The 40,657-nt window shown below is 60.6% G+C and carries 40 protein-coding genes; 26 read left to right on the top strand and 14 right to left on the bottom strand.

Translation table 11 applies throughout. The features are described 5' to 3' along the window. The first annotated feature begins 368 nt into the window (after positions 1-368). The 4 genes from Q0C28_RS08390 to Q0C28_RS08375 are packed head-to-tail and all read left to right on the top strand — an operon-like array spanning position 369 to position 3,459. Complete coding sequence (locus Q0C28_RS08390) at positions 369-1,181, top strand: hypothetical protein (RefSeq protein ID WP_293574749.1); 813 nt, start codon at positions 369-371, stop codon at positions 1,179-1,181. Continuing rightward, entirely contained in the window at positions 1,178-2,539 is a 1,362-nt protein-coding gene (locus Q0C28_RS08385) for a DUF6638 family protein (RefSeq protein ID WP_293574748.1), read from the top strand. The genes Q0C28_RS08390 and Q0C28_RS08385 overlap by 4 nt, the downstream gene beginning before the upstream one ends. After that, positions 2,539-2,805: a hypothetical protein gene (locus Q0C28_RS08380; RefSeq protein WP_293574746.1), complete on the top strand. Its 267-nt coding sequence runs from the start codon at positions 2,539-2,541 to the stop codon at positions 2,803-2,805. The genes Q0C28_RS08385 and Q0C28_RS08380 overlap by 1 nt, the downstream gene beginning before the upstream one ends. A 9-nt stretch (positions 2,806-2,814) precedes the next feature. Continuing rightward, entirely contained in the window at positions 2,815-3,459 is a 645-nt protein-coding gene (locus Q0C28_RS08375) for a DUF1523 family protein (RefSeq protein ID WP_293574744.1), read from the top strand. Positions 3,460-3,467: 8 nt separating this feature from the next. On the opposite strand, the gene Q0C28_RS08370 is transcribed toward Q0C28_RS08375, so the two are convergent. Continuing rightward, entirely contained in the window at positions 3,468-5,045 is a 1,578-nt protein-coding gene (locus Q0C28_RS08370) for a DUF5928 domain-containing protein (RefSeq protein WP_293574742.1), read from the bottom strand. A 137-nt stretch (positions 5,046-5,182) separates the two neighbouring features. Between Q0C28_RS08370 and Q0C28_RS08365 the strand changes: the two genes are divergently transcribed. Then, on the top strand, positions 5,183-6,001 hold the full coding sequence (locus tag Q0C28_RS08365) for a sulfotransferase family protein (RefSeq protein ID WP_293574740.1): 819 nt from the start codon (positions 5,183-5,185) through the stop codon (positions 5,999-6,001). 198 nt (positions 6,002-6,199) lie between these two features. Here the strand turns inward: Q0C28_RS08365 and Q0C28_RS08360 are convergent, their stop codons facing one another. The 3 genes from Q0C28_RS08360 to Q0C28_RS08350 all read right to left on the bottom strand — a co-directional run bounded on the left by Q0C28_RS08360 (position 6,200) and on the right by Q0C28_RS08350 (position 10,131). After that, on the bottom strand, positions 6,200-6,745 hold the full coding sequence (locus Q0C28_RS08360; protein ID WP_293574738.1) for an AAA family ATPase: 546 nt from the start codon (positions 6,743-6,745) through the stop codon (positions 6,200-6,202). Between the two features lie 76 nt (positions 6,746-6,821). After that, positions 6,822-8,666: a dihydroxy-acid dehydratase gene (ilvD, locus tag Q0C28_RS08355; protein ID WP_293574736.1), complete on the bottom strand. Its 1,845-nt coding sequence runs from the start codon at positions 8,664-8,666 to the stop codon at positions 6,822-6,824. Between the two features lie 223 nt (positions 8,667-8,889). Continuing rightward, positions 8,890-10,131, bottom strand: a complete 1,242-nt coding sequence (locus tag Q0C28_RS08350; RefSeq protein ID WP_293574734.1) for a benzoate/H(+) symporter BenE family transporter — start codon at positions 10,129-10,131, stop codon at positions 8,890-8,892. 139 nt (positions 10,132-10,270) lie between these two features. Here Q0C28_RS08350 and Q0C28_RS08345 point away from each other — a divergent pair, with 139 nt between their 5' ends. From Q0C28_RS08345 to Q0C28_RS08310, 8 genes are all read left to right on the top strand, one after another. Continuing rightward, on the top strand, positions 10,271-10,831 hold the full coding sequence (locus Q0C28_RS08345; RefSeq protein WP_293574732.1) for an XRE family transcriptional regulator: 561 nt from the start codon (positions 10,271-10,273) through the stop codon (positions 10,829-10,831). A gap of 286 nt (positions 10,832-11,117) precedes the next feature. Beyond that, positions 11,118-11,978 (top strand): DMT family transporter, encoded by an 861-nt coding sequence (locus Q0C28_RS08340; protein ID WP_293574730.1) that lies wholly within the window; start codon positions 11,118-11,120, stop codon positions 11,976-11,978. Between the two features lie 56 nt (positions 11,979-12,034). Then, the gene (locus Q0C28_RS08335) at positions 12,035-12,730 is read left to right on the top strand and encodes an SDR family oxidoreductase (RefSeq protein ID WP_293574729.1); all 696 of its coding nucleotides are present in this window, start codon (positions 12,035-12,037) and stop codon (positions 12,728-12,730) included. Between the two features lie 168 nt (positions 12,731-12,898). Next, on the top strand, positions 12,899-13,375 hold the full coding sequence (gene smpB / locus Q0C28_RS08330; protein WP_293574727.1) for an SsrA-binding protein SmpB: 477 nt from the start codon (positions 12,899-12,901) through the stop codon (positions 13,373-13,375). Positions 13,376-13,579: 204 nt separating this feature from the next. After that, positions 13,580-14,230, top strand: a complete 651-nt coding sequence (locus Q0C28_RS08325) for a hypothetical protein (protein ID WP_293574725.1) — start codon at positions 13,580-13,582, stop codon at positions 14,228-14,230. A 159-nt stretch (positions 14,231-14,389) separates the two neighbouring features. Beyond that, positions 14,390-15,241: a 3-mercaptopyruvate sulfurtransferase gene (sseA, locus tag Q0C28_RS08320; RefSeq protein WP_293574723.1), complete on the top strand. Its 852-nt coding sequence runs from the start codon at positions 14,390-14,392 to the stop codon at positions 15,239-15,241. Continuing rightward, a complete protein-coding gene (locus Q0C28_RS08315; protein ID WP_293574721.1) occupies positions 15,241-16,425 on the top strand; it encodes an amino acid aminotransferase in 1,185 nt (394 codons plus the stop codon). Before sseA ends, Q0C28_RS08315 begins: the two co-directional genes overlap by 1 nt. 234 nt (positions 16,426-16,659) lie before the next feature. Next, positions 16,660-17,289, top strand: a complete 630-nt coding sequence (locus Q0C28_RS08310) for a LysE family translocator (protein WP_293574719.1) — start codon at positions 16,660-16,662, stop codon at positions 17,287-17,289. Between the two features lie 138 nt (positions 17,290-17,427). Here Q0C28_RS08310 and Q0C28_RS08305 read toward each other — a convergent pair whose 3' ends face one another. Then, a complete protein-coding gene (locus Q0C28_RS08305) occupies positions 17,428-18,759 on the bottom strand; it encodes an ammonium transporter (RefSeq protein WP_293574718.1) in 1,332 nt (443 codons plus the stop codon). 25 nt (positions 18,760-18,784) lie between these two features. Then, complete coding sequence (locus Q0C28_RS08300; RefSeq protein ID WP_293574717.1) at positions 18,785-19,123, bottom strand: P-II family nitrogen regulator; 339 nt, start codon at positions 19,121-19,123, stop codon at positions 18,785-18,787. A gap of 280 nt (positions 19,124-19,403) precedes the next feature. Here Q0C28_RS08300 and Q0C28_RS08295 point away from each other — a divergent pair, with 280 nt between their 5' ends. Continuing rightward, the gene (locus Q0C28_RS08295) at positions 19,404-21,695 is read left to right on the top strand and encodes a transglycosylase domain-containing protein (RefSeq protein WP_293574716.1); all 2,292 of its coding nucleotides are present in this window, start codon (positions 19,404-19,406) and stop codon (positions 21,693-21,695) included. 55 nt (positions 21,696-21,750) lie between these two features. Here Q0C28_RS08295 and Q0C28_RS08290 read toward each other — a convergent pair whose 3' ends face one another. Then, positions 21,751-24,186, bottom strand: a complete 2,436-nt coding sequence (locus Q0C28_RS08290) for an FAD-dependent oxidoreductase (protein WP_293574714.1) — start codon at positions 24,184-24,186, stop codon at positions 21,751-21,753. Between the two features lie 343 nt (positions 24,187-24,529). Here Q0C28_RS08290 and Q0C28_RS08285 point away from each other — a divergent pair, with 343 nt between their 5' ends. Further along, a complete protein-coding gene (locus Q0C28_RS08285; RefSeq protein WP_293574712.1) occupies positions 24,530-25,099 on the top strand; it encodes a hypothetical protein in 570 nt (189 codons plus the stop codon). A 149-nt stretch (positions 25,100-25,248) separates the two neighbouring features. Here the strand turns inward: Q0C28_RS08285 and Q0C28_RS08280 are convergent, their stop codons facing one another. Both Q0C28_RS08280 and Q0C28_RS08275 read right to left on the bottom strand, forming a co-directional pair. Further along, positions 25,249-25,857 carry a phospholipid-binding protein MlaC gene (locus Q0C28_RS08280; protein ID WP_293574710.1) on the bottom strand — a complete coding sequence of 203 codons (609 nt, stop codon included), beginning with the start codon at positions 25,855-25,857 and terminating at the stop codon, positions 25,249-25,251. Further along, positions 25,847-26,626, bottom strand: a complete 780-nt coding sequence (locus tag Q0C28_RS08275) for a VacJ family lipoprotein (protein ID WP_293574708.1) — start codon at positions 26,624-26,626, stop codon at positions 25,847-25,849. The genes Q0C28_RS08280 and Q0C28_RS08275 overlap by 11 nt, the downstream gene beginning before the upstream one ends. 400 nt (positions 26,627-27,026) lie before the next feature. Here Q0C28_RS08275 and Q0C28_RS08270 point away from each other — a divergent pair, with 400 nt between their 5' ends. From Q0C28_RS08270 to Q0C28_RS08255, 4 genes are read left to right on the top strand one after another with little or no spacing between them, the layout of a single operon-like run. After that, positions 27,027-27,485: a RidA family protein gene (locus tag Q0C28_RS08270; protein ID WP_293574706.1), complete on the top strand. Its 459-nt coding sequence runs from the start codon at positions 27,027-27,029 to the stop codon at positions 27,483-27,485. Further along, positions 27,482-28,255, top strand: coding sequence for a glycerophosphodiester phosphodiesterase family protein (locus tag Q0C28_RS08265; protein ID WP_293574704.1), 774 nt, complete (start codon positions 27,482-27,484; stop codon positions 28,253-28,255). Before Q0C28_RS08270 ends, Q0C28_RS08265 begins: the two co-directional genes overlap by 4 nt. A 52-nt stretch (positions 28,256-28,307) precedes the next feature. Then, positions 28,308-29,570: a GNAT family N-acetyltransferase gene (locus Q0C28_RS08260; protein ID WP_293574702.1), complete on the top strand. Its 1,263-nt coding sequence runs from the start codon at positions 28,308-28,310 to the stop codon at positions 29,568-29,570. After that, positions 29,567-29,860, top strand: a complete 294-nt coding sequence (locus Q0C28_RS08255) for a 4a-hydroxytetrahydrobiopterin dehydratase (protein ID WP_293574700.1) — start codon at positions 29,567-29,569, stop codon at positions 29,858-29,860. The genes Q0C28_RS08260 and Q0C28_RS08255 overlap by 4 nt, the downstream gene beginning before the upstream one ends. 201 nt (positions 29,861-30,061) lie before the next feature. Here the strand turns inward: Q0C28_RS08255 and Q0C28_RS08250 are convergent, their stop codons facing one another. Beyond that, positions 30,062-30,550 (bottom strand): peroxiredoxin, encoded by a 489-nt coding sequence (locus Q0C28_RS08250; protein ID WP_293574751.1) that lies wholly within the window; start codon positions 30,548-30,550, stop codon positions 30,062-30,064. Positions 30,551-30,675: 125 nt separating this feature from the next. On the opposite strand from Q0C28_RS08250, the gene Q0C28_RS08245 reads away from it, so the two are divergent. The 3 genes from Q0C28_RS08245 to Q0C28_RS08235 all read left to right on the top strand — a co-directional run bounded on the left by Q0C28_RS08245 (position 30,676) and on the right by Q0C28_RS08235 (position 33,183). After that, positions 30,676-31,887 (top strand): FAD-dependent oxidoreductase, encoded by a 1,212-nt coding sequence (locus tag Q0C28_RS08245; protein ID WP_293574698.1) that lies wholly within the window; start codon positions 30,676-30,678, stop codon positions 31,885-31,887. Next, entirely contained in the window at positions 31,884-32,438 is a 555-nt protein-coding gene (gene rsmD / locus Q0C28_RS08240) for a 16S rRNA (guanine(966)-N(2))-methyltransferase RsmD (RefSeq protein ID WP_293574696.1), read from the top strand. The genes Q0C28_RS08245 and rsmD overlap by 4 nt, the downstream gene beginning before the upstream one ends. A gap of 82 nt (positions 32,439-32,520) precedes the next feature. Continuing rightward, positions 32,521-33,183 (top strand): HAD family phosphatase, encoded by a 663-nt coding sequence (locus tag Q0C28_RS08235; RefSeq protein WP_293574694.1) that lies wholly within the window; start codon positions 32,521-32,523, stop codon positions 33,181-33,183. Between the two features lie 120 nt (positions 33,184-33,303). Here Q0C28_RS08235 and map read toward each other — a convergent pair whose 3' ends face one another. Continuing rightward, positions 33,304-34,113 (bottom strand): type I methionyl aminopeptidase, encoded by an 810-nt coding sequence (gene map, locus Q0C28_RS08230; RefSeq protein WP_293574692.1) that lies wholly within the window; start codon positions 34,111-34,113, stop codon positions 33,304-33,306. A 221-nt stretch (positions 34,114-34,334) separates the two neighbouring features. After that, on the bottom strand, positions 34,335-35,036 hold the full coding sequence (sfsA, locus tag Q0C28_RS08225) for a DNA/RNA nuclease SfsA (protein WP_293574691.1): 702 nt from the start codon (positions 35,034-35,036) through the stop codon (positions 34,335-34,337). A 63-nt stretch (positions 35,037-35,099) separates the two neighbouring features. Here sfsA and Q0C28_RS08220 point away from each other — a divergent pair, with 63 nt between their 5' ends. The 4 genes from Q0C28_RS08220 (at position 35,100) to Q0C28_RS08205 (ending at position 38,272) form a co-directional block, all read left to right on the top strand. Beyond that, a complete protein-coding gene (locus tag Q0C28_RS08220) occupies positions 35,100-35,822 on the top strand; it encodes a molybdopterin-binding protein (RefSeq protein WP_293574689.1) in 723 nt (240 codons plus the stop codon). Further along, the gene (locus Q0C28_RS08215) at positions 35,819-36,562 is read left to right on the top strand and encodes a GNAT family N-acetyltransferase (RefSeq protein ID WP_293574687.1); all 744 of its coding nucleotides are present in this window, start codon (positions 35,819-35,821) and stop codon (positions 36,560-36,562) included. Before Q0C28_RS08220 ends, Q0C28_RS08215 begins: the two co-directional genes overlap by 4 nt. A gap of 3 nt (positions 36,563-36,565) precedes the next feature. Beyond that, positions 36,566-37,141, top strand: a complete 576-nt coding sequence (locus tag Q0C28_RS08210; protein WP_293574685.1) for a peroxidase-related enzyme — start codon at positions 36,566-36,568, stop codon at positions 37,139-37,141. A 180-nt stretch (positions 37,142-37,321) separates the two neighbouring features. After that, the gene (locus Q0C28_RS08205; RefSeq protein WP_293574683.1) at positions 37,322-38,272 is read left to right on the top strand and encodes an OmpA family protein; all 951 of its coding nucleotides are present in this window, start codon (positions 37,322-37,324) and stop codon (positions 38,270-38,272) included. 96 nt (positions 38,273-38,368) lie between these two features. Here the strand turns inward: Q0C28_RS08205 and Q0C28_RS08200 are convergent, their stop codons facing one another. Next, on the bottom strand, positions 38,369-39,274 hold the full coding sequence (locus Q0C28_RS08200; RefSeq protein ID WP_293574681.1) for a LysR family transcriptional regulator: 906 nt from the start codon (positions 39,272-39,274) through the stop codon (positions 38,369-38,371). A 215-nt stretch (positions 39,275-39,489) separates the two neighbouring features. Then, entirely contained in the window at positions 39,490-40,443 is a 954-nt protein-coding gene (locus tag Q0C28_RS08195) for an AEC family transporter (protein ID WP_293574679.1), read from the bottom strand. Between the last annotated feature and the right edge of the window lie 214 nt (positions 40,444-40,657).

Here is a 40,657-nt window from a genome sequence, read left to right as displayed (position 1 = left end):
GCGAATACACGTCTTCGAACTTCATAAGTCGAACTTCCTGTAACACTTCTGTCCGCTTCATAACGCCTCCTTTCGGAGACATGATAAAACCGGACAGATCGCATGTTACCTACACCGGACATATCGCTTGTTAGCGACAACAAGTTCCTGAAAGGCGAAGACTGATGTCGGTTCCTCAAGCGAGATGTGATCTCCTGTATAGCTGCACTGGTCAAGATGATCGCAGGACAGAACGCGTTCTAGGAGATAGGCGGAGCGTCTGTCTGTTTTGGCGGATGCAAGCCCCCGGTGGATGGGGGCGTGCGCTTTGCCTGGGCCGCAAACGTCTTGGACAGGGAGTTTATTCAGAGTTTTCAGGAGGTTTCTGAGTGATTAACTGGGCTGTAGGTCACTGGCGCTCCATTCAAAACGGTTTGAAGAGTGACCGCCCCATGGAAGTGGGTAAGGCGTTTACAAAAGCCTTTCTGGCAATCGTTATGGGATTGGCTGTGCTACCGCAATACACGGTTGATGGGGGCTGGCAGTTAAGGGTGTATGCATTGTTTACCTCTCCACCTAACGAGATCGGTGATACATTTGCTGGTATTGCAGGAGTTCTCGCTTTCTTGTGGATAATCATTACCGTTTGGCTGCAGAGCCAAGAGTTGGCCGCACAACGTCAAGAATTGGAGGCAACAAGAAAGGAGCTAAAACTTGCACGCGAGGCTCAGCAAGAACAAGCAGAAGTTTTTCGTCTTGAGCAAACTCAGCGTAAGGAACAACGAGCCAAAGAGCTGTTGGAACGTCGACTAGAAAGAATCTCCGCCATCCTAAAGAAAAACGGCGGTCTCAGATTGGATTTTCGATTTTCACTGGCAGGGCAGTCCCCTGTCAGAGACCACCTCAATCTGGCCAGCGACCTTACAAATGTGAAAGATACGGACCTCTTTTTATGCTTGGCAATCGAACGGCTCGTGCGGTCTCATTCCCATTGGGCTGAGCAGCAGGCTAACGGTTTCGAGTTTGTGCACAGGGAGTTTGATCATGCGCTCGTCTCTGAGTTGTCAAGTTTGATTGATAGTGTTCTGAACGATGCCAACACCCTTTCAGATGCTGAACAGGTACGCCTGGACACAATTCAGCTTGCGGAATTCAAGATTGCGTTTGACTGGATGTTTTTTGGTTTGGAAGCCGCCCAATGAAACGCCTCATCCAGCAGGGTCTGATGTTCGGCAATCTCTTCCATGTGGCAGCACCAGCTTTGGTGGAACGGTACAATCGCGCGCTGACGCATCTGACCGGCAAAACCACGGCTCTTGCGGATTTCCACGTCGACATCTCGGGCTTTTCGCCGGAAATCGGGGATGAGCTGGGCGATGACCACTATCTGAACCATGCAGGCGTCAACCGGCAGTTCATCTTGCTGACCACCGAACAGAAACACTGTCCGCTGCTGAACGTGAAATTCTCCACCAGCCGGGACATTCTGCGCCGGTTTATCGAGGTGAACGAACGCCAGCTGTTCGCGCTGACCGCGACCGACGCGGTGGCGGGCGAGCTGGTCAATTCGGTTTTTGATATCTCCACCCCGGCCAAGCTGTTTGATCTGCGCAAAATCCGGGTCGAGGCCGACACAACCCGCGGCACTTTGCGCCAGGCAGAGAAGCTGGCAGGCCTCGTAGATCGGTTCAAGGGCGAGGAAGACGGCTGGTTTGACGAGGCGCTGATTGCGCAGATGATCGATATCGCCAAACAGACCGGGGATGTGACGCGCAATCCGGTGCGGCTTCAGCATGTGGTCTTCGAGCAGGGCAATTTCTGGACCGCGCATTTTGACGGGCTCTATGTGTTCCAGGATGTGCCGCACCCGGCGGTGATTGCCAGCGTGACCAAACCGGAGGACCTGCCGGTGCCTGTCGTGATGGATATGTCAGAGCGCAACCGGATCGCAAAATTCCTCGATCTGAACCGTCTGGTGGAGCCTGTGGTGCGCGCACGCGGCATCGATGGTGCGGCGATCCTGCGGCAGAAAATGGGGTTCCTGGCCATCAGTGTGCTGGCCAAAAAAGGCGTCGATATAGCGGGAAAATCCCGCAGTGATCTGCGACGGCTGGCGGCGCGCCATGCCGAAGATCTGCCCGCCGCCTTCGAAGGGTTGGCCGCGCTGGTGCGATGGTCGGAAAACGGTGGTGCCTGGCCGCGGATCCGGTCGGACGATCCGGCCTATTTCTATTCCCTGCGGGCTGCGGACACGCCGCATAGGGATCTGGTCAATATGCTGCTGGCAGAGCTGACACCGCTGGATTTCCGCCAGTTGTTCATCTGCCACAAGGAAGAGTTCTACCGCCGCTATCGCAGCTGGCCCGAGGCGCAGAAGGCGCACGTGGTTGCCTATCTGGCGCGTGAATATGCCGCCGACAAAGCAGGCGCGCGCACGGCGTTGTTTGGCCATGATGGCGCGCCCGACCGGGCAGGCGCCGCTCCGGCGCGTTCTGATCGTCGCGCTTTGTTGGACCGGGTTGGTCCCTGGGGTGCATTGAACCGGTCGCGGGGGCGCTGATGCTGGGGTTTTTGCGCCTGATGTTTGTTCTTCTGGTGGTGCAGACCATCATCTATGCGCTGGCCGTGCTTTATGCGCGCGAACGGCAGCGGGACAAACTGAAACAACGCTGGGCCGAGAAAGGCTTGACCGGAGACCGCACGGCCTTCATCCAGCGGGGCATGTCGCGCTATGATCAGTCGCTGCAGCGCAAGTTGTTGTTGCTGATCTATGCCATTCCATTCGGGGCGCTCGCGCTTCTGATCTATATCGTGAATTTTATGTGAGGTGCCGCCATGCGTGCTATCAAATGGGCAGTCCTGATCACTTCTTGGGGCCTGATCGGCGCCTTCCTGCACTATACGTTGCCACAGTACGATGTGGTGCGCATCGTCAACACCTATGAAGAGCGCCAGGAACTGAACGACTGGACCCGCGTGTTCTGGTCGCAGCCGGATGCCCAGTCTGCCGAATTGTTGAACCGGGATGTGCAGTTCATCCAGGCCAAATACGCCGACGACAGCAATATCGTGTATCGCAACGAAGACACCGGCTGGAACTGGCCACCGTATTTCAAATTCGACACCGCCAATCTCTACACCGATGCCAATGATGCGATTTCGACCAAAGACGCCCCCGAATGGGTGGCGGTCCTGCACTATGGCTGGCGCAATGAATTCCTGTCGATCTTTCCCAATGCGGTGACTGTGACCCCGGTGGCCGGACCCGATGCCAAACCAACCAATTGGTTCAGCATTGTCTTTCTGATTGTCTTCGCAGCCGTGGTCTGGGCGATCTACGTCCGCTGGCGCCGCTTCCGCAAAGCCCGCATTGATCCGATGATCGAAGACGTCGAAGACAGCTTCTATGCGGCGGGCGATGCCATTTCGGAAAAACGGGGCCGCTTGCGCCGTTGGCTCGACAGCTGGAAGTCCAAATAACGCGGGCTTCAGTCCGTAAACAGATGTGGCGTGCGTGCCAATGCGCGCGCCGTGTCATCCGAAACCGCAAAGAACCGGCCAAGCTGCCGCGTGATCTGCTCTTCGCTGTCCCCTTCGCGAATGGTGCTCAGATCCGCAAAATCGGCATCGCGGATCCGGTCGCGTTCGTGGTTGATGTCATTGCGCACCGCAGGCAGCAGACGTTCCAACGCCGCCGCTGATGTGGTGGGCCCCGCCAGCCCGATGCGGCCTGCATGACCGATCAGATAGCTGTCATCAAAGCTGCATTCGATTTGCAACACGCGGGTGACGGCCCGGTCCTTGCAAAAATCAGCCATCAACTCGAACGAGCCGGGATCAACACAAATCACCAGACGGTTGCTGCCATAGCTGTCAAACAGCATCCGCATCAGCGCGCGGCGATGGCGGGAGCGTTTGGCGACCGAGGTTTCAATGCCGCCGAGACTGGGCATGGCGGTGTCATCCTCGTCAAAGAGATAGGCAAGCGCGGGCAGATCGGTCAGCTGTTGCAGCTGCGCCAGCAGTCGTTTCGCCACATGCCATTTCTTGCAGGTGACAATCAGCAATTCACGCTCACGGCCCAGGGTGCTTTCGGTCTCCCAGAAGCGGGGGGCAAAGCGCAGGCCCACACGGCCACGCTCGGCCAGGAATTTATAGAGGTTGCGCCCCTCATCCGAGATCTGGAAATCGACCCCTTGCGCGGCATACAGCGCGCCGAGGCGCGATTTCAGGTCCGCAGCATCCTCGCTGATTTTGCGGGCAAAGAGAAAGTCCTGGCCCAGCAGCAGATCATAGTGGTCATTGTAGAACTGCACCGGCATCCCGTAGTCGGAGAACATCAGAAATGTCAGCGTGCGACAGTTGATTTCGGGCTTTGGCACCAGGTGGCGCACCAGGGTCTGAAAAAACGTCTCATCCGGGATCCAGGTCGTGCGGAAGAAACGGATGACATCTGGCCGTTGTTTGAGGAATGCCAGTATGGCTTCGACGGTGTTGCGCCGCAGGCACCACCATTGGCTGCCGATCTGAATGTCCAGATCCTCGGGCAGCCTTCGTTTCAACCCCAGCCGTTGTTGCAGTTTGTAGCTGCCCTCAAACAGGCGCCGCTGGCTGCGTTCGTTGAAAAAATGGCGATAGAACAGCCGGTCCTCTTTCATGCCGGTCTTGATCCAGTCGCTTTTGAAAAAATCAAAGCTCTCGATGTAGTCGCAATCCTGGCTGTCCAACAGCCGATGGGCGTATTCGGCGGTTTTGATCGCCATGCAGTCGCCGGAAATGAGGTAGAAATGACTGGCATCGCCAAACTGGCGCACCGCCGCCTGCAGCGCTTGCAGCGTGGCTTCCACCAGCGACCATTCCCCCCAACCGCATTTGATGCGGGATTTGGCAAAACAGACCTTGGGATTGTCCTTCAGGGCCTGGCGGATTTGGGAAAACTGCGCGTCCGAGGCGCGGCCGTCGAAATGGATCGACAGACAATCGCCCGCAGCGGTCAGACGTTCCGCCTGTGCAATGATCGCGTCTGGGTCCTTGTGGCACAGCAGCACATACGCGATTTTTGCCATGGAGATGCCCTAATGCCGTTTTTTGGTTGATTGTTTCCTTGATACTGACGAATTCTCGACGAATAAACCTGATTATTCACGTTTCGATTATAGCTATGACAGTATTGATGCCAGCCTTGGCGGATGGAGACTGAGATATGGGATTTCCCGGCACTTGGATGACCGAGAGCAACAGCGTGTTGTATCGCGTGGTGCCCAAATGTGCCTGCTCCACCATCGGCCAGATCATGTATTACTCCGATCATGGCCGGTTTTTTGACGGCGACATCCATGATGCCAAATCCGGGCTGCACAAATGGGCCATCGCCGAAAGCCAGGCGCGGATCACCCAGGCGGTGCAACAGCGGCAGACCTATGCGTTCACCTGCGTGCGCAACCCCTATACCCGGGTGCTCAGCTCGTTTTTCGACAAGATCTGCGGCATCCAGCGCAACGGCAAACGCTACCGCGGCAATCTGGTGCCACAGCTGACCTATGAATACGGGATCGAGGTCGGGGGCGCGGATGGCAAGGAGCCGTTCGACCAGATCAAGAGCTTTCGCCGCTTCCTGCTGTTTGTGCGGGACACCATCCGCTTTCGCCGCCCCATGGAGCCGGACATCCATTGGTCGGCGACCTCTGGCCATGTTTCGACCTTCATCTACAATGGCGGCCGCTATGACAAAGTGATCTGGACCGAGCGGTTCAACGAAGGCATGCAGGAGGTGCTCGACGCGATCGAGACGCCGCAACCTGTTGATCTGGCATCGATCCCGCGCTTCAACGAAAGCGAAGGCCACGGCCCCAAGCGGGCCCACCCGGTGGAGGACTACTTCGACGATCTGTCGATGCATCTGGTCTATGAAATCTACAAACGTGATTTCGAACTGTTCAAATATGACGTCGACAACCCCGGCAATAAAATGCCGGTGGGCGAAATTGATCTGGGTGAAATCCACGCCAAACTGGGCGAATGAGCCTGCTTGAAACAATCTGGACGAACAGAGACTGGACGAACAGAGACTGGCAGCAGGGCTCCCGCTCGGCCTGCGATCATGGTCATGATCTGATCCGGTTGGGCCAGGCGCCGCTTGCGCGGCGTGCCTCCGGCGGGAGTATTTGGGGAAAGATGAGGGGAGGGGGAAGTGTGGGTCTATTGCCCCCTTTTGCTTTTGCTATGATCTGGATTTGACGATGTTCATCACAAACCGCAGCCTGTCGGCAACGGACGTCTTTGGCAGTGTTATGGCCTCTAACCCCAGTTGATCGAGCGCGGCAGAGATGCGCTGATACTCTGCCTGGGCCTCCTGCAGGCTATGTCTGCGCCCTTGGTCGTTTTGAAACAGCTCCGGCCAGTCGGGCGCGACGAAGACGGTTTTGGTGTACGGGAATGCCCCTCGAAAGCTGTGGTTCAGCGAGGTGCCATCGTGGTGGCGCAGGGCGACCGCGGCGTCCAACACGCCGCGATCAAAGATCACAGGGCTGTCTATGGTGTTGGTGCGAACCAGATCGGGATGCGCCATGTCGAGTGCATGTCGCAAAAAAGCAGTGAGGTTTTGCCAGGGCACAGCGTCTCGGTCAGTGGTTTGGTCAGCGGCTTCGGCGGCAGCGATCACGCGACGGCCCGGTTCTGGCACTGTCACAACCCCTTCGTTTGCCAGTGCCTCAATCAATGTGGATTTGCCACCGCCAGAACAGCCTGTGAGCAGAAATCGGGTCACTTCCCAAGCCCTCCACGAAAAAGCCCCCGCAGGCGATTGGCATTGCGGGGGCTGATGGTTTCTTATTTGGCTCCGATCACTCGTCTTCGGGCAGGGCGCGCACGGCGCCTTTGGCAGCGGAGGTGGTCAGCATCGCATAGGCTTTCAGCGCGGTCGAAACCTTCCTCTTGCGGGGCTTTTCAGGCTTCCAGCCTGCGGCGTCCTGGGCCTTGCGCCGCGTGGCAAGCTCGTCGTCGGAAACCGCAAGATTGATGGTGCGGTTGGGGATGTCGATTTCGATGGTGTCACCGTTTTTCACCAGACCGATTTCGCCACCTTCCGCGGCCTCGGGCGAGACGTGACCGATCGACAGTCCAGAGGTGCCGCCGGAGAAGCGCCCGTCCGTCAAGAGCGCGCAGGCTTTGCCGAGGCCTTTCGACTTCAGATAGGAGGTTGGGTAGAGCATTTCCTGCATGCCCGGGCCGCCACGTGGGCCTTCATAGCGGATCACCACCACATCGCCTTCTTTGACCTTGCCGGTCAGGATGTCGCTCACCGCCTGATCCTGGCTTTCGCAGACATAGGCGGAGCCGGTGAACTTCAGGATGTGTTCATCCACACCTGCGGTTTTCACGATACAGCCGTCGCGGGCGATATTGCCAAACAGCACGGCCAGACCACCGTCCTGGCTGAAGGCATGCTCCTTGGAGCGGATCACGCCGTTTTCGCGGTCGTCATCCAGTTCCTTGTAGCGGTTGGACTGCGAAAACGCCTGCGTGGTGCGCACGCCGCCCGGTGCGGCCTTGAACAGGTCCTTGGCTTTTGTGTTGTCCGCGACCTTGATGTCCCAATTGGCAATGGCTTCGCCCATGGTTGGGGTGTGGACGGTGGCGCAATGATCATGCAACAGGCCTGCACGGGACAGTTCGCCAAGGATCGAGAAGATCCCACCAGCGCGGTGCACATCCTCCATATGGACGTTTTCGGTGTTGGGCGCGACTTTGCACAGGCAGGGCACTTTGCGCGACAGCTTGTCCATATCCGACATGGTGAAATCCACCTTGCCTTCGGTCGCAATCGCCAGAAGGTGCAGCACCGTGTTGGTGGAGCCGCCCATGGCGATATCCAGGCTCATCGCGTTTTCAAAGGCGTCGAATGTGGCGATTTCCCGCGGCAGGAAGCCTTTTTCTTCGCCAACATAGTGCCGTTTGGTGATCTCAACGATCCGGCGACCAGCTTCCAGGAACAGCTCTTTGCGGTCGGAGTGGGTGGCAAGGGTGGAGCCATTGCCAGGCAGCGCCAGTCCCAGCGCCTCGGCCAGACAGTTCATCGAGTTTGCGGTGAACATGCCAGAGCAGGACCCACAGGTCGGGCAGGCGTTTTCTTCGATATGTTTGACCTGCTCATCGGTGAAGCTGTCGTTGGCCGCCGCCACCATCGCATCGACCAGGTCGATCTTTTTGGCGTCTAGATCCGCGATATCGATCTTGCCCGCTTCCATCGGCCCGCCAGAGACAAAGATCGCAGGGATGTTCAGCCGCATAGCCGCCATCAACATGCCTGGCGTGATCTTGTCGCAGTTGGAAATGCAGACCATGGCATCGGCGCAATGTGCGTTGACCATATATTCCACGCTGTCGGCAATCACCTCCCGCGAGGGCAGGGAATAGAGCATGCCGTCATGGCCCATGGCGATGCCGTCATCCACCGCGATGGTGTTGAACTCTTTCGCCACACCGCCCGCTGCTTCGACCTCGCGGGCGACCATTTGGCCCAGATCTTTCAGATGCACATGGCCCGGGACAAATTGGGTAAAGGAGTTGACGATGGCGATAATCGGCTTGCCGAAATCTTCGTCTTTCATGCCGGTGGCGCGCCACAGGCCGCGTGCGCCCGCCATGTTGCGGCCATGGGTGGAAGTTCTGGATCGGTACATTGGCATTTGGCTGTTTCCCTTTCATCTGCGCCTCAGGGACACGATTTGCGCAACAATGGCAACAGGTCGAGGCGGTTTTCGGTAATTATATGGTGATTTCTCTGCCGCGGGGCATGTGATTTATGGTCTCTTTGGCTGGACCGGGTGATTTGCGGCGGGGTGAGTTTGACAGGATGATTTGCGGCAGGGCGGCGCTAGGCTACGCCGGACCTGACAACGTGGGTTCGACCTATGGGGCATCGCGCAACCTCGTCTCGGATGGCTGGGGTGTGCTGTTTGCCTTTGCAGGTGTCGGTGTGACAGGGCCAGATGTTGGCTGCCACCGCATCAGATGATGCACCACAAGACCCGCGATCAGCGCCCAGAATGGTGCGCCAATCCCGACAAAGCTGATCTGCGAGACCGTCACCAAAAAGGTGATCAACGCAGCATCGCGCCCCTCCGCATCCGCCAGTGCTGCTGAAAGGCTGTTGCCGATGGTGCTGAGCAGGGCCAGCCCGGCCAGCGTCGCGATCAGGGCTTTGGGGGCGATCAGGAACAGGCTGATCACCGTTGCGCCGCCCAGCCCGACCAGGCAGTAGAATACGCCGGTCATCACCCCAGCAAGGTATCGGCTGCGGGGATTGTCGTCGGCTTCGGGTCCGGCACAGATGGCTGCGGTGATGGCTGCGAGGTTGAAGGCAAACCCACCAAACGGCGCCAACAGGACCGTGGCCAGACCCGTAACCGTGAGGCTGCTGGACACCGGGGCGTCATAGCCATTGGCCCGCAGCGCCACCACGCCCGGCATGTTCTGGGAGGTCATGGTGACCAGAAACAGGGGCAGCCCAACGCCAATCAGAACTGGCCATGAAAAACTGGGCCAGACAAACTCCGGTCGTGCCAAAGACAGATCCAGCTGCGCCAGACCGCCAAACGCGCCGCTACCGGCACACCACAGAACCCCGACACACAGCACCGCTGGCACCGCGTAGCGGGCAAACCATTTACGTCCGACAACAAATGTGACCGCCATCGCCAGCACCAGGGCGGTGTCGCTCTGTGCCGCTGCAAAGGCCGACAGACCAAATTGAAACAGGATCCCCGCCAGAAGGGCGCTGGCCAGACTGTCCGGTATCAATCGGGTGAGCGCGGCAAACCATCCGGTGATCCCCGTCAGCACCAATAACAGACCACAGACCAGAAAAGCTCCGACAGCGGCGGACATCGACACCCCGTGCAGGCTGATCGCCAACAGCGCGGCGCCCGGTGTCGACCAGGCGGTCAGGATCGGCATTTTGTGCCAGGCCGACAACAACAGGCTGGTCAGCCCCATGCCAAGCCCCAAAACCAGCATCCAACTGTTGGCCTGGCTCTGGGTGGCGCCAAGCGTGTCGATGGCCTGGAAAATGATCGCCACGGATCCGGTGTAGCCCACCAGCACGGCCACCGCGCCAGCGACAACATGCGAAAGTTTGAGATCCTGCAGCATCTGGCTTTTCCCTGGGCCTCCGATCCGGTAACTCATGGAGGGCTCGTGCGTTATAGCGCACAATAGCGGCTGTGCGTTATAACGCACAAGTGCTTTTTTGAGCAGCGCAGACAGCAATGACCGTTGGACGGATCCGGATATGAACGACGAGAGCATCACTCTGAATTTGCGGGATATTCGCACCTCCGCAGGGCTCAGCCTGTCGCGCGCCGCCGAGGTCACGGGCGTCAGCAAGGCCATGCTCGGTCAGATAGAACGCGGCGAATCAAGTCCGACCATTGCGACGCTGTGGAAAATTGCCAAAGGGTTTCACCTGCCGCTCAGCGCGCTGATCGGAGAGGCGGCGGTGCCGGTTTTGTCAGAGACGGGGGACCGGGTTTTTCGCTCGGTGCAGTTCCCCGGCTCGATTGCCGTAAAAATGGTCTTTCCCTTTGATCCCGCACTTGGGGCGGAGACGTTTCACGTCACCCTGCGACCGGGCCAGTGCCATCAATCGCAGCCCCATGACACTGGGGTCACCGAAGAGGTTTTTGTCCTCGAAGGCGCGATGGAGGTGCTGCGCGGCGGTGATTGGGTTGCGCTGCAGACCGGGCAGGGGCTGCGCTTTGCGGCGGATCAGGCGCATGGCTACCGCTCGGGCGACAGCGGTGCCTGCTTCTTGAACATGCATCATTACCGCCGCGATGTGCCAGCGTCCTAGAACCCCAACCTAGCCCCCCTACAGCTGATACGGATGTGAGGCCGGGACTGGTGCTGGCGGTGACCTGGAACTTTTATGGCAATCCGGGGCTGCGACAGTCGCTCCGCTTGTCTTGGCGGCGGCAGGCTCCTACTGCTGGTGGCATTGATTTAACCGCAGCGGCTGTTGGGCCTGTTTGGCGTTTCCTTTTCCTATCGGGGGCACTGCGGCCGGTGCCCTGTATCCAGCGCCTCTGCTGGCGGGAACAACCCTGGCCTGCTGCAATTTTATGAAAGTGATCTGAGCAATGGATACCCTACGCGGCAGTCTCTTGATGGTGGTGGCCATGGCGGCCTTCGCGCTGGAGGATATGTTTATCAAATCCGCGGCCCAAACGCTGCCGGTGGGTCAGATCCTTATGCTGTTTGGCCTTGGCGGTATGACGATATTTGCCGCCATGGCCCGGTTCCAGGGACAGCCGATCTGGACGCCGCTCTACTGGTCGCGCCCGATGCTGTGGCGCTCGCTCTCCGAGGTTGCGGGGCGGCTTTGTTTTACTCTGGCGATCGCGCTGACGCCCTTGTCCTCGGCCTCCGCGATTTTGCAGGCCACCCCGCTGGTGGTGGCGGCGGGCGCTGTGGTGTTCTTCGGAGAAAAGGTGGGCCTGCGCCGCTGGATTGCGATCACGGTTGGGTTTCTCGGGGTTTTGATGATCCTGCGACCGGGCGCCAGCGGGTTCGAACTGGCGTCTTTGTTTGCCGTGGCGGGCACGTTGGGATTTGCCGGGCGTGATCTCGCCACCCGCGCCGCGCCCAAGGGCATGTCCAATGCGCAACTGGGGTTTTTGGGATTTGTGATGCTGGTCGTGGCGGGCGCACTCGCCCAGCCCTTTGGGGCGCCCGCGGTGCTGCCCAGCTTGTCGGCGTCCGTTGATCTTGTGGCCGCGATCTTTGTCGGGGTTGTGGCTTATAATGCCCTGACCGGTGCCATGCGGCTTGGCGAAATTTCAGTGGTCGCGCCCTTCCGCTACACCCGGTTGATCTTTGCCATGATCCTTGGTGTTGTGGTCTTCAACGAAAGCCCGGACGCCTGGACCCTTGCGGGCAGCGCGGTGATCGTGATCAGCGGCGCCTTCACCCTGCTGCGCAGCAATCGCAAACCGGCGTAAACCAGCCCAAAGCCTGGCCGCAACTGACCGTTGACCAGATCCGAAAGGACGCAGATTTGACCAAAGTTGCATTGATCACAGGTGGCGCCCGCGGCATCGGCAAAGCCATCGCACAGGATCTGGCCACAGATCACGACATCGCCATCACCTGGAACACCAGCACGCCCCAGGATATGCCAGCGGATATGCTCGCCCTGCAGGCGGATCTGACCGCGCCCGACAGCCCGCAGGCCGTGATTGACGCCGTCATGGCGCGGTTCGGCCGACTGGATGTGATCGTGAACAACGCCGGTGTGGTGGCCTCAACCCATGCTGATCAGTTTGATCTCGACAGCCAGCGCGAGATCATCGACGTGAATGTCCTGGCCCCTGCGGCGCTGCTATCGGCCGCTTTGCCCCATCTGCAACCGGGCGCGTCGATTGTGAACATCTCGTCCGTGAATGCGGTTCTGCCGCCCAAGGACGCAGCGATTTATGGCGCCAGCAAGGCCGCCCTCGATCTGTGGACCCGCGGCATGGCAAAGGAGCTGGGGCCACGTCAGATCCGTGTGAACGCCGTCGCCCCCGGTGCCATCAACATACCCGAGGCCCCGCGACCAGAGGATCTGACCAACTTGTTTGTCGAACTGACCGCCCTTGGCCGGATCGGGACGCCGCAGGACATTGCTCGCGCCGTGCGCTTTCTGGCCGGGGATCAGGCCAGTTTTATCACCGGCGAAGTGCTGACCGTGTCGGGTGGGTATCGGTTGTGACGCGGATTTAACCAGGGCGTGCAAGTGCCTGCCAGTATCTGTCAGGGCATTTCACGGATCTGGCCCCTGATCTGTCCCCCGATTTGCCCCCCCCGATTTTCCCCGAACAGACCCTGGGCCTCCGCGCCATCTTGCACCTTTTTGCGCCGCAGCTTACATCTGCACCCCATGGCCAAGCAAAAGACAGACCCAAACTACAAAGTGATCGCCGAAAACCGCCGCGCGCGGTTTGACTACGCGATCGAGGACGATCTGGAATGCGGCATCCTGCTTGAAGGATCCGAGGTCAAATCCCTGCGCGCAGGCGGCTCCAACATCGCCGAAAGCTATGCGACGGTGGATGATGGTGAGCTGTGGCTGGTGAATTCCTACATCGCGCCCTACGAGCAGGCGAAGATGTTCAAACACGAAGAACGTCGTCGCCGCAAACTGCTTGTCTCACGCAAAGAGCTGTCGAACCTGTGGAATGCCACTCAGCGCAAGGGCATGACCCTTGTGCCTTTGGTGTTGTACTTCAACCATCGCGGCCTGGCGAAATTGAAGATCGGCGTCGCCAAGGGTAAGAAAAATCACGACAAACGCGAAAGCGAAGCCAAGCGGGATTGGTCACGGCAGAAACAACGTCTGCTCAAAGATCACGGCTGACGCCCACGAAACCTCCGATATGACCAACACGGCCCGGCGTCTGAAAGAACCGTCGCGGGGCCTTGGTGCTGTGTTTGTCACAACGGTCAAACCGACGGGTTGCATTTGCTGACTAATTAAGTCAGATATGCGCCACCCAGCAGATGGCTCCCTCGCATCGTGCCCGGCAATGGCTCTGATCCCTTCCAGGACAAAGGATCCCCAATGTCTGAGGTAGTTTTTGATTTTCTCGCAGATCCCAAACAGGATGGCACCGCGCAGCACCGTGTGATTGATCTCGGCTTGGATGATTTTGAGGCGGCGATCCTGCCGGTGTTTCGTCATTTCATGATGAGCCTGCAAAATCCGGCCAGCCAGTCCTGGCAGTTTGCTTATAAAACCGCAGCAGAGCGCTGGGGTGACACCTATGGTCTTGGTCTGGCGCAGAGCCTGTTTGCCGTGGCTGACCGGCTGCACCGTTTGCGTGGGGCCAGCTACAAGGGCAACGATCCACTTGATCTGGAGAGCCGCGATCTGCTGAGTGAGGATGAGGCGGCCGTGATCCTGATGCTGCATTTCATGCGTCGGGACAAAACCGCCGCCGCACGCGAAGCGCTCGCAGAGGCCACGGGTGGGCGCATGGATCCGGATCTGATCCGGGCAGGGCTGCAGTTCAGTCATCGCCACCCAGCGGCGCAACACCCAGACAATATGCAGCCAAACGACAAGCAGCCAAACTACAAGCAGCCAGACAACGGGCAACCGGTTGCAACGCTGCCATCCGGTCTGCGATCAAACCCCGCCGGGACCAGTGCGGCGCATCTGTCGGCGGACACCTCTGCGCGGCCCACCACCCACCTGCGGCTGGTGCGCTGATATCCACCTCGCAGCGATCTGTTGGCTGGGCCTAAAACAAAGACATATTATTGCGTTCCGGGTCCAGGCTCCCTTGCGACTCTGCGCTGTGGGTTGTACGGATGCGCAAGCAAACATCACCAGTACATATCACCAGTGCTCATCAGGGGAGACGGTATCGTGGATGATCCCAAAACGCTCGTGTCGACAGATTGGCTGGCTGCGCACCTGAAGGATCCTGATCTGCGCCTCCTGGATGCCTCCTGGTACATGCCGCAGGAAGGCCGCGACGCAAAGGCCGAATATGAGCAGTGCCATATTCCTGGTGCCCGGTTCTTCGACATTGATGATATCGCCGACAGCCGCTCGGACCTGCCCCATATGATGCCTGCGGTGGAGAAATTCATGTCCCGCCTGCGCGCCATGGGCGTGGGCGATGGCCATCAGGTGGTGGTCTATGACGGCATGGGCCTGCGCTCGGCTGCGCGGGTGTGGTGGATGTTCCGCCATATGGGCCAGACCAATATCGCGGTGCTGGATGGCGGCTTGCCCAAATGGCAGGCCGAAGGCCACCCGGTCGAAGATCTCCCCCCCGTCATCCGGGACCGTCACATGACCGTTCGGGTGCAAAACCAAATGGTGCGGGATGTGACGCAGGTGTCGTCTGCTGCCAAACTGGGGGATCATGAAATCCTTGATGCGCGAGCCGCGGACCGGTTCCAGGGCAATGTGCCCGAACCCCGCGAGGGGCTGCGCGCCGGTCATATTCCGGGGTCCAAGAATATCCCCTTCACAACCTTGCTGAACAGCGATCAGACGATGAAAGCGCCCGATGCGCTGCGATCGATTTTCGAAGCCGCTGGCGTTGATCTCAGCAAACCCGCCATCACCACCTGCGGGTCAGGTGTCACCGCTGCAATCCTCAGCCTCGCGATGGAGCGTTTCGGCAAGACCGATCACGCGCTCTATGATGGCTCCTGGACCGAGTGGGGCGCCTTCCCGACACTGCCTGTCGCAACTGGAGACACCTGATGTTCGAAGCCCTCCAACCCCAGCCAGCAGATAAGATCCTGGCCCTGATGCAGATGTATCGCGACGACCCGCGCGAGACCAAGATTGATCTGGGCGTCGGCGTCTACAAAAACGCCGAAGGCGTGACGCCCGTCATGCGCGCGATCAAAACGGCAGAACACAAACTCTGGCAGGAGCAGACCAGCAAATCCTACGTCGGTCTGGCCGGAGATCCGGCCTATTCCGACGCGATGATCCGGCTGATCCTCGCCGACAGCGTGGCCCGCAACACCATTGCCGCCGCGGCAACACCCGGCGGTACCGGCGCGGTGCGTCAGGCCTTCGAATTGATCCGGATGGCCAACCCCGGTGCGCGTATCTTCGTCTCCAACCCGACCTGGCCAAACCACCTGTCGATCCTGAAATACCTCAACATGGAAACGGTGGTTTATCGCTATTTCGACCGCACCACCTGCGGGGTCGATTTCGACGGCATGATCGAGGATCTGAAAACCGCCAACAAAGGCGACGTGGTCCTGTTGCACGGCTGCTGCCACAACCCGACCGGCGCCAACCTGAACATGGTGCAGTGGCAGGAGGTCGTTGCCCTGCTGAATGAACGCGGCCTGATCCCGATGATCGATATCGCCTATCAGGGCTTCGGCGACGGTCTGGACGCGGATGCCGAAGGGGTCCGCTATGTGGCGGCCAACACACCGGAATGCCTGATTGCGGCCAGCTGCTCCAAGAACTTCGGCATTTACCGCGAGCGCACAGGCCTGCTGATGGCCGTGTCGCAGGATGCGGGCGCACAGACGCTCAACCAGGGCACGCTGGCGTTCCTCAACCGGCAGAACTATTCCTTCCCGCCGGATCATGGCGCGCGACTGGTGTCGATGATCCTGAACGATGACGCGCTGCGCGCCGATTGGGCGGCAGAGCTGGAAGAAACCCGTCTTGGCATGCTGAGCCTGCGCCAACAGCTCGCAGATGAGCTGCAGCGCCTGACCGGTTCTGATCGGTTCAGCTTCCTGGCGCAGCACCGCGGCATGTTCTCCCTGCTCGGCACCTCGCAGGAGCTGGTGGAGAAAATGCGCCAGGATAGCGGGATCTACATGGTCGGGGACAGCCGCATGAACATTGCCGGGCTGAACAGCCAGACCGTGCCGATTTTGGCCCAGGCCATCGTCGACGCCGGCGTCTGATCATCCCTCCATAACACCCATCAAAACGCTCCGGACCTCCGGGGCGTTTTTTTTGGGCCAGCCACGGCATTGCAGTTGGTGGTAGCGGCCAGATGCAGTCACGGGCCTGCGCAAGCAGCGCTGAATGAGAGCGCATATTTCAGATCTGCCGTTACAAGTTGGCCTTTACAAATTGGCCTTTACTGGGCGGTGCAACTGTGGCTGGCTCTGGCGGGTGTTGAGGAGGATATATTGATGGATCTGCAAATTTGGCTGGCCTTCGTGGCCGCGTCCGTGGCCTTGTTGCTGGTGCCGGGGCCAACGGTGCTGCTGGTGCTGAGCTATGCGATCAGCCAGGGCAAACGCGTGGCGCTGGCCACTGTGGCTGGGGTTGCACTTGGCGATCTGATTGCGATGACGGCTTCGCTTGCCGGGTTGGGGGCGCTCGTTCTGGCATCGGCCACGCTGTTTACGCTGCTGAAATGGGTCGGCGCGTTGTATCTGATCTATCTAGGTGTCAAACTCTATCGCAGCGCCTCCTCCGCCGCGCTTGGCGATCTGGATGACATCGGCGACACCCGCGCCTCGCAGGTCTTCACCCATGCCGCAGCGGTCACGGCGCTCAATCCCAAGTCGATCGTTTTCTTCATCGCCTTTGTGCCCCAGTTTGTCGTGGTCAACGATCCGCTGCTGCCGCAATTTGCGATTCTGGTGGCGACATTTGTGACGCTCGCGGCGGTGAATGTGCTGGCCTATGCGCTTTTGGCAGAGCGGCTGCGCGCCCGCATCGCGCGCCCTGGGGTGATCGCCTGGATCTCTCGCAGCGGTGGCGTCGCCTTGATGGCCATGGGGGTGCTGACCGCCGCCTACAGGCGCGCCACCTGATCTGCAACAGCGGGCGGTGATTTGCCGCAACATGAAAACGGCTCCCGGGACTACCAGGGGGCCGCTCAATCCAGTTTCACAATTCAGTTTCGATGTTGGCCCGACACTGGTTTCGATACCAGTGCCGGGATCACCTGATCAGCTGGGGGAGAACTCGGGATAGGCTTCCATCCCCAACTCTGCCATGTCCAGACCGTTCACTTCATCTTCTTCGTCGACACGGATACCGGTCATGGAGCGCAGCACCAGCCAGACCACAGCCGAGGTGATGGTGACGAACAGGCCCACAACCACAACGCCGGTCAGCTGTGTGATCAGGCTGGCTTCGGGGTTGGTCAGAACCACGGCGATGGTGCCCCAGATACCAGCCACCAGGTGGACAGGGATCGCACCGACCACATCGTCGATCTTCATCTTGTCCAGCATCGGCACCACGAGGACCACGATCACACCGCCCGCGGCACCAATCAGCGTCGCCGCACCAAGGGTTGGTGTCAGGGGCTCTGCGGTGATCGAAACCAGACCAGCAAGAGCGCCGTTCAGGATCATGGTGAGGTCAGGCTTTTTGTAGAGGAACTGTGTCAGGATCAGCGCCGCCACGGCACCACCGGCTGCTGCCGCATTGGTGTTGGCAAAGATACGGCTGATGTCGGCCACATCGCCCACAGTGCCCATGGCCAGCTGCGAACCACCGTTGAAGCCGAACCAACCCAGCCACAGGATGAATGTGCCCAAAGTCGCCAGCGCAAGGTTGGACCCCGGCATCGGGACGGTTTTGCCGCCTTTGTACTTGCCAATACGTGGCCCCAGGATTAGCGCGCCAGTCAGAGCCGCCCAGCCGCCAACCGAATGCACAACGGTCGATCCGGCAAAATCCAGGAAACCCATCTCGTCCAGGAAACCACCGCCCCATTTCCAGCTGGCCTGCAGCGGATAGATCACAGCGGTCAGCACGATGGTGAAGATCAGGAATGGCCACAGCTTCACCCGCTCCGCCAGGGTGCCCGACACGATAGAGGCCGTGGTGGCGCAGAACATCAGCTGGAAGAAGAAATCCGATCCTGTCGAGGCATAGCTGTAGTCGTCTGCCTGATCCGCGGTGATGCCCACCGCTTCCAGAACGGCCGTGCCCCAGACCCCGGACAACACGCCCTCAACCGACCAGGTGCCGAGCGGGTACATCAGGTTATAGCCGATCAGATAGTAAAAGATCGCAGCCAGCGAAAACAGCGCGATGTTCTTGGTTAGCTGCATGGTCACATTCTTCGAGCGCACCAGACCGGCTTCCAGCATGGCAAACCCAGCGGCCATCCAGAACACCAGGAAGCCGCCCACCAGGAACAGCAGCGAGTTGAGAATGAACACGGTGTCGGTGGCTGCGGCCCCCGCGGCTTCGGCGGTTTCCTGCGCCACGGCCATGCCGGGCACGGCCAACGCCGCCGTCGCCAGAGTGAGAGTTGATTTACGCATAACGTCTTTCCTTCTGTCTCGGCGCTTACAGCGCGTCATGGTTGATGTCGCCGGTGCGCACGCGTACGGCCTGCGCCACATCCAGCACAAAAATCTTGCCGTCCCCGATTTTGCCGGTACGGGCGGTTTGGGTGATCGTTTCGACGGCCTGCTCTGCCAGGCTGGAGGGCACCACCAGATCCAGGCGGATCTTGGGCACAAACGTCACCTCGTATTCTGCACCGCGGTAGATTTCGGTGTGGCCCGACTGGGCTCCAAATCCTTTGATTTCGGTGACCATCAGGCCGGACACACCGATCGAGGTCAGCGCCTCCCGCACCTCTTCCAGTTTGAATGGTCTGATGGTTGCTATGATCATCTTCATGGCGGACCCCTTGTGGATTGACTGCGTGACTGACTGCTGCTGGAGGCAACGGTTGAACGCTTCGCAGGGGCAGCAAAACGATTGTGCCGAGTCGGTGGAACGCTTCAGGGGGTCTTTGCTGCACTGCAGCAGGGTGAAGATGAAAAAATAGGCGCTCTTTTGCGGGTCCGCTCAATTTTTACCCGCGAATTGGAGGGAAATTGATTAAAATCTGCCCCTCAACAAAGCTGCCGCAACGCGGTACTGTGCGCAAAACGGGCAAACCGGGCAGGATGAACTGATGGCACAAGGAACGCGGCGTCCGCCTCTGGTCGCAGACAAACGCTACGCGGGATCTGGTCGCGCTGGCCCCAAAAAGGGCGGGCCAAAGAAATCCGCACCCCGCCGGGGCAGACCGGCTGCGGGCGCGCGAAAGGGCGGTGTGCTGTCTGGTTTGCTGCGCAGTCTGTTTGGGCGCAAAGCCAGAGCCCCCTCCGCATCACAGCGAAAACAAACTGGCAAACAAACTGGCAAATCGGCCCGCAAACGGCCAACCTCGTTCCTTGGGCGGCTGCTCCGGCTGGTGCTGACACCGTTTCGTTTGCTGTTTCGCCTGATCTGGGGCTTTGCCTGGCGGGTCATCATGGTCAGTGCCGCGCTGGTTGGCTTGGCTGTGGCCTATCAATACAGCCAACTGCCCGAGGCGGCGGCCCTGCTGGATGGGCGCGCGCGCGGCTCGGTGACGCTGACCGACCGCTCGGGCGAGGTCTTTGCCTGGCGCGGCGATCAATTTGGCGGTGTGGTGACTGCCCAGACCGTATCACCCTACCTGAAGAACGCCATCATCGCGACCGAGGACAAACGGTTCTATCGCCATTTCGGTGTCTCCCCCCGCGGTGTTGCAAGTGCGGTGCGCATCAACCTGCGCGAAGGGCGCGGGCCATTGTCTGGCCACGGTGGTTCGACAATCACGCAGCAGACCGCAAAACTGCTCTGCCTCGGGGTGGTCTATTCGCCCAACGACTGGGAGAGCGAGCGCGCCTATGAACGCGACTGCCGCCGTGGCTCGCTCTGGCGCAAGGCCAAAGAAGCGGTCTTTGCCGTGGCGATGGAGGTGAAATACACCAAGGATGAAATCCTCTCCATCTATATGAACCGCGCCTACCTGGGCGCTGGCACCTATGGCGCAGAGGCCGCCGCGCAGCGCTATTTCGGTAAATCGGCCAATCAGGTGGACGCTGCCGAAGCGGCGATGATGGCCGGTCTCTTGACCGCACCCTCAACCCTGGCACCGACAAACAATCTGCAACGCTCCCAGGATCGCGCCGCCACCGTGCTGCGGCTGATGCAGGAGCAGGGCTATCTCACCACTGCCGAAATGCGCAGCGCCCAGAACACGCCTGCCGTCCTCAGCGAAGCGGCTGCCGCACGGGCCGGAGGGTATTTCGCCGATTGGGTGATGGACACGATCCCGGATTTCTTTGGCAGTGAAACCACCGAAGACGTGGTGATCCGCACCACCCTTGATCAACGCCTGCAAACCGCCGCCGAAGAGGCGCTGGCCCATGTGTTTGAGACCAAAGTGCGCGAAGGCTCCAAAGCGCAGGCCGCCATTGTGGTGATGAGCGCGGATGGCGCGGTCCGCGCGATGGTGGGCGGGCGCAAGACCCGGGTGTCCGGCGTCTTCAATCGCGCCACCCAGGCCAAACGCCAAACCGGTTCGGCCTTCAAACCCTTTGTCTATGCCACTGCGCTGGAGCTGGGCTATTCCCCGCTGGATCAGGTTCTGGACGCGCCATACTGCCAGGACATCCCCGGATCGGGGCAGTGGTGTCCGCAGAACTACACCCGCAAATTCTATGGCGAAGTGAGCCTGACACGGGCGCTGCGGGATTCGCTGAATGTGCCTGCGGTAAAAGTGTCAGAAGCCGTGGGGCGTGATCTGGTGCGCCGGGTCGCGGCGGATTTCGGGCTCGACAGTGAACTGGCCGCTGGTCCCGCTTTGGCGCTGGGGGCCTCTGAAAGCACGCTGATGACGATGACAGGGGCTTATGCTGGTATTCTGAATGGTGGCTCATCGGTGACACCCTACGGGGTGACAGAACTCTCGCTGATCGGGGATGACACGCCGCTGATGGGGGCCTCTGGCGGACTGGGTGAACGGGTGATCCAGCGCAAGGCCGCGGGGGAGCTGGTCTGGATGATGGAAAAAGTGGTCTCAGAAGGCAGCGGCCAGCGGGCCCAGATCCCCGGCTGGCAGGCCGCTGGCAAAACCGGTACCACTCAGGCCGCCCGCGATGCGTGGTTTGTGGGGTTCACTGCCGATTATGTGGCCGGTGTCTGGATGGGATATGACGACAACACGCCTTTGTCCGGCGTCACGGGGGGCGGGTTGCCTGCCGACATCTGGAAAGAGGTGATGGTGCGGGTGCATGAGGGGCAGACGCCCAAACCACTGCCGATGATCGCGCCGCAGCCGATCACCCCGCCAGCTGCGCCCGCACCGCAACCCGGACAGCGCCCCCGCCTGGGGCAGGAACTGGGCCGCGCGGTGGACGGCCTGTTGCGGGATATCTTTGGCGGTGGCGGCTAACCCCGCGCCACCGCAGATCGCAGGGGCAGAGACAGGGACAGGGACCGCACGGCCCCTATCCCCGCAAGAGCGCAAACGCCGGGTCATAGGGCGAGGGCGCAATCACCTCAGCCGCGACGCGCTGCCCGCATAGATCCAGCGCCATCACGGATCCCAGCGCGGCCTGGTCCGGCACCACAAACCCATAGGCGAGGTTCATTCCCACCCGGTGGCCCCAGGCCCCCGAGGTGATGGTGCCAACCACCCGGTCCTCCAGCATCAGCGAGGCACCGCCCGGCGCAGGGGCATGGTCGGTGTCGACCCGCAGGCAGACGAGTTTCTTGCCGGGCCCCTCGGTCTGTCGCTGGCGCAGGGCTGCGTGGCCAATGAAATCGCCCTTATCCAGCGTCACGAAGCGCTCCAGCCCGGTCTCGAACGGGTCGAATTCGCTCAGGATGTCGGCCTTCCAATGCAGGAAGCCTTTCTCCATCCGCATGGACTCCACCGCGCGGGCCCCAAACAGGCGCAGTCCAAACGCCTCTCCGGCAGCGCGCAGCGCCAGATAGGCGGCATAGAGCGAGGCATTGGGAATGTGCAGCTCATAGGCCAATTCACCACAATAACTCACCCGCATCACCGTGGCCGGGGCATATCCGATGATGCATTCACGCACCGATAGCCAGGGAAAGGCGGCATCGGACCAATCGCCACGGGCACAGGCCGACAGCACATCGCGCGCCTTTGGTCCTGCCAGAACCAGCGTGGTTTGCGCATTGGTCAGCGATCGGATCTGCACATCCTCATCGGGTTGCAGATGCTGGGTCAGCCAATCCATGTCGTGATATTCACTGGCCGCTGCCGCCCCGTACCAGACGCGGTCCGGACCATGTTCCGAGGCCGGGAGATTGGCGATCGTGGCCTCGGCTTTCAGTCGGCCAAATGTGTTGAGCAGATAGGCCAGGCCGACACGCCCCTGCCGTTTCACCACCGTGCCGCAGATCATGCGATCCAAAAACCGATGGCGATCTGCGCCAGTGATCTCGATCCGGTTGAACCCGCTGACTTCGCACAGCCCAACATCCTGCTGCACCGCTTTGACCTCTGCGGCGACCAGATCAAATGTCTCATCAAAGGCAAAGCTGAGCGTGGGATGAAAATCAGAGGACGGCTTCAGGTAGTCCATCCGCTCCCAGCCGTTGACCACGGTGAATTCCGCGCCTTCGGCCGCCAGAACCGGGGTCAGCGCCGTTGTCTTGGCCATGCGTCCGGCGGGTCGGTGTTCATGCGGGAAATGGAAGCGGAATTCATTTTGATAGTCTTCGATGGCCTTCAACGAGGTCAATTCCACATTGGCGTGGCCGGTGAAGCGCCTTGGATCGATGCACCAGGTGTCATAACAGGCCTCGCCCTGCACGATCTGTTGCGCCAGCAGCCAGCCATGGCCGCCCCCTTCGCCAAGTCCCGCGCGCAGGCCGATGATGCAAAAGGCATTGCGCTTGCCCGGGATCGGCCCCACCAGCGGTGCGCCATCAATGGTATAGGTGATCGGGCCGTTCACAATGGACCGGATCCCGGTATCGGCCAGCGCAGGCATCCGTTCAAACGCACCGGCCAGAACATCCATCACCCGGTCCAGATCATCGGGGCAGAGCGCATTCACAAACTTGGGGTCGATCCCGTCCATACCCCATGGCTTGCAGTCCTGTTCATAAAACCCGACCAGCAGACCGCCCTTTTCCTGGCGGCAATAATAGTCCGAGATCGGGCACCGCAGCAGCGGCATGCGATGGCCTGCCTCGGCAATGGCGGGAATATCCTCGGTCAGGAAATACTGGTGCTCCATCGACGCGACAGGGTGCTGCACGCCCATCATCGCGCCGACCTCATTCACCCGGTAGCCGCAGGCATTGACCACGATATCGCAATCGATGGTGCCGTGCGCGGTGTGCACACTCCAGGTGTCGTCGGAGTGCTGGGTCAGCGCCGTCACCGGCGTGTTGCGATAGACCTCGGCCCCGGCCTGACGGGCGTGATAGGCCAGCGCCTGACACAGCTGGGCTGGATCGATATCGCCATCGAGCGGATCCCAGAGCCCACCCAGAAGGTTATCCGTGGAAATCAGCGGATGGCGTCGCGCGCATTCCGCGGCATCAATCACCTCGAACTCCACCCCCATCCCCCGCGCCATGGAGGCAAAATGGCGATAGCCCTGCATCTGGGCCTCGGTATTGGCCAAGCGAATGCCGCCATCGCCGTGGTGGTAGTTGATCGGATAGGCGGGGTTATCCGCCAGCTCCTTGTAAAGGGCGATGGAATGGGATTTCAGGCCCACCATCGTCTGGTTGGTGCCGAAATTGGTGACCTGCGCCGCTGAATGCCAGGTGGTGCCGCTGGTCAATTCGTTGCGCTCCACCAGAACCACGTCATCCCATCCCTCACGGGTCAGATGGTAGAGCGTCGAACACCCAGCGATGCCGCCGCCGATAACAACCACTTTGGTGCGGGATTTCATGACGAACGCCTCCGATACGATGTGACACCGATAGACCCACAGGTCGGGACCGGACGCAAGCAAACATCAGCCCCCCGAAATCAGTCAAGAAAGATCTCGCTGCGATGTCGCTGTTTGATTACCCTGTCGCGCGCTGTGGCAGGCTACGGCTTTGAATGAACGGCGACGGGGGGAACGGCAGGATTGCTGGCCACACCTGCCCTGAGGCCAGGATCTGCGCGCAAAAGATAAGTTTTGGCGAATTACAGGACCGTCCGCTAAGCTTTGGCAATCCGCAGGCTGTTTGGCGGCACCGTGATTTTAACGAGTGTTTTTCAACAAGAAGATTTTGGGAGGGTTAATTTTGAACCTGCAATTGAATGAACCGGTGGTGATCACCAATGTCGCCTTCAGCAAAGATGTAGACAACCAAGCGTTTCTGTCCTTTGGGCGCTACGAAAATATGGACAGGCGGATGAATGTCCGACGGCATGCTTACGATTCCTTCGGCGTCGATGAGATCTTCGAAATCCGGCAGGTCGCAACCTACGATGATCAGGGCGAGGCCCTGTCCTTTAAGGAAGGCGGAGATCTCGTCTACCGGCAGGAGTATTTTCTCTATTCGCCCAAACACTCCAACTACATCCTGCCACAAAAATTCAGCACTGGCGCTGGCAGGTTGTTTGGCGGCTGGGCCGCCAATGCAAAACGCGACAACCTGAGCATCCAGCTCGTCAATACCGACAACCCAAGTTCAAACGCAGCTGTCAAATCGACGGATTGGGTCGCCTTGCGGATCTATGATCCGCGGCTCGGCACCGAAGGAAACACCTTTTTCCTCACCTATGACAATTTCGGTGATCCGATGTTTGAAACCTACGAGATCAAGGCCTACGAGCGTTGGTCAATAGGCACGGTTGCATCACGTCGCTGATGGCCGCCGGCAGCCTATCATCGCGGCGCCAACCAACACGCGCAGCACATATAGACAGGCCCATAAAATAGACAGGCCCATAAAAAAGGCCCCGACAACAGCGGGGCCTTTTGAGTGTGGGTCAACGCAGATGGCGTATCAGCGGTGTATCAGCTGATCCGTTTCAGCTCCGCGATCAGCTTGTCGATGTCGCCCTTGTTGCGGTCCAGAATGGCGCCGATCTCGGTGCGTTCAGTCAGCAGCAGGTTCACCCCTTCGATGAACATGTTGAAGAACTTCTCCTTGCCCGATTTGTCAGAGACCAGAAAGGTCACTTCAAACGGGGCCTGGCCCTGCAGTTTGGCAATCGATTTGATTTCATAGCCAGCTTTGATCTTGCGGGCGGATTGCACCTCGACCGTGCCGCCGATGAATTCGCGGAACCGGCGGCCATATTTGTTGGCGATGTAGCCCTGGAATGCCCCGGTGAAGGCCCGCAGCTGGCCTGGGCTGGCCCGACGGCCATCCACGCCGAGCGCATAGCGCGCCATGATGTTCACATCCGCGTAGCGCACAAAGATCTTTTCAAAATCCCGGATCATCGCAGATTCCGATTTGCCGGAGGCGATGACCTTGTTGATGTCGCCCACAACGCTGCCCACCAGCGACCGGGCGCCCGTCTCCGTCAGCGCCCAAAGCTGTCGGGGCAGGGCGGCCATTGCGCTCAGCGCGAGGCCAGTGGTCAGAAAGGTGCGGCGGGTCAGAAAACTACTCGGCATAAAGGTCCTCATACGGGTCGGAATAAGGGTCGCCATAGACCCCTTCGTATTCGCTTTGATCACCGCCCAGCTCAAAGCGGCGGTTCTGCAGATAGATCAGCCGCGCCTGCGCATAGCTGTCGGCGCTTTCATACAGGATCGAATCAATGGTGTCGGAATAGGTGCCGCGATCCCCGAGGCGACGCACCACCTCGGCATAGGCGGTGATATTGTCGGCAGGGTTGTTGGTGGCATAACCGATGGGGTTGGTGAAGAAATCAACCACGATGCCCGCCCCGTCACGGGCGGTGGAGGGCCCGAAGAACGGCAACTCGACATAGGCGCCTTCGCCCACGCCCCAGACATGCAGCGTTTCGCCGAAATTGGTGTCAACGCGCGGGATGTTGAAATCAGAGGCCGGATCACCCAGACCGCCAATCCCAAAGATCGTGTTCACCACAAACCGCGAGAGCGCGATGCCGCTTTCCTTCAGGTTGCCCTGCAACAGCGCATTGACCGCCTGGCCCGGCATCGACAGGTTTTCCGCGAAATAGTTGAAACTGCGCACCATGTCCGGCGGCACGACAGTAACATACCCTTTGGCCGCAGGGCGGAAGGCATAGCGGTCCACGCCCCGGTTGAAATTGTGAATGGAGCGGTTGGTCTGCTCGTAGGGGTCAAAGACTTCGCCCGACGCGCGCGACACGCTGTCCTGGGTGGCACAGCCTGCCAATACGGTTACCGAAGCGGCAAGAGTGAGGCCAAAAAGTCGTCGCATCAAAAAAGTCATGCGCTGGTTGTCCATCTGTCGTCTGTGAGCGGTTGTGCCCACTTATAATGTTTGGCGGTGTTGCCTAGGCTGCCCGCACCCATGGGTGCTGGAATGTGGCAGATTTGGAACAAAATGGCCGCCCGCTATCTGGTTGAGTGACTACATAGGCCATTTCGCAAGCGATGTGCAGGCCCGAGGTGGTGAATTCCTATCAATCCTGTGCGATGGATGCGCAATTGGCGCAATCTTGCCCGTTCTGGGGGCATCACAGCCGCTGTGATCACTGACACCACGCCGATATCGCTGGTGTTGCGCCGCGCCGGTGCCGCAAATGGCAGCGGGAGGGGCCGGTTTTCGGCTTTCTCCCAGCGCGCTTCCCGAGTAGCGTTCCGGCAGATTTTTGCAAAGGACCAGATCAATGGACATCGAAGCCAAACTGAAAGACCTCGGGATCGCCCTGCCTGCCGCTCCGGCGCCGGCTGCCAACTATGTGCCCTATGTTGTGGCTGGTGACATGGTCTACATCTCTGGCCAGATCTCTGCCAATGCCGATGGGCTGATCACCGGCACTCTGGGCGCTGACATGGATGTGACCGCCGGGCAGGCTGCGGCGCGCCAATGTGCCATCGCGTTGCTGGCGCAGCTGAAAGCTGCCTGTGGCGGCGATCTCAACCGGCTCAAGCGGGTGGTGAAACTGGGCGCATTTGTCAACTCGACCGACAGCTTCACCGACCAGCCGCAGGTGGTGAACGGTGCCTCTGATCTGATGGTCGAGGTGCTGGGCGATGCCGGGCGTCACGCCCGCTCCGCTGTCAGCTCGCCGTCGCTGCCCTTGGGTGTGGCGGTCGAAATCGACGGCGTGTTCCAGATCGCATGATCTGCAGGCTGCCAGATGCCTTTCTGCAGCGCCCGATCACCCATCGGGCGTTGCATGATGTCACCGACGGGCGCCCGGAAAACAGCCGGGCGGCGGTGCGCGCGGCGATCACTGCGGGCTACGGGATCGAGCTGGACCTGCAGCTGTCATCCGATGGCTGTGCCATGGTGTTCCACGATGACGCGCTGGATCGTCTGGCAGAAGGCTCCGGACCTGTGTCCGCCCACAGCCGCGACCAGCTGCGCGCCATGCCCCTGATCGGCGGCGACGGCGAGGGCATCCCGGATCTCGCGGAAATCCTGGATCTGGTGGCAGGCCAGGTGCCGCTGCTGATTGAGCTGAAGGATCAGGACGGCAACATGGGCCCCAACGTGGGCAGGCTCGAAGCGGACACGCTGCGACAGTTGCAGGGCTATCAGGGCGATGTGGCGCTGATGTCGTTCAATCCGCATTCCGTGGTTGAACTGTCCCGCTTGGCCCCCGAACGCCCCCGTGGTCTTGTCACTAGCGCCTATGTGGTCGAAGACTGGAGCGAGTTGACGCCTGATGTCTGCGATCATCTGCGCGATATCCCGGATTTTGAGCGCTCGGGCTCCTGCTTCATCAGCCATGAAGTCGAAGATCTCGGCGCCGCCCGGGTGGCAGAGCTGCGCCGCCAGGGGGTGCCGATCCTGTGCTGGACCGTGACCTCCGCCGCGATGGAGGCAGAGGCCCGCAAAATCGCTCACAACGTGACTTTTGAACGCTATCTTTCTGATCTTCCGGCTTGATCCGTCCCCCCATGGACCCAGATAGAAAGTGTCGCGGTCGCGGAGGATAGACATGAGCCAGGCCCATCAAGATCAGGCCAATCCAGGTCAGGCGCAACAGGCACCGGCGGAACAGGACCAGGCGCAACAGGACCAGGCCCAGATCGAAATCGAGGTGCTCGGCACCCTGTCGCAGATCGCTGCATCCGACTGGGACAGCTGCGCCTGCCCCGAAGCCCGCGATGGCGGAGCGCCGCTGGATCCCTTCACCACCCACCGGTTCCTGCGCGCGCTGGAGGTCAGCGGATCGGTCGGTCCCGGCACCGGCTGGCAGCCCCAATATCTGACCGCGCGCAAGCAGGGCGAGCTGATCGCCTGCGCGCCGATGTATGCCAAATCCCACAGCCAGGGTGAGTATATCTTCGATCACAACTGGGCCCATGCCTACGAACGCGCGGGCGGGCGCTATTATCCAAAACTGCAGATCGCCGTGCCCTTTACCCCCGCCACCGGGCGGCGGTTTCTGGTCAAACCGGGATTCGAGGGCATCGGCCATTCGGCACTGGTGCAGGGGGCGGTGCAATTGGCCGCCAACAACTCGGTCTCATCGCTGCATGTCACTTTCTGCACCGAGGCGGAGGCCCAGGCAGGTGCTGATATGGGGCTGATGCCGCGGGTCAGCCAGCAGTTTCACTGGCTCAATGACAGCTATGATGATTTCGACGGTTTTCTGTCGGCACTCTCCTCACGCAAGCGCAAAACGATCCGCAAGGAACGGGCCCAGGCGCAGGGGTTTGGCGGCGACATCCGGGTGTATCACGGCGCAGATCTGCGGCCCGAGCATTGGGATGCGTTCTGGGGCTTCTATCAGGACACCGGCGCGCGCAAATGGGGCTCGCCCTATCTGACGCGGGCGTTTTTTGACATCGCCCATGACACCCTGGCCGATGACATGGTGCTGATTCTGGCCGAACGGGATGGGGTGCCGGTGGCTGGTGCGCTGAATTTCCTTGGCCGCGACACGCTTTATGGGCGCTATTGGGGGTGCCGCGAACACCATCCCTGCCTGCATTTCGAACTGTGCTATTATCAGGCCATCGATCAGGCCATCGCCCGCGGACTTGCGAGGGTGGAGGCAGGTGCCCAGGGTGAACACAAATTGGCGCGGGGGTACCTGCCGACGCAGACCCACAGTCTGCATTGGGTTGGCGATCCGGGGTTTTCCGATGCGATTGCCCGCTACCTGGAGGCCGAGCGCAACGCCGTTGAAGAAGAGATCGAGATTCTGACCGATTATGGTCCGTTCCGAAAAGCAGATGTGGAGGAACAACAATGACAGAAATCCTATCCGATGCCACCCGTGGCCCGCTGCTGGACCCGCTGTTCAGCGCAGGCTGGCAAGAGGTCGAGGGCCGCGACGCCATCGAAAAAACCTTTGTGTTTGACAGCTTCGTCGATGCGTTCGGCTGGATGACCCGCGCCGCGATCTGGGCAGAAAAATGGGATCACCACCCGGAATGGTCCAATGTCTACAACAAGGTGACAGTGGTCTTGACCACCCATGATGTGGGCGGGCTGAGCGCGCTGGACGCCAAACTGGCGCGTAAAATGGAAAGCCTTTTGTAGCGGCCAACGCCCAGGCCTGCCCGCAAAGAGCTGTATCAGCACCAAAGAAAGGCGCGGTATCTGCCGCGCCTTTCTTTGTGTTCGGGTCTGTTTTCAGGTCTTTGCGAGGTCTGGTTTTGACACCTTGGGGGCCCGAGCGCCGGACACCAGCCCTCAGTCGATTCCTCAGTCAGCCCCTCAGGCGATCCCTCAACGGGCCCCTCAGCCCATCGCGTCCAGCAGGCCCTCACCAGCGGACAATTCGCACTGACCGGGGTTGTCTTCGGCGTTCATGACGGCGACCTCACCGTCCTTGACCAGCATCGCATAGCGCAGCGACCGGCCGACCAGACCCACCGCAGGCGCATCCAGCTGCATGCCAATCGCATCGGTAAAGCCGCATTCCGCATCCGACAGCATGGTGATGCCCGCCGCATCCGCGCCGGTGGCTTCGGCCCAGGCCTTCATCACAAAGGGATCGTTGCCAGCGATGCAGATGATTTCATTGACACCTTTGGCCGCCAGCGCGTCCTTGCTGCGGATAAAACTCGGCACATGGGCGGAGTGGCAGGTCGGCGTGAAGGCTCCTGGCACGGCAAAGATGGCGACAGTCCGACCTTTGGTCAGCGCGCCCATGTCCACCTGCTCCGGGCCCTCTGCGCCCATCCGTGTCAATGTTGCCTCTGGCAGGCGGTCTCCGACGGAAATCATGATCTGATCCTCTCCCATGATTGTGTTTTATATCCTCTCACATATAGGGTCGGTCAGCGAGCTTACCAGAGCACAAGAAAGGCCGGTGACTCGCAGGTTCAGACAGCAGCAAGGTGAGGGACAAAATGAGCCATTTCGTCGTGATCGGAGCCGGGCAGGCAGGATCATCGCTCGTGGCGCAATTGCGCAAACAGGGGTTTGAGGGCCAGATCACATTGATCGGCAGCGAAGCTGCATTGCCCTATCAGCGGCCACCGCTGTCAAAGGCCTATCTGCTGGGCGAAATGGAGCTGGACCGGCTCTATCTGCGGCCAGAGAGCTTTTATGCTGACAACAACATCACCGTGAAGCTGGGCCAGGAGGTCACAGCCATCGATGCTGCCGCTAAAACCGTCACCCTGGCGGATGAGGTGCTGCACTATGATCAGCTGGCGCTGACCACCGGGTCCAGCCCGCGCCGGTTGCCTGCCGCCATTGGTGGCGACCTCGGCGGTGTTTATGTGCTGCGCGATCTGGCCGATGTGGATGCCATGGCCCCCGTGGTCAAGGAAGGTGCCCGCACACTGATTGTCGGGGGCGGTTACATCGGGCTGGAGGCGGCTGCAGTCTGCGCCAAGCGCGGTCTTTCGGTGACGCTGGTGGAAATGGCGGATCGCATTCTGCAGCGCGTCGCGGCCGAGGAAACATCGGATTATTTCCGCACCCTGCACAGCGGCCATGGCGTCGATCTGCGCGAAGGCGTCGGGCTGGAGCGTCTGGAGGGAACCGACGGTCATGTCACGCGCGCGGTGTTGGGCGATGGCAGCAGCATTGATGTGGATTTCGTGATTGTCGGCGTGGGGATCACCCCGGCCACCGCCCTGGCAGAAGCGGCGGGGCTGGAGCTGGACAATGGCATCAAGGTCGATGAACAAGGCCGCACCTCTGATCCGGCGATCTGGGCGGCTGGCGATTGTGCCTCTTTCCCCTATCGTGACGCCCGCATCCGGCTGGAAAGCGTGCCCAACGCCATCGATCAGGCCGAGGTTGCGGCCCGCAACATGCTCGGGGCAGGGGAGGCCTATGTGGCCAAGCCCTGGTTCTGGTCTGATCAATATGACGTCAAGCTGCAGATCGCCGGGCTGAACACCGGCTATGACAATGTGGTCAGCCGCGTTGGCAGCGGGGGCAGCACGTCGTTTTGGTATTATGCCGGCGATCAGCTGACCGCAGTGGACGCGATGAACGACCCGCGCGCCTATATGGTCGCCAAACGGCTGATCGAAGCGGGCCGCACCGCAGACAAGGCGATCGTGGCCGATCCCGACGCCGATCTGAAACCGCTTCTGCGCGCATGAGGATCATCGCGGGCGAGTTTCGCGGCCGCGCCCTGACAAGTCTGGGCAAGGGGGACGCAGGCGCACATCTGCGTCCCACCACCGACCGGGTGCGCGAAAGCCTGTTTAACGTGCTGAGCCATCAGGTCGATTTTGATGGGCTGCGGGTGCTGGATCTGTTTGCAGGCACCGGTGCCTTGGGGCTGGAGGCGCTGTCTCGTGGCGCGGCAGAGGCGGTGTTTGTCGATGACGGGCGCATCTCGCAGGGCCTGATCACCAAGAATATCGCACTGCTGCAAGTGAAGGATCGCAGCCGCTTGATCCGGCGCGATGCCACCCGGCTGCCACCCAACGATAGTGCGCCCTTCGATGTGGTGTTCCTCGATCCGCCCTATGGCAAATCGCTCGGTGCCACGGCGCTGGAGGCGGCGACCAAATCGGGCTGGATCGCAGATGATGCGCTGATCGTCTGGGAAGAAAGCAGCCCGCAACCGGCGCCCGAGGGCTATGTTATGCAGGACCAGCGCAAATATGGCGACACCCATGTGACGCTGCTGTGGCGCGATGGCTGAGCCAGTGAATATACCGCTGCGGGCGCATCAGCGCCCACTGCGCAAGGCCTAGAAATGTTCTAGTGTACGGAGAGATGAGCCGATGCCGATCACATATCCCACGCCGAAACTTGTGATTTTTGATTGCGACGGTGTGCTGGTGGACAGTGAAACGCTCAGCAATCAGGTGCTTGTCGACAACCTCGCCCGCTATGGTCTGACGGTATCGCTGGCGGAGTGTATGGATCTCTTTGTGGGCGGCACCATGGGGCATGTCCGCCAAAAGGCGCTGGCCCGCGGTGCTGTGTTGCCCGACAACTGGATCGACGAGGTGTATGAAGAAACCTACCTGCGTCTGCGCGCAGGTGTTGATCTGGTGCCCGGTATTTCCGATCTCTTGGCCTTCCTTCGCCAGAAGGACATCGCCTTTTGTGTGGCCTCCAACGGCAGCGAAGAGAAGATGCGCATCACCTTGGGCCAAAACGGCCTGTGGGAGGTGTTCCATCCGGACGCGATGTTTTCTGCCCAGACGCTGAAGACGGGCAAACCGGACCCGGATCTGTTCCTGGCCGCGGCCTGCCACTTTGACGTGCAGGCCCGCGACTGTCTGGTGATTGAAGACAGCGAAAACGGCGCATTGGCCGCCGCGCGCGCCGGGATGCGCTGCCTCGGCTTTGATCCCCACGGCGCAGGCACCCGCCTGACCCGCCACAACGCCGAACATTTCACCGCCATGTCACAGGTGCCACAGCTGATTGGTTTCTGACAAAACCGCCGCGTGAAACGACGTCGCAGACAGCCATCTGGCGAACAACCCAGCCATTTGATGAACAAAAAAAGGGGCGCGCCGGGTGGCACGCCCCTTTTTTCGTTCGGCTTGGATCCGTTAGTCGTAAGTCGGGTGAAACTTTCCGCTGGGGGAGAGGGTGAAGATCTCCACACCATCTGCGGTCACGCCAACGGAATGTTCGAATTGCGCGGACAGGGATTTGTCGCGGGTCACGGCGGTCCATTCATCGGCGAGGATCTTGGTTTCCGGCCGCCCCAGGTTCACCATTGGCTCGATGGTGAAGAACATCCCCTCTTCCAGCACCGGACCAGAGCCCGCACGGCCATAGTGCAGAACATTGGGCGGGGCGTGAAACACCTGACCCAGGCCATGGCCGCAGAAGTCCCGCACCACGCTCATGCGCTGCGCTTCGACATAGGTCTGGATGGCATGACCGATATCGCCAAAGGTGTTGCCGGGCTTCACCGCCTCGATGCCCTTCATCAGCGAATCATGGGTGACCTGGATCAACCGCTCGGCCTTGCGCGGCAGTTTGCCTGCCACATACATGCGGCTGGTGTCGCCAAACCAGCCATCCACGATCACGGTCACATCGATGTTCAGGATGTCGCCATCCTTCAGCTTCTTGTCACCGGGGATGCCGTGGCAGACCACGTGGTTCACGCTGATGCAGCTGGCGTGCTGATAGCCTTTGTAGCCGATGGTGGCAGAGGTTGCGCCTGCATCGACCACCATCTGGGTGATCATCCGGTCAAGCTCGCCAGTGGTCTGGCCGGGCGCCACATGGGGGGCAATGTCGTCCAGGATCCGGGCCGCCAGTGCACCGGCTGCGTGCATTCCGGCAAAATCACCGGGCTCGTAGATGCGGATGCCGTCTTTGGTCGTGCGGCCGTCTTTCGATCTCATGAGGCGAGGCTCCATCAGGTTGTCGTCTTGGCGGGTTTCATCTGGGCGGGTTTCATCTGGGCGGGGTGCCGTTTGGACGAGGTGCCGCCTGGACGAGGGTGTTCCCTAGGTATGTAAGCGGTTCGCGCGCAAAGGGCCAGAGCCTGTGTCTGCTAGGCCTGTGTCCGCCCTGTTCTTGTCTAACCGTCTGAACCAGAGCCAACAGCGCGACACAGAATCAATCAGGCTGCGGCGATCTCTCCGGTGATGCGCACCCCTTCGGATGTGACCTCGGTTGCGATGACCAGGCGTTCGACCCCTGCTTCCGCGGCGGCCTCCCAGGCGGCGCCATAGGCCGGGTCGATGTCTGCCGCGATGGCAAAGCGGTCGCAATCGCCGCGTTGCACAAGATACAACAGCACCGCACGGTGGCCGGCCCGGCACATGTCAGCCAGATTGCCCAGATGTTTCGCCCCCCGTGCCGTCACACTGTCGGGAAACTCCGCAAGCCCGGGTTGGCGCGAGAGCGTGACGCTTTTGACCTCGACATAACAATCCGGCAGGCCGGGCTGCTGTAGCAGGAAATCAATCCGGCTCTTTTCGGCATATTTCACTTCGGCGCGCACGGTTTCATAGGCGGCCAGGGCAGGGATCTCGCGTGCCTCCAGCGCCGCTTTCAGCGCGCGGTTTGGCACAGATGTGTCCACGCCCACCAATGCGCCACCGGCCACCTCGACCACGCGCCAGCCGTATTTCAGCTTTTTCTTCGGGTCATCGTTGGGTTCGAGCCAGACCGGGCTGCCGGGATCAGCGAGCCCCATCATCGATCCGGGGTTGGCACAATGGGCGGTCACTTCGCGGCCATCTTCGAGCTGGCAATCGGCCAGAAATCTCTTGTAGCGGCGGATCAGCGTGGCCCGGAGGAGAGGGGTTGGAAAGCGCATGTGACAGGGCCTATACCTGCGCTACACTTGGATCAAGAGCTCGGATCAAGAGGAGAAGCGCAAATGGCCAACCCAACAGCCGCTATGCTGGTCATCGGAGATGAAATCCTGTCCGGGCGCACCCGGGATTCCAACATGCATTTCCTCGCCGGTGAGCTGACAAAACATGGCATCGACCTGAAAGAGGCGCGGGTGATCAGCGATGACGAAGCCGCCATCATCGCCGCCGTCACCAGCCTGTCGGACCAGTTCGATCATGTCTTTACCAGTGGCGGCATCGGTCCGACCCATGATGACATCACGGCCGATTGCATCAGCAAGGCCTTTGGCGTGCATCTGGATGTGCGCGCCGATGCCCGGGCGCTGCTGCAGGCCCATTACGACAAATCCGGTCTGGAGCTGAATGCCGCGCGTCTGCGTATGGCGCGCATTCCGGATGGTGCCACCTTGATCGACAACCCGGTGTCGACCGCGCCGGGCTTCACGCTGCGCAATGTGCATGTGATGGCCGGGGTGCCGACCGTGTTTCAGGCGATGGTGGCGTCGGTGCTGCCGACCCTGACTGGCGGCGCGCCCCTGCTGTCGCAGACCTTGCGCGTCGACCGTGGCGAAGGCGACATCGCGCCAATCCTCACCGCGGTGGCAGAGGGGTTTGAGGATCTGTCGATCGGCTGCTACCCGTTTCAGCGCAACGGGGCCTTTGGCGCCAATGTGGTGGTGCGCGGCTCTGATGGGGCGCGGGTGGATGCAGCGATCACGCGGCTCGCGCGGGATCTGGATCTGTGAGCGACACTGCAGCCTCTACGGATCCCATTTTCTACGCTGTCACCGAGGCGACATGGCCTGCCCATCGTCAATTGACCTGCGGCCCCATCACCCTGCGCGAAGGTCGCGGGGGCGGCAGCCGTGTGTCTGCGGCCACGCTGGATCAGCCCACGGCCACCGCCACAGAACTTGCAACCGCTGAAGCGGCCATGGTCCAGATGGGGCAGGACCGGCTGTTCATGATCCGCGATGGGCAGGACGCGCTGGATGCACAATTGGCAGAGCGCGGCTATGTGGTGAAGGATCCGGTGCAGATTTGGGACTGCCCGGTGGCGCTTTTGTGCGATCTGGACATTCCGCCGGTCACCGCCTTTGCAATCGAAGAGCCGCTGGCGATCCAGCGCGAGATCTGGGCCCAGGGTGGCATTGGGCCGGAACGGCTGGCGGTGATGGAGCGGGTGACAGGCCCCAAAATCACCTTGCTGGGCCGCTGGGATGACAGCCCCGCCGGCACCGGATTTGTGGCCATCCACGCAGGTGTTGCCATGGTCCACGCGCTGGAGATCCTGCCGCATCAACGCCGCCGTGGTATGGGCGCCTGGCTGATGCGCCGCGCGGCGCTCTGGGCGCAGGAACAAGGCGCCGACCGCTTGGCGGTTCTCTGCACAAAGGCGAACCCTGGTGCCAATGGGCTTTATGCCTCCCTTGGCATGACCCCCGCGGGCGGATACCACTATCGGTACAACCCCGACGGAGTGTAACTGATGAGCCGCAACACCGATGCCCCAACCGCGCTGGATCTGCCGATGGTCGATCCGCTGCCGCCCGAGACGCAGAAGTATTTTGACATCTGTCAGGAGAAACTGGGCATGGTGCCCAATGTGCTGCGCGCCAACGCTTTTGACATCGACAAGCTGAATGCGTTCACCGCGATGTATAACGATTTGATGCTGGCCGATAGCGGGCTGAGCAAGCTGGAACGCGAGATGATCGCGGTTGTGGTCTCGGCGATCAACAGCTGTTTTTACTGTCTGGTGGCCCATGGTGCAGCGGTGCGGCAGCTCTCGGGTGATCCGAAACTGGGGGAAATGCTGGTGATGAATTACCGCGTCGCTCCGATCACGCCCCGTCAGCGGGCAATGCTGGATTTCGCCGCCAAAGCGACCAAAGCCAGCGCCGAGATCGAAGAAAGCGACCGTCAGGCACTGCGCGATCACGGGTTCAGCGACCGCGACATTTGGGACATCGCCAATGTCACGGGCTTTTTCAACATGTCCAATCGGGTGGCCAGCGCGACCGGCATGGTGCCCAACGATGACTATCACGCTCAATACCGCTGATCTGGAAACGCTCTGCTGATCCCTATGTTGTCTCTGCCCGTGTTCTCGCCAGCTGTTCTGTCAGCTCTTTTGCCGCTGCGCATAAATTCTGCGTCTTTTGCGGTCGTTTGCACAGCGGTTGGCCGCTTTGGCGGGCGTCACTTGCGGCGCTCTGCGGTTTTGGCGGGGATCGGTCTGTGTGTGCTCTGGCCCAGCCTCGGTTCAGCCCAAAGCGTGCAATTGCCCGTTGGCGCCCGCCAGCTGAGCGAACGCGCCACCGCGCTTGGCAGCTATGCTCTGCCGCTCGGACCCGCCGTGGAGCGCCGCGTGCCCAGCCGCGAGGTGGAGGGGCGGATCCTGCGGCGCAGTTGGCGGCTGTCTGGCGATGCCACCGTGTTGCAGATCCTGGCGCCATTGCGCGCGCAGTTGGAGGCCGATGGATTTGAGATCCTGTTCCAATGCGCCGCGCGCAGCTGTGGTGGGTTTGATTTTCGCTTTGATATCGAAACCATTCCCGCACCGGATATGACCATCGACATCGGCAAGTTTAACTTTCTGTCGGCAGAAAATGCCGATGGCCGGATTGTAACGCTATTGGTGTCGCGCTCGGGGCGGGCCACCTATGTGCAGGCGATTGAGGTCACACCAACCACCGCGTCTGCCAGTGGTGCCGCGATCGGGGGTGCTGCCATCTCTGCGCAGGGGGCGTCTTCTGCGACGGGGGATGCGGCAGGGCAGCTTCAGCCTGAACAGACCGGGCAGGGAGTCCTGGGGCAAACAGATCCGATCACCTTGCTGCAGGATTTTGGCCATGCGGTGCTGGCAGATCTGGAATTTGATCCCGGTGCCGTCACCCTGGGGGCCAGACCCTATGCCAGCCTCGCCGCGTTGACGGCCTATCTGCAGGCCAACCCCACCGCCACCATTTTGCTGGTGGGCCACACCGACACCGTGGGCAGCCTGGCGCAGAACGTCGCCATCTCTGAACAGCGGGCGCAGGCGGTGCGGGCGCGCATGCTGGTAGACAGCGATCTGGAGCCTGCACGCATTGCCGTTGCAGGCGCGGGGTTCATGGCACCGCGCACCAGCAACCAAACCGCCGCGGGCCGCGAGGTGAACCGCCGTGTCGAAGTGGTGCTGATCACGCCCTGACAACCAAAAGCCCCTCGCAGGTGACTGCGAAGGGCGATGGCAGGCCGAGGTAAGACCTTTGGAGCTGATGTCTGCAAGCTGGCAGGAGGCGATGACCTACCAGCGGATGCCTTCTTGTTCGGCAAAGGCCTGCGCCAGAAAATCGATGAATGCGCGCACTTTGGGCTGGGTGAACCGGCCTGGCGGATAGACCGCATAGATCCCCTGGGTTTCCTGCGGCAGCGCCGGCATCACATCCTCCACCAGCCCTTCGGCCATCGCATCGGAATAGAGATAGCTGGGCAGATAGGCGATACCGAGCCCGGAGATGGCTGCATTCAGCAGCGATTGCCCGTCGTTCACCGACAGCCAGCCAGAGGTGCGCACCTGGCGTTTTTCGCCCGATGGCGCGGTGATCTTCCACATGCTGCCGCTTGATTGGTTGGAATAATGCAGCAGCTTGTGCGTGTTCAGATCGTCGATTTTTTGTGGTCGGCCGAATTTCTCCAGATAGGCCGGAGAGGCGATCATGCGTTTGGTGGTTTCCGTCAGTTTGCGCGCCCGCAGCGAGCTGTCTTCCAGCTCACCAATCCGCACGGCCATGTCGAACCCTTCGGAGATCAGCTCCACATAGCGGTTGTTCAGCACCATATTGACCGTGATGTCGGGATAATCTCGCAGGAAATCCGACAGCACCGGCGACAGGTGGTTGACGCCAAAATCGGTCGCCACCGAGATCCGCAGCAGGCCCGAGGGCGCAGATTGCATCGAGGTGACCAGCGCATCGGCTTCGCCTGCGTCGTTCAGCACCCGGCGGGCGCGGTCATAATAGGCCAGGCCAATTTCCGTCGGCGACACCCGGCGGGTGGTGCGGTTCAGCAGTCGGGCCCCCAATCGCGCCTCCAGGCTGGAGACATGTTTGGAAACCGCGGATTTCGAGATCCCCATTTTCTTGGCCGCGTCGGTAAAGCCGCCCTGATCCACCACATTGGCGAAGGCCTCCATCTCGGTCAGTCGGTCCATTGTTTGCGTCCTTGAATAATCGTTCCGAGGACCAGCTTTGGTGGGCAAATCAGGCAAGAAGGGGGCAACTGTGGGATAATTGCGGGGTTTTCCTGGGATCGTCCCCACTGTGGAAACGCTGGATGCGCAGGCCACAGCCTCTCTATCAGGGCCTTTCCAGCAGGTGCCTCTATCAATGCCCTCTGTTCGGCCCGTCTGCCGCCGCGTGTCTTTGTTTAGCCGAGCGGGAACATCAGCGTGATGGTCCAGACCCACAGGGGCAGGGTGACCGCGCTGAGCAGGGTGGATTGCGCAATCAGGGTTGCGGCCAATTCACGGTCGGCCCCAAAGGCAGAGGCCAGCACATGGGCCGCTGACGCCGTCGGCAGGGCTGCAAATAACACCAGCACCGCAGCGAGATCCGGCTGAACCGGCAGCAGCAGGCACAGCCCCAAGGCCCCGAAAGGCACCAGCACCAGCCGCACCAGACAGAGATACCCATTGAACAGATCAAGCCGCGCCAGCGCCCGCCAGTTCATCGTGGCCCCAATGGACAACAGCGCAATCGGGATCGCGGCCTGCGCCAGCATTTCAGCCGGGGCCAGTATCGGATCAGGCAGTTTGTAGCCCGACAGACCCACAGCAACCCCCGCCACAGAGGCCAGCAGAAACGGGTTCAACGCCACTTTGCGCAGAGTTTGGCCAAACGACAGATGGCCGCCCCGCGATAGGGCGCTGACCGCCAACACATTGGCAACAGGCACCGCCATGCCGATGGCCACAGCCATCTGGCCTGTCAGATCCGGTGAGAGTGTCTGCACCGCAACGAATGCAATGGCCGTGTTGAACCGCCAGGCGGTCTGCCAGCCACCCGCAAAATCGAGAAACCGCTCCGGCCCAAATCGGCGGGCCACCAGCCCCAGCGCGAGGGCCAGCAGCATCACTCCCCAGACCGCTGGCCCGATACGGCCAAGATCACCAACCGCAATCGGACGATTGCAGGCGGCAAAAAACAACAGCGCCGGAAACAGAGCTTCGAAGTTCAGCCGGTCCAGACCCTGCCAGGCCTCAGGGCTTAGCCTGCGCCGCAACAGCCCGCCAAGCGCCACCATCAGAAAGCTGGGGGTCAGCCCCATCAGAATGATCACAAACACCATGATATCGTCGCCCGTGTTGCGGGGCCGGCGCATGTCGCCGTACCGCTCGTTTTGCCGCGGCAGACCGTGGCGCGATCTTGCGGCGGGCTCAAGAGGGGATCTCACGGTTTGTCGCTAACAAGCGATATGTCCGGTGTAGGTAACATGCGATCTGTCCGGTTTTATCATGTCTCCGAAAGGAGGCGTTATGAAGCGGACAGAAGTGTTACAGGAAGTTCGACTTATGAAGTTCGAAGACGTGTATTCG

It is taken from the genome of Phaeobacter sp. (assembly GCF_022825805.1).
Taxonomy (GTDB): Bacteria; Pseudomonadota; Alphaproteobacteria; order Rhodobacterales; family Rhodobacteraceae; genus Phaeobacter.
The sequence above is the reverse complement of the archived record's forward strand: the minus strand, read 5'-3'. Positions and strand labels throughout refer to the sequence as shown.

Bases quoted from the DNA above. Each gene is read 5' to 3' on its own strand.
- Q0C28_RS08385 (WP_293574748.1), top strand. From the start codon at position 1,178: ATGAAACGCCTCATCCAGCAGGGTCTGATGTTCGGCAATCTCTTCCAT.
- Q0C28_RS08380 (WP_293574746.1), top strand. From the start codon at position 2,539: ATGCTGGGGTTTTTGCGCCTGATGTTTGTTCTTCTGGTGGTGCAGACC.
- Q0C28_RS08375 (WP_293574744.1), top strand. From the start codon at position 2,815: ATGCGTGCTATCAAATGGGCAGTCCTGATCACTTCTTGGGGCCTGATC.
- Q0C28_RS08370 (WP_293574742.1), bottom strand. From the start codon at position 5,045: ATGGCAAAAATCGCGTATGTGCTGCTGTGCCACAAGGACCCAGACGCG.
- Q0C28_RS08365 (WP_293574740.1), top strand. From the start codon at position 5,183: ATGGGATTTCCCGGCACTTGGATGACCGAGAGCAACAGCGTGTTGTAT.
- ilvD (WP_293574736.1), bottom strand. From the start codon at position 8,666: ATGCCAATGTACCGATCCAGAACTTCCACCCATGGCCGCAACATGGCG.
- Q0C28_RS08350 (WP_293574734.1), bottom strand. From the start codon at position 10,131: ATGCTGCAGGATCTCAAACTTTCGCATGTTGTCGCTGGCGCGGTGGCC.
- Q0C28_RS08345 (WP_293574732.1), top strand. From the start codon at position 10,271: ATGAACGACGAGAGCATCACTCTGAATTTGCGGGATATTCGCACCTCC.
- Q0C28_RS08340 (WP_293574730.1), top strand. From the start codon at position 11,118: ATGGATACCCTACGCGGCAGTCTCTTGATGGTGGTGGCCATGGCGGCC.
- smpB (WP_293574727.1), top strand. From the start codon at position 12,899: ATGGCCAAGCAAAAGACAGACCCAAACTACAAAGTGATCGCCGAAAAC.
- Q0C28_RS08325 (WP_293574725.1), top strand. From the start codon at position 13,580: ATGTCTGAGGTAGTTTTTGATTTTCTCGCAGATCCCAAACAGGATGGC.
- Q0C28_RS08315 (WP_293574721.1), top strand. From the start codon at position 15,241: ATGTTCGAAGCCCTCCAACCCCAGCCAGCAGATAAGATCCTGGCCCTG.
- Q0C28_RS08310 (WP_293574719.1), top strand. From the start codon at position 16,660: ATGGATCTGCAAATTTGGCTGGCCTTCGTGGCCGCGTCCGTGGCCTTG.
- Q0C28_RS08305 (WP_293574718.1), bottom strand. From the start codon at position 18,759: ATGCGTAAATCAACTCTCACTCTGGCGACGGCGGCGTTGGCCGTGCCC.
- Q0C28_RS08300 (WP_293574717.1), bottom strand. From the start codon at position 19,123: ATGAAGATGATCATAGCAACCATCAGACCATTCAAACTGGAAGAGGTG.
- Q0C28_RS08295 (WP_293574716.1), top strand. From the start codon at position 19,404: ATGGCACAAGGAACGCGGCGTCCGCCTCTGGTCGCAGACAAACGCTAC.
- Q0C28_RS08290 (WP_293574714.1), bottom strand. From the start codon at position 24,186: ATGAAATCCCGCACCAAAGTGGTTGTTATCGGCGGCGGCATCGCTGGG.
- Q0C28_RS08280 (WP_293574710.1), bottom strand. From the start codon at position 25,857: ATGCCGAGTAGTTTTCTGACCCGCCGCACCTTTCTGACCACTGGCCTC.
- Q0C28_RS08275 (WP_293574708.1), bottom strand. From the start codon at position 26,626: ATGACTTTTTTGATGCGACGACTTTTTGGCCTCACTCTTGCCGCTTCG.
- Q0C28_RS08270 (WP_293574706.1), top strand. From the start codon at position 27,027: ATGGACATCGAAGCCAAACTGAAAGACCTCGGGATCGCCCTGCCTGCC.
- Q0C28_RS08265 (WP_293574704.1), top strand. From the start codon at position 27,482: ATGATCTGCAGGCTGCCAGATGCCTTTCTGCAGCGCCCGATCACCCAT.
- Q0C28_RS08260 (WP_293574702.1), top strand. From the start codon at position 28,308: ATGAGCCAGGCCCATCAAGATCAGGCCAATCCAGGTCAGGCGCAACAG.
- Q0C28_RS08255 (WP_293574700.1), top strand. From the start codon at position 29,567: ATGACAGAAATCCTATCCGATGCCACCCGTGGCCCGCTGCTGGACCCG.
- Q0C28_RS08250 (WP_293574751.1), bottom strand. From the start codon at position 30,550: ATGATTTCCGTCGGAGACCGCCTGCCAGAGGCAACATTGACACGGATG.
- Q0C28_RS08245 (WP_293574698.1), top strand. From the start codon at position 30,676: ATGAGCCATTTCGTCGTGATCGGAGCCGGGCAGGCAGGATCATCGCTC.
- rsmD (WP_293574696.1), top strand. From the start codon at position 31,884: ATGAGGATCATCGCGGGCGAGTTTCGCGGCCGCGCCCTGACAAGTCTG.
- Q0C28_RS08235 (WP_293574694.1), top strand. From the start codon at position 32,521: ATGCCGATCACATATCCCACGCCGAAACTTGTGATTTTTGATTGCGAC.
- map (WP_293574692.1), bottom strand. From the start codon at position 34,113: ATGAGATCGAAAGACGGCCGCACGACCAAAGACGGCATCCGCATCTAC.
- sfsA (WP_293574691.1), bottom strand. From the start codon at position 35,036: ATGCGCTTTCCAACCCCTCTCCTCCGGGCCACGCTGATCCGCCGCTAC.
- Q0C28_RS08220 (WP_293574689.1), top strand. From the start codon at position 35,100: ATGGCCAACCCAACAGCCGCTATGCTGGTCATCGGAGATGAAATCCTG.
- Q0C28_RS08210 (WP_293574685.1), top strand. From the start codon at position 36,566: ATGAGCCGCAACACCGATGCCCCAACCGCGCTGGATCTGCCGATGGTC.
- Q0C28_RS08200 (WP_293574681.1), bottom strand. From the start codon at position 39,274: ATGGACCGACTGACCGAGATGGAGGCCTTCGCCAATGTGGTGGATCAG.
- Q0C28_RS08195 (WP_293574679.1), bottom strand. From the start codon at position 40,443: ATGCGCCGGCCCCGCAACACGGGCGACGATATCATGGTGTTTGTGATC.